This is a genomic window from Conyzicola lurida, assembly GCF_014204935.1.
GTDB lineage: Bacteria > Actinomycetota > Actinomycetes > Actinomycetales > Microbacteriaceae > Conyzicola > Conyzicola lurida.
On record NZ_JACHMJ010000001.1, the window covers coordinates 2895035 to 2951894 of the forward strand.

52 protein-coding genes and 1 tRNA gene (2 of these 53 cut by a window edge) are annotated in these 56860 nt (G+C 67.6%); 14 read left to right on the plus strand and 39 right to left on the minus strand.

Annotated elements, in window-relative coordinates; genetic code table 11:
- Together HD599_RS14125 and HD599_RS14130 are read left to right on the plus strand one after the other, a co-directional pair.
- On the plus strand, positions 1 to 442 hold the 3' portion of the coding sequence (locus HD599_RS14125) for a carbohydrate ABC transporter permease (protein WP_184238665.1). Its footprint begins 410 nt before the window's first position; the window shows 442 of its 852 coding nt (coding positions 411–852); the start codon falls outside the window, past its left edge; its stop codon occupies positions 440 to 442.
- The gene (locus HD599_RS14130) at positions 439 to 2760 is read left to right on the plus strand and encodes a beta-xylosidase/alpha-l-arabinosidase (protein ID WP_184238667.1); all 2322 of its coding nucleotides are present in this window, start codon (positions 439 to 441) and stop codon (positions 2758 to 2760) included. The genes HD599_RS14125 and HD599_RS14130 overlap by 4 nt, the downstream gene beginning before the upstream one ends.
- A 163-nt stretch (positions 2761 to 2923) precedes the next feature.
- On the opposite strand, the gene HD599_RS14135 is transcribed toward HD599_RS14130, so the two are convergent.
- The 18 genes from HD599_RS14135 to HD599_RS14220 all read right to left on the minus strand — a co-directional run bounded on the left by HD599_RS14135 (position 2924) and on the right by HD599_RS14220 (position 26792).
- On the minus strand, positions 2924 to 3940 hold the full coding sequence (locus HD599_RS14135) for a substrate-binding domain-containing protein (RefSeq protein WP_184238669.1): 1017 nt from the start codon (positions 3938 to 3940) through the stop codon (positions 2924 to 2926).
- Positions 3941 to 4000: 60 nt separating this feature from the next.
- Complete coding sequence (gene yjfF, locus HD599_RS14140) at positions 4001 to 4993, minus strand: galactofuranose ABC transporter, permease protein YjfF (RefSeq protein ID WP_184238671.1); 993 nt, start codon at positions 4991 to 4993, stop codon at positions 4001 to 4003.
- On the minus strand, positions 4990 to 6018 hold the full coding sequence (locus HD599_RS14145) for an ABC transporter permease (RefSeq protein ID WP_184238673.1): 1029 nt from the start codon (positions 6016 to 6018) through the stop codon (positions 4990 to 4992). Before HD599_RS14145 ends, yjfF begins: the two co-directional genes overlap by 4 nt.
- Positions 6015 to 7583 carry a sugar ABC transporter ATP-binding protein gene (locus HD599_RS14150; protein WP_184238675.1) on the minus strand — a complete coding sequence of 523 codons (1569 nt, stop codon included), beginning with the start codon at positions 7581 to 7583 and terminating at the stop codon, positions 6015 to 6017. Before HD599_RS14150 ends, HD599_RS14145 begins: the two co-directional genes overlap by 4 nt.
- 79 nt (positions 7584 to 7662) lie before the next feature.
- Positions 7663 to 8631: an ABC transporter substrate-binding protein gene (locus tag HD599_RS14155; RefSeq protein WP_184238677.1), complete on the minus strand. Its 969-nt coding sequence runs from the start codon at positions 8629 to 8631 to the stop codon at positions 7663 to 7665.
- Positions 8632 to 9115: 484 nt separating this feature from the next.
- Entirely contained in the window at positions 9116 to 10294 is a 1179-nt protein-coding gene (mmsB, locus tag HD599_RS14160; protein WP_425489174.1) for a multiple monosaccharide ABC transporter permease, read from the minus strand.
- A 22-nt stretch (positions 10295 to 10316) separates the two neighbouring features.
- Positions 10317 to 11849, minus strand: coding sequence for a multiple monosaccharide ABC transporter ATP-binding protein (gene mmsA / locus HD599_RS14165; RefSeq protein ID WP_184238689.1), 1533 nt, complete (start codon positions 11847 to 11849; stop codon positions 10317 to 10319).
- 95 nt (positions 11850 to 11944) lie between these two features.
- Positions 11945 to 13021 carry a multiple monosaccharide ABC transporter substrate-binding protein gene (gene chvE, locus HD599_RS14170; RefSeq protein ID WP_184240634.1) on the minus strand — a complete coding sequence of 359 codons (1077 nt, stop codon included), beginning with the start codon at positions 13019 to 13021 and terminating at the stop codon, positions 11945 to 11947.
- A 155-nt stretch (positions 13022 to 13176) separates the two neighbouring features.
- Positions 13177 to 14685, minus strand: coding sequence for an L-arabinose isomerase (gene araA, locus HD599_RS14175; RefSeq protein WP_184240635.1), 1509 nt, complete (start codon positions 14683 to 14685; stop codon positions 13177 to 13179).
- Between the two features lie 11 nt (positions 14686 to 14696).
- Positions 14697 to 15446, minus strand: coding sequence for an L-ribulose-5-phosphate 4-epimerase (locus HD599_RS14180; protein ID WP_184238691.1), 750 nt, complete (start codon positions 15444 to 15446; stop codon positions 14697 to 14699).
- Positions 15443 to 17089: a xylulokinase gene (locus HD599_RS14185; protein WP_343062087.1), complete on the minus strand. Its 1647-nt coding sequence runs from the start codon at positions 17087 to 17089 to the stop codon at positions 15443 to 15445. Before HD599_RS14185 ends, HD599_RS14180 begins: the two co-directional genes overlap by 4 nt.
- A gap of 460 nt (positions 17090 to 17549) precedes the next feature.
- Positions 17550 to 18569 carry a LacI family DNA-binding transcriptional regulator gene (locus HD599_RS14190; RefSeq protein WP_184238693.1) on the minus strand — a complete coding sequence of 340 codons (1020 nt, stop codon included), beginning with the start codon at positions 18567 to 18569 and terminating at the stop codon, positions 17550 to 17552.
- Positions 18570 to 18726: 157 nt separating this feature from the next.
- Positions 18727 to 19830 carry a substrate-binding domain-containing protein gene (locus HD599_RS14195; protein WP_184238695.1) on the minus strand — a complete coding sequence of 368 codons (1104 nt, stop codon included), beginning with the start codon at positions 19828 to 19830 and terminating at the stop codon, positions 18727 to 18729.
- A gap of 79 nt (positions 19831 to 19909) precedes the next feature.
- Positions 19910 to 21211, minus strand: a complete 1302-nt coding sequence (mmsB, locus tag HD599_RS14200) for a multiple monosaccharide ABC transporter permease (protein WP_184240637.1) — start codon at positions 21209 to 21211, stop codon at positions 19910 to 19912.
- A 38-nt stretch (positions 21212 to 21249) separates the two neighbouring features.
- On the minus strand, positions 21250 to 22770 hold the full coding sequence (gene mmsA / locus HD599_RS14205; protein ID WP_184238702.1) for a multiple monosaccharide ABC transporter ATP-binding protein: 1521 nt from the start codon (positions 22768 to 22770) through the stop codon (positions 21250 to 21252).
- Between the two features lie 144 nt (positions 22771 to 22914).
- Complete coding sequence (locus tag HD599_RS14210) at positions 22915 to 24096, minus strand: ROK family transcriptional regulator (protein ID WP_184238704.1); 1182 nt, start codon at positions 24094 to 24096, stop codon at positions 22915 to 22917.
- A gap of 153 nt (positions 24097 to 24249) precedes the next feature.
- On the minus strand, positions 24250 to 25410 hold the full coding sequence (locus HD599_RS14215; protein ID WP_184238706.1) for a cystathionine gamma-synthase: 1161 nt from the start codon (positions 25408 to 25410) through the stop codon (positions 24250 to 24252).
- Positions 25411 to 25427: 17 nt separating this feature from the next.
- The gene (locus tag HD599_RS14220; RefSeq protein ID WP_184238708.1) at positions 25428 to 26792 is read right to left on the minus strand and encodes a cystathionine beta-synthase; all 1365 of its coding nucleotides are present in this window, start codon (positions 26790 to 26792) and stop codon (positions 25428 to 25430) included.
- Between the two features lie 134 nt (positions 26793 to 26926).
- Here HD599_RS14220 and HD599_RS14225 point away from each other — a divergent pair, with 134 nt between their 5' ends.
- The gene (locus HD599_RS14225; RefSeq protein WP_184238710.1) at positions 26927 to 27601 is read left to right on the plus strand and encodes a thioredoxin-like domain-containing protein; all 675 of its coding nucleotides are present in this window, start codon (positions 26927 to 26929) and stop codon (positions 27599 to 27601) included.
- Positions 27579 to 28256: a DUF305 domain-containing protein gene (locus tag HD599_RS14230; RefSeq protein ID WP_184238712.1), complete on the plus strand. Its 678-nt coding sequence runs from the start codon at positions 27579 to 27581 to the stop codon at positions 28254 to 28256. The genes HD599_RS14225 and HD599_RS14230 overlap by 23 nt, the downstream gene beginning before the upstream one ends.
- A gap of 3 nt (positions 28257 to 28259) precedes the next feature.
- On the opposite strand, the gene HD599_RS14235 is transcribed toward HD599_RS14230, so the two are convergent.
- From HD599_RS14235 to HD599_RS14275, 9 genes are all read right to left on the minus strand, one after another.
- Positions 28260 to 30104 carry an ABC transporter ATP-binding protein gene (locus HD599_RS14235; RefSeq protein ID WP_184238714.1) on the minus strand — a complete coding sequence of 615 codons (1845 nt, stop codon included), beginning with the start codon at positions 30102 to 30104 and terminating at the stop codon, positions 28260 to 28262.
- A gap of 78 nt (positions 30105 to 30182) precedes the next feature.
- Positions 30183 to 31157 carry a carbohydrate ABC transporter permease gene (locus HD599_RS14240; RefSeq protein WP_184238716.1) on the minus strand — a complete coding sequence of 325 codons (975 nt, stop codon included), beginning with the start codon at positions 31155 to 31157 and terminating at the stop codon, positions 30183 to 30185.
- Entirely contained in the window at positions 31154 to 32284 is a 1131-nt protein-coding gene (locus tag HD599_RS14245; protein ID WP_184238717.1) for a carbohydrate ABC transporter permease, read from the minus strand. Before HD599_RS14245 ends, HD599_RS14240 begins: the two co-directional genes overlap by 4 nt.
- 109 nt (positions 32285 to 32393) lie before the next feature.
- Positions 32394 to 33740: an ABC transporter substrate-binding protein gene (locus HD599_RS14250; protein WP_184238719.1), complete on the minus strand. Its 1347-nt coding sequence runs from the start codon at positions 33738 to 33740 to the stop codon at positions 32394 to 32396.
- 304 nt (positions 33741 to 34044) lie between these two features.
- Positions 34045 to 34428 carry a 50S ribosomal protein L7/L12 gene (gene rplL / locus HD599_RS14255; RefSeq protein WP_184238721.1) on the minus strand — a complete coding sequence of 128 codons (384 nt, stop codon included), beginning with the start codon at positions 34426 to 34428 and terminating at the stop codon, positions 34045 to 34047.
- Between the two features lie 52 nt (positions 34429 to 34480).
- Positions 34481 to 34996, minus strand: coding sequence for a 50S ribosomal protein L10 (rplJ, locus tag HD599_RS14260; protein WP_184238723.1), 516 nt, complete (start codon positions 34994 to 34996; stop codon positions 34481 to 34483).
- Positions 34997 to 35264: 268 nt separating this feature from the next.
- Positions 35265 to 36104 carry an NAD-dependent epimerase/dehydratase family protein gene (locus HD599_RS14265; protein ID WP_184238726.1) on the minus strand — a complete coding sequence of 280 codons (840 nt, stop codon included), beginning with the start codon at positions 36102 to 36104 and terminating at the stop codon, positions 35265 to 35267.
- A gap of 32 nt (positions 36105 to 36136) precedes the next feature.
- A complete protein-coding gene (locus HD599_RS14270; protein ID WP_184238728.1) occupies positions 36137 to 37588 on the minus strand; it encodes a sensor histidine kinase in 1452 nt (483 codons plus the stop codon).
- Complete coding sequence (locus tag HD599_RS14275) at positions 37588 to 38352, minus strand: response regulator transcription factor (RefSeq protein ID WP_184238730.1); 765 nt, start codon at positions 38350 to 38352, stop codon at positions 37588 to 37590. The genes HD599_RS14270 and HD599_RS14275 overlap by 1 nt, the downstream gene beginning before the upstream one ends.
- Before the next feature lie 102 nt (positions 38353 to 38454).
- On the opposite strand from HD599_RS14275, the gene HD599_RS14280 reads away from it, so the two are divergent.
- Positions 38455 to 39057, plus strand: a complete 603-nt coding sequence (locus tag HD599_RS14280) for a YqaJ viral recombinase family protein (protein WP_184240638.1) — start codon at positions 38455 to 38457, stop codon at positions 39055 to 39057.
- 6 nt (positions 39058 to 39063) lie between these two features.
- Here HD599_RS14280 and HD599_RS14285 read toward each other — a convergent pair whose 3' ends face one another.
- Positions 39064 to 39555: a GNAT family N-acetyltransferase gene (locus HD599_RS14285; protein ID WP_184238732.1), complete on the minus strand. Its 492-nt coding sequence runs from the start codon at positions 39553 to 39555 to the stop codon at positions 39064 to 39066.
- Positions 39556 to 39601: 46 nt separating this feature from the next.
- Complete coding sequence (locus HD599_RS14290; RefSeq protein WP_184238734.1) at positions 39602 to 40210, minus strand: NUDIX domain-containing protein; 609 nt, start codon at positions 40208 to 40210, stop codon at positions 39602 to 39604.
- A gap of 160 nt (positions 40211 to 40370) precedes the next feature.
- Between HD599_RS14290 and HD599_RS14295 the strand changes: the two genes are divergently transcribed.
- Complete coding sequence (locus HD599_RS14295) at positions 40371 to 41327, plus strand: NADP-dependent oxidoreductase (RefSeq protein ID WP_184240639.1); 957 nt, start codon at positions 40371 to 40373, stop codon at positions 41325 to 41327.
- Between the two features lie 63 nt (positions 41328 to 41390).
- Here the strand turns inward: HD599_RS14295 and HD599_RS14300 are convergent, their stop codons facing one another.
- The 6 genes from HD599_RS14300 to HD599_RS14325 all read right to left on the minus strand — a co-directional run bounded on the left by HD599_RS14300 (position 41391) and on the right by HD599_RS14325 (position 44727).
- Complete coding sequence (locus HD599_RS14300; protein ID WP_184238736.1) at positions 41391 to 41921, minus strand: GNAT family N-acetyltransferase; 531 nt, start codon at positions 41919 to 41921, stop codon at positions 41391 to 41393.
- A 66-nt stretch (positions 41922 to 41987) separates the two neighbouring features.
- Complete coding sequence (rplA, locus tag HD599_RS14305; protein WP_184238738.1) at positions 41988 to 42677, minus strand: 50S ribosomal protein L1; 690 nt, start codon at positions 42675 to 42677, stop codon at positions 41988 to 41990.
- Positions 42677 to 43108, minus strand: coding sequence for a 50S ribosomal protein L11 (gene rplK / locus HD599_RS14310; RefSeq protein ID WP_184238740.1), 432 nt, complete (start codon positions 43106 to 43108; stop codon positions 42677 to 42679). Before rplK ends, rplA begins: the two co-directional genes overlap by 1 nt.
- A 119-nt stretch (positions 43109 to 43227) precedes the next feature.
- Complete coding sequence (gene nusG, locus HD599_RS14315; RefSeq protein WP_184238742.1) at positions 43228 to 44229, minus strand: transcription termination/antitermination protein NusG; 1002 nt, start codon at positions 44227 to 44229, stop codon at positions 43228 to 43230.
- Between the two features lie 58 nt (positions 44230 to 44287).
- Positions 44288 to 44569, minus strand: a complete 282-nt coding sequence (secE, locus tag HD599_RS14320) for a preprotein translocase subunit SecE (RefSeq protein ID WP_184238744.1) — start codon at positions 44567 to 44569, stop codon at positions 44288 to 44290.
- Positions 44570 to 44654: 85 nt separating this feature from the next.
- Positions 44655 to 44727 (minus strand) — tRNA-Trp (locus tag HD599_RS14325).
- Between the two features lie 190 nt (positions 44728 to 44917).
- Between HD599_RS14325 and HD599_RS14330 the strand changes: the two genes are divergently transcribed.
- Positions 44918 to 46132: an aminotransferase class I/II-fold pyridoxal phosphate-dependent enzyme gene (locus HD599_RS14330; protein ID WP_184238746.1), complete on the plus strand. Its 1215-nt coding sequence runs from the start codon at positions 44918 to 44920 to the stop codon at positions 46130 to 46132.
- A 424-nt stretch (positions 46133 to 46556) separates the two neighbouring features.
- Positions 46557 to 47312, plus strand: coding sequence for a DUF559 domain-containing protein (locus HD599_RS18350; protein WP_184238748.1), 756 nt, complete (start codon positions 46557 to 46559; stop codon positions 47310 to 47312).
- 88 nt (positions 47313 to 47400) lie between these two features.
- On the opposite strand, the gene HD599_RS14340 is transcribed toward HD599_RS18350, so the two are convergent.
- Positions 47401 to 48048, minus strand: coding sequence for a LuxR C-terminal-related transcriptional regulator (locus HD599_RS14340; RefSeq protein WP_184238750.1), 648 nt, complete (start codon positions 48046 to 48048; stop codon positions 47401 to 47403).
- 186 nt (positions 48049 to 48234) lie between these two features.
- A complete protein-coding gene (locus HD599_RS14345) occupies positions 48235 to 49383 on the minus strand; it encodes a PspC domain-containing protein (protein ID WP_343062089.1) in 1149 nt (382 codons plus the stop codon).
- Positions 49384 to 49497: 114 nt separating this feature from the next.
- Between HD599_RS14345 and HD599_RS14350 the strand changes: the two genes are divergently transcribed.
- The 6 genes from HD599_RS14350 to HD599_RS14375 all read left to right on the plus strand — a co-directional run bounded on the left by HD599_RS14350 (position 49498) and on the right by HD599_RS14375 (position 55282).
- A complete protein-coding gene (locus HD599_RS14350; RefSeq protein ID WP_184238754.1) occupies positions 49498 to 51294 on the plus strand; it encodes a PspC domain-containing protein in 1797 nt (598 codons plus the stop codon).
- Positions 51291 to 51551 carry a hypothetical protein gene (locus HD599_RS14355; RefSeq protein ID WP_184238756.1) on the plus strand — a complete coding sequence of 87 codons (261 nt, stop codon included), beginning with the start codon at positions 51291 to 51293 and terminating at the stop codon, positions 51549 to 51551. The genes HD599_RS14350 and HD599_RS14355 overlap by 4 nt, the downstream gene beginning before the upstream one ends.
- 142 nt (positions 51552 to 51693) lie before the next feature.
- Positions 51694 to 52680 carry an ABC transporter ATP-binding protein gene (locus HD599_RS14360; RefSeq protein ID WP_184238758.1) on the plus strand — a complete coding sequence of 329 codons (987 nt, stop codon included), beginning with the start codon at positions 51694 to 51696 and terminating at the stop codon, positions 52678 to 52680.
- Positions 52677 to 53519: an ABC transporter permease gene (locus tag HD599_RS14365; RefSeq protein ID WP_184238760.1), complete on the plus strand. Its 843-nt coding sequence runs from the start codon at positions 52677 to 52679 to the stop codon at positions 53517 to 53519. Before HD599_RS14360 ends, HD599_RS14365 begins: the two co-directional genes overlap by 4 nt.
- Positions 53520 to 54671: a sensor histidine kinase gene (locus tag HD599_RS18085; protein WP_184238762.1), complete on the plus strand. Its 1152-nt coding sequence runs from the start codon at positions 53520 to 53522 to the stop codon at positions 54669 to 54671. It abuts the gene before it with no gap.
- Positions 54668 to 55282, plus strand: a complete 615-nt coding sequence (locus HD599_RS14375) for a response regulator (RefSeq protein WP_184238764.1) — start codon at positions 54668 to 54670, stop codon at positions 55280 to 55282. Before HD599_RS18085 ends, HD599_RS14375 begins: the two co-directional genes overlap by 4 nt.
- A 114-nt stretch (positions 55283 to 55396) precedes the next feature.
- Here HD599_RS14375 and HD599_RS14380 read toward each other — a convergent pair whose 3' ends face one another.
- Positions 55397 to 56491: a UDP-N-acetylmuramate dehydrogenase gene (locus tag HD599_RS14380; RefSeq protein ID WP_184238766.1), complete on the minus strand. Its 1095-nt coding sequence runs from the start codon at positions 56489 to 56491 to the stop codon at positions 55397 to 55399.
- Positions 56491 to 56860, minus strand: partial view of a MaoC/PaaZ C-terminal domain-containing protein gene (locus tag HD599_RS14385; protein WP_184238768.1) — the 3' portion only. The gene runs 32 nt beyond the window's last position; only the last 370 of its 402 coding nucleotides appear in the window; its start codon lies beyond the right edge, outside the window; the stop codon is at positions 56491 to 56493. Before HD599_RS14385 ends, HD599_RS14380 begins: the two co-directional genes overlap by 1 nt.

A 56860-nucleotide genomic window follows, 5' to 3' on the forward strand; every position in this document is an offset into this window, starting at 1 on the left:
GCGCCAGCTGCACCTGCTCGAGTCGTGGGTGGGCGTCGCGCTGCCACAGGCCGCATTCGCGTTGCCCGTCACGATCATCATCCTGCGGCCCTTTATGGCCGCGATTCCGACAGAAATCGAGGATGCCGCGGTCGTCGACGGCGCGACGAGACTCGGGTTCTTCTGGCGGATCCTGCTCCCGCTCTCCCGACCCGCGCTCGTGACGGTGTCGGTGCTCGCCTTCATCACCAGTTGGAACGGCTACCTGCTGCCGTTGCTCGTGTTCAACAACCCGGCGAACTTCACTCTGCCCCTCGGGGTCGCGACCTTCCAGTCGCAGTACTCGCAGGACACCGCGTCGATCCTCGCCTTCACCGCGCTCTCGATCGTGCCGGCGCTGGTGTTCTTCATCTTCGCCGAGCGCCACATCGTCGGCGGGCTCACCGGATCGGTGAAGGGATGAGCGCCGTGCTGCCCCGGGTCTCCGGCCCGTGGAACGACGACTCCCTGCCGGTCGAACAGCGCGTCTCGGCGCTCGTCGCGGCGATGACGCTCGATGAGAAAGTCGCGCAGCTCTACGGCGTCTGGGTCGGCGCCGCCACCGACGGCGGCGAGGTCGCCCCGCACCAGCACGACATGGACGACGCGGTCGATCTCGACGAACTGCTGCCCAGCGGTCTCGGCCAGCTGACGCGGCCCTTCGGGTCCGCGCCGGTCGAACCCGCGATGGGCGCGCTCTCGCTGCAGCGCACCCAGCAGCGCATCGTCCGCGCGAACCGGTTCGGCATCCCGGCCGTCGCCCACGAGGAGTGTCTCGCCGGCTTCGCCGCGTGGGGAGCCACCGCCTACCCCGTGCCGCTGGCGTGGGGTGCCACCTTCGACCCCGCCCTCGTCGAGCGGATGGCCGCCCGCATCGGCGTCGACATGCGCTCGGTCGGCGTGCATCAGGGTCTCGCGCCCGTGCTCGACGTGGTGCGCGACGCGCGGTGGGGACGCGTCGAGGAGACGATCGGCGAAGACCCGTACCTCGTCGCCACCGTCGCCACCGCCTACGTGCGCGGCCTCGAAAGCACCGGCATCGTCGCGACGCTCAAGCACTTCGTCGGCTACTCCGCGTCGAAGGCCGGCCGCAACCTCGCCCCCGTCTCGATGGGCAGCCGCGAGGTCAACGACGTGCTGCTGCCGCCCTTCGAGATGGCGCTGCGCGAGGGCGGCGCCCGCTCGGTGATGCACGCCTACACCGACATCGACGGCATACCGTCCGCCTCCGACGCCACCCTGCTCACCGGCCTGCTGCGCGACACCTGGGGCTTCACCGGCACCGTGGTCGCCGACTACTTCGGCGTCGCCTTTCTGAAACTCCTGCACGGCGTCGCCGGGTCGTGGTCGGATGCCGCGGCTCTCGCCATCACGGCGGGCGTCGACGTCGAGCTCCCGACCGTCAAGACGTTCGGCGAGCCGCTGCGCGCGGCGGTGGCGGCCGGTGTCCTCGACGAGGCGCTGGTCGACCGCGCCCTGCGGAGGGTGCTCGCCCAGAAGGCGGAGCTCGGCTTGCTCGACGCGGACTACTCCCCCGTCGTCGACACCGCCGCCCTCGACCTCGATTCGTCTCAGAACCGAGCGCTCGCCCGGCAGATCGCGGAGCAGTCGGTCGTGCTCCTGTCGAACGACGGCGCGCTGCCGCTGGCGAAACCGGGCCGCATCGCCGTGATCGGGCCGAACAGCGACGACCCGTACGCCCTGCTCGGCTGCTACTCCTTCCCGTCGCACGTCGGAACGCAGCATCCCGACTGGCCCGTCGGCATCGCGCTGCCCACCGTGCTCGACGCCGTGCGCGAGGAGTTCCCGGCGAGCGCCGTCGCGTTCGAGCACGGCACGGGTGTCGACGACTTCGTCACCGACGGGTTCGCGGCGGCGGTCGCCCTGGCCCGCGACTCCGACGTCGTGGTGGTCGCGCTCGGCGACCGCGCCGGGCTGTTCGGCCGCGGCACGAGCGGCGAGGGCTGCGACGCCGAGTCGCTACGGCTGCCCGGCGCTCAGCAGCAGTTGCTCGACGCGCTGCTCGCGACCGGTACCCCGGTCGTCGTCACCCTGCTCGCCGGACGCCCCTACGCGCTCGGGGCCGCGGCGACCGACGCCGCCGCCATCGTGCAGACGTTCTTCCCCGGCGAGGAGGGTGCCGGCGCGATCGCCGGAGTGCTCAGCGGCCGCGTCAACCCGAGCGGCCGCCTCCCGGTCAGCATCCCCACGCTCGCCGGCACGCAGCCGACGACCTACCTCGCGGCACCGCTCGCCCGGCGCAGCGGCGTATCGAACATCGACCCGACCGCCGCGTTCCCCTTCGGGCACGGCCTCTCCTACACACCGTTCGAGTGGCGCGAGTTCACCCCGGGGGCGACCGAGACGGCGACGGATGGCGCTGCCGAGGCCTCGCTCGTGCTGCACAACGGGTCGGGACGCCCGGGCGTCGAGGTCGTGCAGGTCTACCTGCACGACCCGGTGGCCTCGGTGGTGCGACCCGCGCAGCGGCTGGTCGGGTACGCGCGGGTGACGCTGGGCGCGGGCGACAGTGCCCGCGTCTCCTTCCGGGTCCCGGCTGATCTCGCCCAGTTCACCGGCCGCGACGGCTCGCGCATCGTGGAACCGGGTGACATCGAGCTGCGGTTCGCACGCTCGGCCGGCGACACCGTGTTCGCGTCCACTACGACGCTGACCGGCCCGCCGCGCCACGTGGACCACACCCGCGCGCTGCACGCGCGGGTGACGGTGACGGCCGCCTGATTCCGCGCTGAGGTGTGTCGCGCACGCGCCCGTTCGCACACGCGCGTGCGCGACAAACCGCAGCGCGCCCCGCGCGAACCTCAGCGCGCTCGACGACGCTGAGCGCCGCACACCCCCCTCTAGCGGGTTGAGCTCGTCGGAACCCCGCGGGCTTTCGACACGCTCAATCCGCTGCGAGGGGCCGCGCCGTCGACTCGCGCTCGACCAGGGTCGGCACGGGGTGCGCGGCCTCCGCGACCGACGTGTCGAGGATCACCTCGAGCAGCGTCGACATGACGGTGCGTCCGAGCTCGGCGAAGTCCTGGCGGATCGTGGTGAGCGGCGGCGTGAAGTGCTCCGCCTCGGGGATGTCGTCGAAGCCGACCACGCTCACGTCGTGCGGCACCCGGATGCCCCGCGTCTGCAGCGCGTGCATCAGCCCCAGCGCCATCTGGTCGTTGGCGCTGAACACCGCGGTGAACTCGGGCGGCAGCTCGAGTCCGCGCGCGAACCCGCTCGCCGGGCTCCAGTCGCCGAGCAGCGGTTCGCGCGCGACGAGCCCGTGCTCCGACAGCGCCGCCTGCCAGCCGCGCACCCGCTCGGTCGCGTCCATCGAGTCGTCCGGCCCGGCGACGTGCGCGATACGGGTGTGTCCCAGTGCGATGAGGTGTGACGTGGCGTCGTACGCACCGCGGAACTGGTCGATCGACACCGAGTGGAAGCCCACGCGCCCGCTCGACTCGACCGCGATCAGCGGCACCCCGAGGTCGATGCCCTGGATCGCCTCGAGCGCTCCCCGGTGCGCCGCGATCAGCACGATCGCCTCGACGTTCTGGCTGAGCAGCAGTTCCACGGCGGCGCGCATGGACGCGACATCCGTCTCGAGCATGCTCGAAATGCTGACCAGGTACCGGGCGTTTCGGGCGGCCTCGGTGAACCCGAGCAGGATGCTCGACGGTCCGTAGTCCGGGTTGCCGGTGGTGATCAGGCCGATCGTGCGCGAGCGCCGCGTGACGAGCGATCGGGCGGCGGTCGACGGCCGGTAGCGCAACTGCTTGATCGCGTCCTCGACCCGCACCCGCGTCGCCGGCCGCACGTTCGGCAGGTCGTTGAGCACGCGCGAGACGGTCTGGTGCGACACCCCCGCGAGCCGCGCAACGTCGAAAATGTTCGCGACGCGTGCCCTGTCTTCCGTACTCACCAGCCTGGTCTGCTTCCCGGTCGGCGGCTGCGCCGCGTTACTTCATTATGGATGCCGCGATCAGCGCCGTCTCGCCGTGAGCAGCCGCTGCAGCACGATGAACACCAGCAGCAGCGAGCCGATCACGATCTTCGTCCACCACGAACTGAGGGTGCCCTCGAAGCTGATGATGGTCTGGATGACGCCGAGGAGCAGCACCCCGAGCAGCGACCCGAGCACAAAACCGTATCCGCCGGTGAGCAGCGTTCCGCCGATCACGACCGCCGCGATCGCGTCGAGCTCCATACCCACGGCGGTGAGGCTGTAGCCCGAGAGCGTATAGAAGGTGAAGAGGATGCCGGCGATACCGGAGCAGAATCCGCTGATGACGTAGACCAGCACCTTGGTCCGCGGAACCGGCAGGCCCATCAGCACGGCCGAGTGCTCGCCGCCGCCGATCGCGTAGACCGTGCGGCCGAGCCGCGAGTAGTGCAGCACGCCGAACGCCACGACCACGACGACCGCCGCCACGATGACGCTCGGCGTGATGGCGAGCCCCGGCGCGAGGGGGATGCGCGTCTGCGCCATCGCCGTGAACCACGGGTCGGTGATCGAGATCGAGTCGAGGCTGATCACGTAGCAGAGCCCGCGGGCGAGGAACATGGCGGCGAGCGTGGCGATGAACGGCTGGATCTCGAAGTAGTGGATGACGAGGCCGACGAGCAGACCGAGCGTCGACGTGGTCACCAGCACCACGAGGATCACGGCGAGCGGGGGCCAGCCGTCCCGGGCGAGGGTCGCCGCGATCATGGTGGAGAGCGCCACGACCGAGCCGACCGACAGGTCGATGCCGCCGGTGAGGATGACGAACGTCATGCCGACGGCGAGCACGATCAGGAACGCGTTGTCGACGAACAGGTTCGCGACCACCTGGGTCGAGGCGAAGCCGCGGTACTGGCTGGCGCCGACGAGGAAGACGACGACGAGCAGCACGAGCGTGACGAGCACGGGCGTGTAGCGGCTGCCGAGCAGGTCCCGGCCGCGGCGGGCGGAGGTGGAGACGATGGTGGTCATGACGCGAGCGCCTCCTTCGGGGTGGTGCTGCGGCGGTAGCGCAGCTTCTCCTGCAGCACGGGCGACTGCAGCAGGCAGACCGCGATCACCACGAGCGCCTTGAAGACGAGGGTGACCGACGGCGGGATTCCGACCGTGTAGACGGTGGCGGTGAGGGTCCGGATCACGAACGCTCCGACCAGCGTCCCCGTGAGCGAGTAGCGACCGCCCGCGAGAGACGTGCCTCCGATCACGACCGCCAGGATGGCATCCATCTCTATGTAGAGACCCGCGCTGTTGGCGTCGGCGGCCGTGACGTTCGACGAGATCATCAGGCCCGCGACCGCGGCGCAGAGCGCGCTGAACACGTAGACGACCCAGATGATGCCGCGCGAGCGCACCCCGGCGAGGCGCGAGGCCACCGGGTTGATGCCGACCGACTCGATCAGCAGACCGAGCGCGGTCTTGCGGGTGAGCAGCGCGGCGACCGCGAACATCACCCCGGCGATCACGATCGACGCGGGCAGGCCGAACCAGTAGCCGGCGCCGATCACCTTGTAGGGGGCGCTCGACACGGTGATGATCTGGCCCTCGGTGATCAGCATCGCGATGCCGCGGCCGGCCGTCATCAGGATGAGCGTGGCGATGATCGGCTGGATGCCGAACACCGCGACGAGCAGGCCGTTCCACGCGCCGAGAACGAGCGAGAACAGCACGGCGATCGCGACGGCGCCGAGCACGGTGGTGAGGCTGTCGGGCGTGGGCGAGTCGGCGATGATCGTGCAGGCGAGCGCGCCGGCGATGGCGACGACGGCGCCCACCGAGAGGTCGATGCCGCGGGTCGCGATGACGAGCGTCATGCCGAGCGCGACGAGCAGCGTGGGCGCGCCGTTGCGCAGGATGTCGATCAGGCTGCCGAACAGGTGGCCGTCGTGCACCTCGATCTCGAAGAAGCCCGGCGAGACGATGACGTTGAGCAGCAGCAGCGCGACGAGCGCGACGATCGGCCAGAACAGCCGGGCCCGGGGAAGGTCTCGTAGTTTCATGCGTCCGCTCCGCTCGCGATGAGTCCCATGATTTCGCCGACGGTCACGTCTTCGTTCGGCAGGTCGGCGACCTTGCGCCGGTCGCGCATCACCGCGATGCGGTGGCTGAGGCGTAACACCTCCTCGAGCTCGGCCGAGATGAACAGCACGGCCATGCCCTCCTCGGCGAGGTTCGACACGAGCTTCTGGATCTCGGCCTTGGCACCGACGTCGATGCCGCGGGTGGGCTCGTCGAGCACCAGCAGGCGCGGGGCGACCGCGAGCCACCGGGCGAGCAGCACCTTCTGCTGGTTGCCGCCGCTGAGGTTGCGCACGAGCGCGTCCGGGTTGGCCGGGCGGATGCCGAGCGCCGAGATGTAGCTCTGCGCGAGCTCGTCCTGGCGCTTGCGCGAGATGCGTCGGAACCAGCCACGGTCGGCCTGCAGCGCGAGCACGATGTTGTCGCGCACGCTGAGCTCCTCGACGATGCCCTCGCGCTTGCGGTCCTCCGACGAGTAGGCGATGCGGTCGCGCAGCGCGACGCGCGGTGTGCGCAGCCGCTTGCGCACACCGCGCACGAAGCTCTCGCCGCTGTCGGGACGGTCGGCACCGGTGATGAGCCGGGCGATCTCGGTGCGGCCCGAGCCGAGCAGTCCGGCGAGTCCGACGACCTCGCCCTCGCGGATCGCCAGGTCGGTCGGCTCGACCGAGCCCTTGCGACCGAGCCCCACCGCCTCGAAGTACGGCACCTCCACCTCGGCGCCCTCGACCGCGGCCGCGCGGGTCTTGCTCTCGAGACTCTCGAGCGTGGCGAGCTCCTTGCCGATCATCTTGTGCACGAGTTCGATCCGCAGCAGTTCGCGCGTGAGGTACTCGCCGACGAGCGAGCCGTTGCGCAGCACGGTGAGCCGGTCGGAGATCTCGTAGACCTGGTCGAGAAAGTGCGAGACGAACAGGATGGCGACACCCTGTTCCTTGAGATTCCGGATGACGCGGAAGAGCTCCGACACCTCGTCGGCGTCGAGGCTCGACGTCGGTTCGTCGAGGATCAGCACCTTCGCGTCGACGTCGGTGGCACGGGCGATCGCGACGAGCTGCTGCACCGCGAGCGAGTGCGAGCTGAGCAGCGAGCCTGGGTCGATGTCGAGGTTGAGGCGGGCGAGCAGTTCGGCCGCGCGGGCGCGCATCGCCCGCCAGTCGATGGTGCCGAGGCGCCGGGGTTCGCGGCCGAGCATGATGTTCTCGGCCACGGAGAGATTGGGCAGGAGGTTGACCTCCTGGTAGACGGTGCTGATACCGGCGGCCTGAGCTTGCGCGGGCGTGGAGATCGAGAGGGTCTCCCCCGCCAGCGTCATGGTGCCGCTGTCGATCTCGTAGACGCCGGTCAGCGCCTTGATGAGCGTCGACTTGCCCGCGCCGTTCTCGCCCATGAGCGAGTGCACCTCGCCGGGGAACATGCGGAAACTCACCGAGTCGAGGGCCTTGACGCCCGGGAACGATATGGAGATGTCGTGCATCTGGATGATCGGTGCGAGGGCCTCGGCCGCGGCATCCGTTCGGGCACTGGGCGTGGGGATTGTCGTCATTCGGCTGTCCTCTTCGTTGAGACTCAGGTGGTGCGGTGGGGCCGACTCGCGTCGGCCCCACCGGTGGTGCGTCGTGCTTCTAGTACTGACGGTCGGGCAGGGCCTCGATGGCCTGCTCCTGGGTGAAGGTGCCCTCCTCCGTGACGATGCGCTTCTCCACGGTCTCGCCCGCCGCGACCGCCTCGGCGATCTCGACGAGCTGCGGGCCGAGGAGCGGCGAGCACTCGACGATGAAGTTGATCTTGCCCTCGCTCAGCGCCGTCATGCCGTCTTTCACGGCGTCCACGGTGACGATCTTGATGTCCTGTCCGGGAACCAGACCGGCCGCCTCGATCGCCTCGATCGCGCCGAGACCCATGTCGTCGTTGTGCGCGTAGACGAGGTCGATGTCGGGGTTGGCCTGCAGGAACGCCTCCATGACCTCCTTGCCGCCGGCCCGCGTGAAGTCGCCCGTCTGGCTCGCGATGATCTCGAACTTCGGATCGGTGACGACGTTGCGGAAGCCCTCGGCACGGTCGTTGGCCGGAGCCGCTCCCGTGGTGCCCTGCAGTTCGACGATGTTGACCTTGTCGGCGTCGGCGAACTCGGTGTTCACCCACTCGCCCGCGCGCTCGCCCTCGACGATGAAGTCGGAGCCGAGGAACGACTCGTAGAGTGAGTCGTCTTCGGAGTCGACCGAGCGGTCGGTGAGCACCACCGGGATGCCGGCCTCCTTGGCCTCCTTGAGCACGGTGTCCCAGCCCGATTCGACGACCGGCGAGAACGCGATCACGTCGACCTGCTGCTGGATGAAGGATCGGATCGCCTTGATCTGGTTCTCCTGCTTGCCCTGCGCGTCGGAGAACTTGAGCTCGATGCCCGCGTCTTCGAACGCGGTCTGGATCGAGGTGGTGTTGGCGGTGCGCCAACCGCTCTCGGCGCCGACCTGCGAGAAGCCGACCAGGAGGTCGTCGCTGCCTGCCGCGCCGCCGCCCCCGTCACCGCCCGAGCACCCGGTGAGAGCTATGAGCAGCGCGCCGACGGCCGCGGCTCCAATGAGTTTCTTCATCGACTAAACCTCCTTGTTCAGTGTTCCGAGCCGCGTGGTCGCTTCCCCACACGGGACGCACCCGGCCAACCAGTCCGTTCTGGTTGGTTGTGATGTTAGCGCTCACAATTGTCGGACGACAACGGCCAAATATCACGGTTCGGTAACGGCCCCCGGCCCTGCAATGCAGAGACCCAGACGGGCGGATGCCGCGGCCGGCGCCCCGCCCCGTCCGATGTGAAGGTTCTCAACGGGGTCGCGCCGCCTCCCCGCCAGCGTGCGCGGCCTCCCCGCACGCGCGGCCTCCCCGCCCGCGCGCGCGGAGGTTTGCGGAGCCCGCTGAGGCTCGTGCGGCCGCGTGCGCCACAAACCTCAGCCGCGACATCCCAAATCTGCGCGTGGTCGACGACGCTGAGCGTCGCACACTCGCACCGCGCGCGAAAATGACGATCGCGCCCGAAAATTCGGACGCGATCGTCATTCAGTGCCGCGAGGTGAGACCGGGTTAGCGGCCGCCCGCCCGACGCTTGTTGAAGACGTCGAACGCGACGGCGAGCAGCAGCACGAGACCCTTGACGGTCTGCTGCCACTCGATGCCGATGCCGAGGATCGACATTCCGTTGTTGAGCACACCGATGATGAGACCACCGATGATCGCGCCGCCGATGGTTCCGACGCCGCCCTGCACCGCCGCGCCGCCGATGAAGGCCGCGGAGATCGCCTCGAGCTCGAAGCCGTCGCCGGCCTTCGGTCCCGCGAGGTTGAGGCGGGCCGTGAAGACGAGTCCGGCGAGCGCCGCGAGGAAGCCCATGTTGACGAAGATGAAGAAGTCGACCTTCTTGGTCTTCACACCGCTGAGCTCTGCCGCGTGGCGGTTGCCGCCGATCGCGTAGATGTGGCGGCCGAACACGCTGCGGTTGGTGACGATGCCGTAGACCAGCACGAGCACCGCGAGGATGATCAGCGTGATCGGGATGCCCTTGAAGCTGGCGAGCGCCCACGAGATCGCGAAGATCGCGACCGACACGAGCACGAGCTTGCCGATGAACCAGGCGATCGGCTCGACCTCCTGCGCGTAGCTCTGGCGGCCCGAACGGGTGCGGAACTGCTGCACAATGAACGCCACGATCGCGATCACGCCGATGCCGAGCGTGAACGGGTCGATCTCGAACTCGCCGAACAGGTCTGTCAGGAAGCCGTTACCCAGCGCGCGGTACCCCTCGGGGAACGAGCCGATGTTCGTGTTGCCGAGCACCACGAGCGCGAGCCCGCGGAATATCAGCATGCCTGCCAGCGTCACGATGAACGCCGGTATGCCCACGTAGGCGACCCAGAAGCCCTGCCACGCTCCCACCAGAGCTCCGATGAGCAGCGAGATGATGATGGCGATCCACCACTCGATACCCATTTTCACGGTGAGCACGCCCGAAATGGCGCCGATGAACGCGGCGACCGAACCGACCGAGAGGTCGATGTGGCCGGCGACGATCACCATCACCATGCCGATCGCGAGGATCAGGATGTACCCGTTCTGCACGATCAGGTTGGAGATGTTCTGCGGGCGCAGCAGGATGCCGTTGGTCAGGATCTGGAACAGCACGACCACGGCGATGAGCGCGAGGAAGATGCCGTTCTTGCCGAGGTCGGTAACGATGTGGCTCAGGGACGAGCCGACCTTGCTCACCGCGCTCGGTGCGGTTTTGGTGTCAGTCATTGGAGGTCTCCATGGTCATGAGCTTGATGAGGGACTCGGGTGTGGCTTCGGCGATGGGGAGTTCGCCCGTGATGGTGCCCTCGGAGAGGGCGTAGATGCGGTCGCAGATGCCGAGCAGCTCCGGCAGCTCCGAGGAAATGACGATGATGCCCTTGCCGGCCGCCGCGAGGCGGTTGATGATCGTGTAGATCTCGTACTTCGCGCCGACGTCGATGCCTCTCGTCGGCTCGTCGAGGATCAGCACGTCGGGGTCGGAGTAGATCCACTTGCTCAGCACGACCTTCTGCTGGTTGCCGCCGGAGAGCTTGCCGGTCTTCGCCAGCACCGTCGGTGCCTTGATGTTCATGCTCGACCGGTACTCGTTGGCGACCTTGAACTCCTCGTTGTCGCTCACCAGCCCGCCACGCACCAGCTTGCCGAGCGAGGCCATCGAGATATTGCGCTTGATGTCCTCGATCAGGTTGAGCCCGTACGTCTTGCGGTCTTCGGTCGCGTAGGCGAGGCCGTTCTCGATCGCCTCCGAGACGGTGCGCACCTTGATCTCCTTGCCGTTCTTGTAGACCTGGCCCGAGATGCGCGACCCGTAGCTGCGGCCGAACAGGCTCATCGCGAACTCGGTGCGCCCCGCGCCCATGAGCCCGGCGATGCCGACGATCTCGCCGCGACGCACGTTGATGTTCACGTTGTTCACTATCACGCGCGACGTGTCCTGCGGGTGGTGCGCCGTCCAGTTCTCGACGCGGAGGATCTCCTCGCCGATGTGCGGCGTGTGGTCGGGGTACCGGTGTTCGAGGTCGCGGCCCACCATGTCTTTGATGATGCGTTCTTCGGTGACATCCGCCTTGGCGATCGTCTCGATCGTCTTGCCGTCGCGGATGACGGTCACGGTGTCGGAGATCTTTTTGATCTCGTTCAGCTTGTGGGAAATGATGATCGACGTGATGCCCTGCTCCTTGAGGTGCAGGATCAGGTCGAGCAGGTGCGCGGAGTCCTCGTCGTTCAGCGCCGCGGTCGGCTCGTCGAGAATCAGCAGCTTGACCCGCTTCGACAGTGCCTTCGCGATCTCGACGAGCTGCTGCTTGCCGACGCCGATGTCCATGACCTTGGTGGTCGGGTTCTCCCGCAGGCCGACCCGGGCGAGCAGCTTGGCCGCTTCCTGGTTCGACTTGTTCCAGTCGATGAGACCCGTGCGGGCCTTCACCTCGTTGTTGAGGAAGATGTTCTCGGCGATCGAGAGGTAGGGGCTCAGCGCGAGCTCCTGGTGGATGATGACGATGCCCTTGGCCTCGCTGTCACGGATGTCGCGGAACTCGACGGTCTCGTCCTCGAAGACGATGTCGCCCTCGTAGGTACCGTGCGGGTATACGCCGGACAGCACCTTCATCAGGGTCGACTTGCCCGCGCCGTTCTCGCCGCAGATGGCGTGGATTTCGCCCCGTGCCACCTCGAGGGTGACGTCTTGCAGGGCTTTCACGCCGGGAAAGGTCTTGGTGATCGACCGCATTTCCAGGATGTTCGTGGTCACTTCTGTGCCGGCTTCCTTGACGTTTGAAATAAATGGTGGATGCCGGTGCCGGGACGCTTTACCGTCCCGGCACCGGCGCTGAGAGCTTCGGCTGGTTAGCCGTTGACCTCTTCTTCGGTCCAGTAACCGGTGTCGATCAGGGCCGTCTGGATGTTGTCCTTGACGACGATGACCGGCTCGAGCAGGTACGACGGAACGTCCTTGACGTTGTTGTTGTACGTGCTGTCGTCGTTCGTCTCGACCTCGTCGCCGTTCAGCGCCGCGATGGCCATGCCGGCCGCCTGCTTGGCGAGCTCGCGCGTGTCCTTGAAGATGGTCGCGTACTGCTCGCCGTTGTTGATGGCCTTGACCGAGTCGATCTCGGCGTCCTGGCCGGAGATGGTCGGCCAGCCTTCGCCCACGGTGTAGCCGGCGTCGGTGAGGGCGCCGATGATTCCGCGGGAGATGCCGTCGTAGGGCGAGAGGACCGCGTTGACGGAGCTGCCGTCGGAGTAGTTCGCGGTGAGGAGGTCCTCCATGCGGCTCTGAGCGGTTTCACCGTCCCAGCGGAGCGTGGCGGCCTGCTCGATCGTGGTCTGGCCGCTCTTCACAACGAGCGTTCCGTCGTCGATGAACGGCTGGAGGACATCCATCGCGCCGTTGAAGAAGAAGAACGCGTTGTTGTCGTCGAGCGAGCCGGCGAACAGTTCGATGTTGAACGGGCCGGTGGGCGCGCCCTCGATCGGGGTGCCGTCGAGCTCGGTGAGGCCGAGACCGTTGAGGAGCGACCACGCCTGCTGGTTACCGACGAGTTCGTTGTCGAAGGTGGCGTAGTAGTCGACGTTCTCGGTGTCCATGAGCAGACGGTCGTAGGCAATCACGGGGATCTCGGCGTCGGCGGCATCCGCGAGGATGTTCGTCAGCGTCGTGCCGTCGATCGACGCGATGATCAGGGCTTCTGCGCCCTTGGTGATCATGTTCTCGATCTGGCTGACCTGCGTGGGGATGTCGTCTTCGGCGTACTGCAGGTCGACCCGGTAACCCTGGTCTTCCAGCGCCTTCTTGACGGCGTCGCCGTCGGCGATCCACCGCTCGGACGACTTGGTGGGCATCGCGACGCCGATCAGCGCGCCGCCACCCTCGCCCGAACCGGAGCCGGAGTCGCTGGAGCAGGCCGCGAGGCTCGCGACCATGGCGCCAGCGGCGACGAGCGAAATAAGTGCTCTCTTCTTCACTGTGTGTTCCTTTCAATTGATGGACATCGTTGTCTGGTGCTGCAAACCCGGATCGTCCATTGCCACCGGGTCCCGCCAGGGCCGAAAGGGCCGTCCCTGGCAAGTTCGTGTTGTTAGATTCCTTGCGCGAGTCGGTAGTACGCGGAGTTCCACTTCACCTCGTGCGCGAACGAGCGCTTCGTGGTGTTCTCGTCGATCACGAGCAGTTCGGTGCGCGCGATTTCGGCGAAGTCTTCCCACGCCTCGATGCCGATCGCGGTGGAGAGCACCGTATGGTGCGCCGCTCCCGCGGTGAGCCAGGCCGTGGCGGATGTCGCGAGGTCGGGTGCCGGCTTCCAGACGGCCCGCGCGACCGGGAGGTGCGGCAGCGGTGCCGGGAGGTCGACGACCTCGACGACGTTCGCCACCAGGCGGAAGCGGTCGCGCATGTCGGAGAGAGCCACGACGACGCCGGCTCCGGCGTCGGTGTCGAAGACGAGGCGCACTGGGTCTTCGCGCCCGCCGATGCCGAGCGCGTGGATCTCGAGGCTCGGCTTCTTCGTGGTGAGCGACGGGCAGATCTCGAGCATGTGCGCGCCGAGGATCGACTCCTCCCCCGGTACGAGGTTGTAGGTGTAGTCCTCCATGAGCGAGGCACCGCCGGGGAGGCCCGCGCCCATGACCTTCGCGGCACGGATGAGAACCGCCGTCTTCCAGTCGCCCTCGCCGCCGAAGCCGTAGCCGTCGGCCATCAGGCGCTGCACGGCGAGGCCGGGCAGCTGGCGGAGTCCGCCGAGGTCTTCGAAACTCGTCGTGAACGCTGTGAAGCCGCCCTCCTCGAGGAAGGAGCGAAGACCGAGTTCGATACGCGCGCCGTAGCGCAGCGACTCGTGGCGCGCACCGTCGGGCTGCAGCTCGGGCACCACGTCGTAGGACTCGAGGTAGACCGTGACCAGTGCGTCGACGTCGGCGTCGGCCGCGGCATCCACTCTTTCGACCAGTTCGTTGACGCCCCAGGTGTTGACGCTGACGCCGAAGCGGATCTCGGCCTCGGTCTTGTCGCCCTCGGTGACCGCGACATTGCGCATGTTGTCGCCGAAGCGGGCGAGCTTCATGCCCTGCGTGGCGACCCAGCCGGAGGCGGCGCGGGTCCAGGTGCCGACCTGCGCCGTGACGGCGGGGTTCGACGCGTGGCCGACGACGGTCTTGCGCGGCACGTTCATGCGGCTGGCGATGTAGCCGAACTCGCGGTCGCCGTGCGCGGCCTGGTTGAGGTTCATGAAGTCGAAGTCGATCTCGGCCCAGGGCAGCTCGATGTTGGCCTGGGTGTGCAGGTGCAGGAACGGCTTGCGCAGGGCGTCGAGGCCGTGGATCCACATCTTGGCCGGGCTGAAGGTGTGCATCCAGGCGATCACGCCGACCACGCTGTCGTCGGTGGTCGCGTCGAGCATGGCGCGACGGATGGCGTCCGAGCTCTTGAGCACGGGCTTCCAGACGACGGTGACCGGGATGTCGGAGCTGGCGTTCAGCAGGCGGACGACCTCTTGCGACTGCTCGGCGACTTGGCGCAGGGTGTCGTCGCCGTACAGGTCCTGGCTGCCGGTCAGGAACCAGACCTCGTTGGTCGCGAGGTCGGGGATGATCGAGGTGGTGCTCACTTGCTGGTTCCTTTCGTAGCGGTCGCGGTCGCCGCGGTCGCCGAGCTTGTCGAAGCGCTCTGCCCGTACACGTTCTGGTACCGGTCGAAGAGCGAGTCGATCGCGCTCTGGGCGATGGGGAGGGGTGCGCCGAGTTGCCTCGAGATGTGCACGGTCTTCGCGACATCCTCGGCCATGACGGCCGCCTTGACGGCGTCCTTCGCGTCCTTGCCGATCGTGAAGACGCCGTGGTTCTGCATGAGCACCGCGCGTGAGCGGTGGCCCGTGAGCGTCGCGACGACGCCGCGGCCGATCGAGTCGTCGCCGATGATCGCGAACGGTCCGACCGGGATCTCGCCGCCGAACTCGTCGGCCATCGCGGTGATGACGCACGGGATGGCCTCGCCGCGGGCCGCCCACGCGGTGGCGTAGGTGGAGTGCGTGTGCACGACCCCGCCGACCTCGGGCATGTTGCGGTAGACGTAGGCGTGCGCGGCGGTGTCGCTCGACGGGCTGCGCTCCCAGCCCGGGGTGTTCTCGATCACGTTGCCGTCGAGGTCGCAGAGGATCTGGTTCTCGGGGCCGAGCTCGTCGTAGCTCACGCCGCTCGGCTTGATCACGAACAGGTCGGCGCCCGGCACGCGGCCGGAGACGTTGCCGCCGGTCCAGACGACGAGGTCGTAGCGCACGAGCTCCTCGTGCAGGCGCGCGACGTCGTCGCGGGTGCGGGCGATCGCCACCTGGATTTCGGGCGAGAAGTCGGTCATGGGGTGGTTCCTTTCAACGCGAGCGTGTCCACAGCGACGCGCTCGACAGCGAGGCCGGCGTTGTACCGGTCGAGATAGGCGGCGAACCCGGCGACGTCGACGGGGTCGGGCTCGACCGTCTCGAAGCTCGCGCCCGAGAAGACGGTGTCGCGCAGATAGACGTCGAGGCTTCGCGGGGCGCCGGACGCGGCATCCGCCCCCACGTCCTCTCTGACGAAGGCGGCCAGCACGGCCATGCCCCACGCGCCGCCCTCGGACGCGGTCTCGGCGACGGACACGGGTGCGTCGAGGGCGCCGGAGAGGAAGCGCTGCGCGACACCGGCGGTGCGGAACATGCCCCCGTGCGCGAACATCCGGTCGAGCGCGACGCTCTCGCCGGCGAGCACGCGCATGCCGAGAGCGAGCGTGCCGAAGACGCCGTACAGCTGGGCGCGCATGAAGTTGCCGAGGGTGAGACGGCTGTCGGGCGTGCGCACGACGAGCGGGCGGCCCTCGACCAGTCCCGCGATCGGTTCACCGGCGAGGTGGTTGTAGGCGAGCAGTCCGCCCGCGTCGGCCTCGCCGTCGAGCGCCTCGCGGAACAGCACGTCGAAGACGGCGTCGTTGTCTACTGCGTTGCCGGATGCCGCGGCGAAACTGCCGAACATCCCGGCCCAGGCGGCGAGCTCGCTGGCGCCGTTGTTGCAGTGCACCATCGCGACGGTGTCGCCCGCGGGAGTGGTGACAAGGTCGAGCTCGTGGTGCGCGCTTGCGAGGGGCCGCTCGAGCACGACCATCGCGAAAATGCTGGTCCCGGCGCTCACGTTGCCGGTGCGCGGGGCGACCGAGTTCGTGGCGACCATGCCGGTCCCGGCGTCGCCCTCGGGCGGGGCGAACACGGCGCCGGGCTGCAGCGCGCCCGTCGGGTCGAGCAGGGCGGCACCCTCGGCCGTGAGCTCGCCCGCGGGCTGGCCGGCGACGAGCACCTCCGGCAGCAGTCCGATCAGATCCGCGTGGGCGTACTTCGCGACCAGGTCGGCGTCGTAGGTCGCGGTCGCCGAGTCGATCGGGAACATTCCGGACGCGTCGCCGACACCCAGCACGTTGCGACCGGTGAGGCGGCGGTGCACGTATCCGGCGAGAGTGGTCACGCTGGCGATGCGTGTCACGTGGGACTCGTTGTCGAGTACCGCCTGGTGCAGGTGCGCGATCGACCAGCGCAGCGGGATGTTCACGCCGAAAAGCTCGCTGAGCTCGGCCGACGCCGCGCCCGTCGTCGTGTTGCGCCAGGTGCGGAACGGCACGAGCTGCTCGCCGGCGGCGTCGAACGGGAGGTAGCCGTGCATCATCGCCGAGACGCCGATCGCGCCGAAGGTCGCGGGGCGCACGCCGTGGTCGCGCTCGACGGCCGCGACGAGGTCGGCGAACGCGGTCTGGATTCCGGTCCACACGTTCTCGAGCGAGTAGGTCCACACCCGGTCGACGAACTCGTTCTCCCACTCGTGCGCACCGACGGCGAGAACGCGCGACGGGTCGGCCCCGACGAGGCAGAGCTTGATGCGGGTCGACCCCAGCTCGATACCCAGGGACGTCTGCCCGCTCAGGATCTCGGCTCGCGCGGCGACGGGTAATTCGTCCGCCAGCGGATGGGCGACAGTGCTCACTTCTCAGACCTCGTTGTCAGATGGTTTCAGGGCCGCTCAGCTGAATATATTTCGCGGTAGGCCCTTGATGTGACCGTTCACATTCAATATCCGCAATGCTACATGCGAAACGGTCACATCTGTCAAGGGGCGAGGGTCACGACACGGTAACGCGGTGGTCGGGTGGTGTGTTCTCTGTCGCGCACACCCGAGCCGCGGCATCCGCCCCGTTCGTCATTCCGGCCAGATCGCGTCGACCGCCCCACCACCCGCGCAATCACGGGCTGCCCCACCCCGACCCGCGCATCCGGCCTGAATGATGAACACGCGTTCTCGCAACTCAGGCAGTTTCACCGTCCGCCGACACCGTCGCGCGCAAACACGGGGGCGCGGCCGTGACGATCGCGATCCTGCCTGAATTGCTAATACCCGGGGGCAGGATGGCGCGGCCGGGGCCGCGCGATCGCCTCGGGTCGAGCCGCTACTGCCGCGGCGGCGCCGTCGACGAGCGCACGATCAGCTCGGGCTGGATCTGCTCGCGGCTCTGGCCGACGCCGCCGCTGAGCTCCGAGAGCAGCAGCGCGACCGCGCGGCGTCCGATCTCGGCGAAGTTCTGGCGCACGGTCGTGAGCGGCGGAGAGAAGTGCGCCGACTCGGGGATGTCGTCGAAGCCGACCACGCTGATGTCGCCCGGTACGTCGAGCCCCGACTCGCGGCACGCGTGCATGAAGCCGAGCGCCATCTGGTCGTTGCCGGCGAACACCGCGGTGAAGTCACGGAAGCGCAGCAGCTCGAGCCCCGCGTAGTAGCCGAAGTGGGCACTCCAGTCGCCGAGGATCGGGGCGCGGGTGCGCAGCTCGGCGATGTTGATCTCCTGCAGGAAGCCCTGCATGCGGGCGTCGGCCTCGATCCAGTCCTGCGGGCCGGAGATATGGGTGATCTCCGTGTGGCCGAGATCGATGAGGTGCTTGGTGGCGATGCGCGCGCCGGTGATCTGGTCGACCGAGATGCTGTGGCCCAGATCACGACCGGTGGAGTCGAGTGTCACGTACGGCACGCTGATCGACAGGTCGACGAGCGCGTCGAACACGCGCACCTGCGGGGCGATGACGACGAGCGCCTCGACGCCCTGGCTGAGCAGGTAGTCCATGGCGGTCTTGATCGAGAGGTAGTCGCCCGACGACACGTTGGTGATGCTCAGCCGGTACCCCGCCTCGCGGGCAGCCTGCTCGATCGCGTTGACGCTCGTGGTCGGGCCGTAGTGCGCGGTCTGCGTCGACAGCACGCCGATCGTGCGGGTGCGGCTCGTGACCAGGGCGCGGGCCGCCTGGTTGGGCCGGTAGCCGACCTCGGCGATCACGTCGAGCACGCGTTGACGGGTGCTCTGCTTGATACTCGGGCTGTCGTTGAGCACGCGTGAGACGGTCTGGTACGAGACACCGGCGAGGGCCGCGACGTCGCGGATGTTCGGCGCGCGAACCTTGTCCGGCTCAGTGCTCAATCGTGGTACCCGACTTCGTAGGCGATGTGTACGGTCACATCCGTGTTAATTATGCACGTGTCGGCCTGTGACGTCTCAAAACGAAAGCCGGCGAAGCCTTAAACGAAAGACCGGCCGACCCCGAAGGGCCGGCCGGTCTCAACCGTTGTACTGCTGGTTACTCGTTGACGAGCGCGAGCAGGTCGGGGTTCTCGGCGTACGCCTCAGCGGCGTTGTCCTTGGTGACGATCACCGGGTCGAGGTACAGCGTGGGCACGTCGACGTTGCCGTTGTTGGTCTCGGTGGTGGTGTCGGGCTCGTCGCCGGCCTGCAGCGCCTGAGCCATCTCGATCGCCGTTGCGACGAGCGCGCGGGTGTCCTTGTAGATGGTGGAGTACTGCGCGCCCGACATGATCAGCGGGATCGAGGCGGCCTCGGAGTCCTGACCGGTCACGATGGGGGCTTCGGCCTGTCCGGCGTCGGACACCGAGGTGATGATGGCGCGGGCCAGCGTGTCGTTGGGCGAGAGGACGCCGTCAACGGTGGTCGACTGGTACGTGCCCTGCATCAGGGTGTCCATGCGACGCTGGGCGTTCTCGGGCTTCCAGCCGTCGGTCGCCGTCTGGGCGATGTCGGTCTGGCCGGAAACGACGACGAGGGTTCCGTCGTCGATCTTCGGCTGGAGAACGTCCATTGCACCCTCGAAGAAGACGGGGGCGTTGGCGTCGTCAGACGAGCCAGAGAAGAGCTCGATGTTGTAGGTCGTCTTGTCGGGGAAGCTCGCCGCGAGACCGTCGAGGAGAGCCTGGCCCTGGAGCTGGCCGACCTTGAAGTTGTCGAACGCGACGTAGTAGTCGACGGCGTCGGTGTTCTGGATCAGGCGGTCGTACGCGATGACGATGGCGCCGTTGTCACGGGCCTCCTGCACCTGGGTGCCGAGCTGGGCGCCGTCCTTGGCGCCGATGATGATGACCTTGGCACCGTTGGTGATCATGGTCGAGATCTGCTGCTGCTGGTCGGCAACCGCGTTGCTGGCGCCGGCGTACTGGACGTCGCCTTCGAAGCCGGCGTCTGCGAGGCCGTCCTCGAAGAGGCCGCCCGCGAGAACCCAGTTCTCGCTGGTCTTGTCGGGAAGGGCAACGCCGATCAGCGAGTCAGCAGCGAATCCGCTGCCCTCTTCGGTCGTGGCTTCGCCGCCACGTCCGTTGTCGCTCGAGCAGCCGGTCAGGCCGAGTGCGGCGACTGCCATAACGGCGGTCGTAGCAAGAAGGATCTTCTTCATTGGGATCTCTTTCTTTCTTTTCTGTGTGTGGTGCAGTGGGTGGAGCTGATTCTCCGGGGTGTCAATCAGTGGGCGAAATCTATTTGTTGAGGTCGGCCGGCACCGCGGTGTCGGGGGTGCCGCCGCCGGGCGTGACCTGTGCGGACGTGGCGTCGTCGGAGGACGAACCGCCCTTGTCCTTGCGGGTCATGAGGCCGATGATCGACGGGCGGCCCTGCGTCTTGTTGAAGACGTCGACGCCGACGGCGATGAGCAGCACGAGGCCCTTGATGATCTGGACGAGGTCGGACTGGATGCCCTTGAGCGCCAGACCGTTCGACAGGACGGCCATCACGAGACCACCGATGATCGAGCCGGCGACGGTACCGATACCGCCGGAGACCGCGGCACCACCGATGAAGACAGCGGCGATGGCGTCGAGTTCCCAGCCGGTTCCGTCGAACGGGCCGGAGGCCTGCGAGCGGGCGACGAAGATCATGCCTGCGAGTGCGGCGAGAACCGACATGTTCATCATCACGAAGAAGTTGACCCGCTTCGAGTTGACGCCCGACAGCTCGGCAGCGTGCTTGTTGCCGCCGACCGCGTAGATGTGGCGGCCGATGATCGTGTTGTTCGTGAGGAACGAGTAGGCGACGACGAGCACCACGAGGATGATGCCGGAGACCGGGAAGCTGGTCCCGACGCGGCCGGTCGCGAACAGGTAGGCCGCGACCATCACGACGCCGCCGAGGATGACGACACGGACGACCGAGAGCCAGAGCGGGTTGGATGTCGCGCCCATGACCTTGCGGGTGCGGCGCCCGCGCGCCTCGAGGCCGATCAGGATCAGCACGACGAGGACACCGAGCAGCATGGTGAGGTTGTTGAAGCCGAGGTTCGGGCCGACCTCGGGGAGGTAGCCCTTACCGATGGTCTGGAATCCCGCCTCGACCGGCACGGTGGCCGAGTCGCCGATGAACTGGTTGCCACCACGCCAGATGAGCATGCCAGCCAATGTCACGATGAACGCCGGGACCCCGATATAGGCGACCCAGAACCCCTGCCAGGCGCCGATCAGCGCTCCGACGACGAGGCCGAGGATGATGCCGGCCCACCAGGGGAAGTTCCAGTCCTTCATGGCGAGCGCCACGATGATGCCGGTGAACGCGGCGACCGAACCGACCGAGAGGTCGATGTGGCCGGCGATGATCACCATCACCATGCCGATCGCGAGGATCAGGATGTAGGAGTACTGCTGCACGATGTTGATGATGTTTCCGGGCTGCAGCGTCTTTCCTCCCGTCCAGATCTGGAAGAAGACGATGATCACGACGAGGGCGCCGAGAATACCGAACTGCTTGAGCGACCCACCGCCGCCGAACAGGTTCTTCAGGTCGCGGATGTCGAATCCGCCGCTTTTCTCAGTAACGGGTGCGCTCATTACGCGACTACTTTCTGTGAGGACGAGGTCATGCTGCGCATGAGGGTTTCGGGATCGGCCTGGGCGACCGGGAGTTCGTTGGTGATCTTGCCTTCGAAAATCGTGTAGATGCGGTCGGAGACGCCGAGCAGTTCGGGCAGCTCGGAGGAGATCATGATGATGCCCTTGCCCTGCGCCGCGAGGTCCCTGATGATCTGGTAGATCTCGGCCTTGGCGCCGACGTCGATGCCGCGGGTGGGCTCGTCGAGGATCAGCAGGTCGGGGTCGGTGAACATCCACTTCGCCAGCACGACCTTCTGCTGGTTTCCGCCGGACAGCTTGGTGACGCCCTCCTCGACCGTGGGGGTCTTGATGCGGAGGCTCTTGCGGTACTCCTCGGAGATCTGCGCCTCTTCGGTCTCGTTCACCACGGGGCCGCGCGAGATCTTGCCGAGCTTGGCCGAGACGATCGAACGCTTGATGGTGTCGAGGAGGTTGAGTCCCAGCGACTTGCGGTCTTCGCTCACGTAGGCGATGCCGTGGTCGATGGCCTCGGCGACGGTGCGGAGCTTGATCTCCTTGCCGTCCTTGAAGACCTGGCCGGAGATGAACTTGCCGTAGGAGCGTCCGAAGAGGCTCATCGCGAGTTCGGTGCGGCCGGCGCCCATGAGCCCGGCGAAACCGACGACCTCGCCGCGGCGCACCGTGAAGCTTGAGTTCTTCACCACGAGGCGCTCGGCGGTGAGCGGGTGCTGCACCGTCCAGTCGCGCACCTCGAAGAAGACCTCGCCGATCTCGGCGGTGTGCTCGGGGAATCGGTTGCCGAGCGTACGGCCGACCATGCCGCGGATGATGCGGTCTTCGTCGACACCGTCGGCCTTGACGTCGAGCGTCTCGATCGACTTGCCGTCACGGATGATCGTGATCTGGTCGGCGATCTGCTCGATCTCGTTCAGCTTGTGGGAGATCATGATCGACGAGATGCCCTTGCTCTTGAGGCCGAGGATCAGGTCGAGCAGGTGCTGCGAGTCGCTCTCGTTGAGCGCCGCGGTGGGCTCGTCGAGGATGAGCAGCTTCACGTTCTTGTTGAGCGCCTTGGCGATCTCGACGAGCTGCTGCTTGCCGACGCCAATGTTCTTGACCTGGGTGTCGGGGTCGTCCTCGAGTCCGACGCGGGCGAGCAGTTCGACCGCCCGGCGCTGCGCGTCGACCCAGTTGATGACGCCGCCGCGTCCGGGCTCGTTGCCCAGGAAGATGTTCTCGGTGATCGAGAGTTCGGGGATCAGCGCGAGTTCCTGGTGAATGATGACGATGCCGGCGGCTTCGCTCTGCTTGATGTCGCGGAAGCGAACGACGGCACCCTCGTAGACGATGTCGCCGTCGTAGGTACCGAAGGGGTAGACGCCCGAGAGCACCTTCATCAGCGTGGACTTGCCGGCTCCGTTCTCGCCGCAGATCGCGTGGATCTCGCTGGCTTTGACCGTGAGCGACACATTATCGAGGGCCTTCACACCCGGGAACTCCTTGGTGATGGACTGCATCTCCAGGATGGTGGGGTGACTATCGCGACCCGTCTCCACGTCTGACCTCCTCGTCTTTCAGAGCGACTCTCTTGAAGCTCCGAATTAGAAGCTAAACCTTACTCCCTTTGTCGTCAACTTATAAACACAACGTATTGGCAACGATCAGGCAACGGTCGTGTGGATCCCCGGTTGCTGCAGCACGAGCGAGGCTCCACCGAGGGCCTCAGCCCGCTCTCCCAGCGACGACATCACTAATTCCGTGGTCTCCACGATCATCGGCACCGCGTAGCGCACGAGCCCGTCGCGGATCGGGCTCAGCAGCACGTCGCCGAGATCGGTCAGCGGACCGCCCACGATGATGGTGTGGGGGTTGACAAGGTTGGCGATAGACGCGATCGACCGACCGACCGCGAAACCGGCCTCTTCGACCACTCGGATGGCGCGCTCGTCGCCATCGAGCACCAGACGCACGATGTCGCTGGTGCGCACGGGGCGGTCGAGAGTGCGCGACAGCAGCTCGATCATGATGGTCGTGGAGGCGACCGTCTCGAGGCAGCCGCGGTTGCCGCAGCGGCAGAGCAGCCCGTGTTCGTGGATCGGCGTGTGACCGATTTCCCCGGTCAGCCCGATGTTGCCGGAATACGGCGCCCCGTTGATGATGAGCCCGGCACCGATACCGGTGCCGACCTTGACGAAGACCACGGTCGGCGTCCCCGCGTGCGGCCCCCAGGTCGCCTCGGCCAGCGCGCCGAGGTTGGCGTCGTTCTCGAGGTAGACCGGCAGCTCGAAGCTCTCCTCGACCATCGCCACCGTGACGCCGACCCACTCGGGCAGGATCGCCCCCTTGACGACGGTGCCGGTGCGGCGGTCGATGGGACCGGGCACGCCGACACCCACGCCGAGCACCGAAGACCGTTTCACGCCGGCCTGGCCCAACGTGGAAGCGAGCAGGTTGGCCGCGATGTCGAGCGCCTCGGCCGCCGTGTAGCCGAGCGGGATCTCGACCGCCTTCTCGGCGATCACCCGGTAGTCGAGCGTGGCCACGACGATGCGCACGTGGCGGCGTCCGAAGTCGACGCCCACCGAGACCGCGCCGTCGTTCGACGACAGGCTCACCAGCTGGGCACGGCGTCCGGAGCTCGTGGTGGGGGTCGTCGAGACGAGTCCGCGGTCGACGAGGACCTTGACGATATTCGAGACAGTGGCGGCCGAAAGCCCGGTATTCCGGGCGATATCAGCCTGCGTCGTGGGTCCGGAGGAGACGAGGTTGGAGAGGATTCGCTGCTGGTTCGAGAGTCGCAAGGCACTCTGCGACCCAGGATTCCTTCGTTGGCGAACCGGCATGGAACCAAGAGTGCAGCATTATGTTCATGCCGTCAACAAATGAACGCAAAATGTGACACTGCCGCGGCGCCAGAGCGAGACGACGGCGGGATGGCGCAGCCGGGGCACCGGCAGGCGCCGGCTGCGCCATCCCGACCCTGTCTCGACCCCGGGTTACTCGGCGGCGTCGAGCGCTGTCAACAGGTCGGCGGTGAGGTCGGCGACGTCCTCGATGCCGACCGAGAGCCGCACCACGTTGGTCGGCACTTCGAGAGCGGTGCCGCGCACGGAGGCGTGCGTCATGTCGGAGGGGTAGCAGACGAGGGATTCCACTCCGCCGAGCGACTCCGCGAGCTGGAAGAGTTCCATCGACTCCGCGAACTTTCGCGCCACGCCCTCTCCCCCGGCGAACGACAGCGAGATCATGCCGCCGAACGCCTTCATCTGGCGTGCCGCGATCTCGTGGCCGGGGTGGGTGCTGAGTCCCGGGTAGTACACGGCGTCGAGGGCCGGGTGGCCGACGAGGGTCTCGGCGATCGACTGCGCGTTCGACGAGTGGCGGTCGAGGCGCACCGCGAGCGTCTTGATACCGCGGATGGTGAGCCAGGCGTCCATGGGGCTGGAGACCGCGCCGACGCCGAACTGCAGGAAGCCGACCTTCTCGGCGAGCTCTTCGCTGTTGACGATCACAGCGCCGCCGACCACGTCGGAGTGCCCGCCGATGTACTTGGTGGTGGAGTGCACGACCACGTCGGCGCCGAGCGAGATCGGCTGCTGCAGGTAGGGCGAGGCGAAGGTGTTGTCGACGACGACGGTGATGCCGAACTCGTGGCCCAGCTCGGCGAGCGCCGCGATGTCGTTGATCTTCAACAGCGGGTTGGTGGGAGTCTCCACCCAGAGCACCTTCGTGGTGCCGGGACGGATGGCGCTGCGCACGGCATCGAGGTCGGTGAGTTCGACGGTCGAGAGCGCCACGCCCCACGGCACGAAGACCCGGTCGACGAGGCGGTGGGTGCCGCCGTAGACGTCGTTTCCCATCAGGATGTGGTCGCCCGGGGCGAGGATCGCCCGCAGCAGGGTGTCTTCGGCCGCGAGGCCCGAGGCGAAGCTGAACGCGGCGGTGCCGCCCTCGAGCGAGGCGAGGAGCGCCTGCAGCGAGTCGCGCGTGGGGTTGCCGCCGCGCGCGTACTCGTAGCCGCCGCGGAACCCGCCGATGCCGTCCTGGACGAACGTCGAGGTCATGTATATCGGCGGCACCACTGCGCCCGTCGTCGGGTCGAAGTGCTGTCCCGCCGTGATGGCGCGAGTGCTGAAGCCGTGCTGGTCGTTGGACACTGGGTTCTTTTCTGTACTTAGGCGGTGAGGAAGGTGAGTAGGTCCTGGCGGGTGAGCACGCCGACGGGCTTGCCGTCGCTCACCACCAGGAGCGCGTCCGCCTTGGCGAGGGCGGTGCGGGCGGACGAGACCGGCTCGTGCACGCCGATGAGGCCGAGCGGAGCGCCGACGAACTTCGCGATCGAGTCGGTCATCTGCGCGCGGCCGCTGAACACGTCGTCGAGCAGGGCGCGCTCGTCGACGGCACCGGTGACCTCGCCCATCACGACGGGCGGTTCGGCGGTGAGCACCGGCAGCTGCGAGATGTCGTACTCGGCCATGATCTTGACCGCGTCGCGCACCGTGTCGCTCGGGTGCACGTGCACGAGGTCGGGCAGGTTGCCGGTTTTCTGGCTGATCACGTCGGCGACCGTCTTCTCGGCCGAGATCTGGGTGAAGCCGTACGACTGCATCCACTTCTCGTTGAAGATCTTGCCGAGGTAGCCGCGCCCGCCGTCGGGCAGCAGGATCACCACTACGGCCTCGGCCGGCAGGTCCTTCGCGGCCTTGAGCGCCGAGGCAACGGCGAGGCCGCTCGAGCCTCCGACCAGCAGGCCCTCCTCGCGTGCGAGGCGGCGCGTGTATTCGAAGGACTCGGCGTCGGATGACGCGATGATCTGGTCCACGACGGTGGGGTCGTACGCGGTCGGCCAGAAGTCTTCGCCGACTCCCTCGACGAGGTACGGGCGGCCGGTGCCGCCCGAGTACACCGATCCCTCGGGGTCCGCGCCGATGATGGTGACCGCGCCGCCCGACACCTCCTTGAGGTAGCGGCCGACACCGCTGATCGTGCCGCCCGTGCCGACGCCGGCGACGAAGTGCGTCACCTGGCCGTCGGTGTCGCGCCAGATCTCGGGGCCCGTGGTCTCGTAGTGGCTGAGCGGCCCGTTGGGGTTGGAGTACTGGTTCGGCTTGAACGCCCCCGGGATCTCACGGGCGAGGCGGTCGGAGACGCTGTAGTACGACTCGGGGCTCGACGGTTCGACGGCGGTCGGGGTCACGACGATCTCCGCGCCGTAGGCGGTGAGCACGTTGCGCTTGTCCTCCCCCACCTTGTCGGGCAGCACGAACACACAGCGATAGCCGCGCTGCTGGGCCACGAGGGCCAGGCCGATTCCGGTATTTCCGCTCGTCGGTTCGACGATCGTGCCGCCGGGTTTCAGCAGACCGTCGCGCTCGGCGGCGTCGATGATGCGCGTCGCGATGCGGTCTTTCGACGAACCACCCGGGTTGAGGTATTCGACCTTGGCGAGAACGGTCGCGGCGATGCCGGTCGTCACGCTGTTCAGGCGCACGAGCGGGGTGTTGCCCACGAGATCGAGCACCGTATTTGCAAACTTCATAGTGCGGTCAATCTACCAGCGGGCGATACCGGCCGGCCCGGGGGCCGCCCGAGGGGCTTTCCCAGCCTTTTCAGGGCATAATCATTGACGCAACAACCTTCCCTCTGCCGCCACCGAACGACAGGTACACAGCCATGGCCAGCAACAACCCCGCCAACCCCTCAGTCAAGGAGCAGCGCGAGGCAAAACGTGCCGCAAAGGTGGCGGTGCTGAAGAAGCAGCAGGCCAAGGAGAAGCGCAACCGTCGCATCGCGATCATCATCGGCAGCGTCGCGGCCGTCGCCGTCGTCGCCCTGATCATCTCGTTCGTGGTCGTCACCGCGAAGCCCGACGTCGACCCCGACGACATCGCGATCTCGGGCATCGAGACCTTCGACGATCTGCCTAACACCCATGTCACGACCGCGGTCGACTACGAGGCGACCTACGGCGCCACGCCGCCCGCCGGCGGCAACCACGCCGGTGCCTGGCTCAACTGCGGCGTCTACAGCGAAGAGCAGCAGAACGAGAACGCGGTGCACTCCCTCGAGCACGGCGCCGTCTGGGTCACCTACGACCCCGAGGCGCTGAGCGAGTCCGAGGTCCAGACCCTGCGCGACGCCATGCCGAGCACCTACACGATCCTCTCGCCGTACCCGGGCCTCCCCGCCCCCGTCGTCGCCTCCGGTTGGGGCGTGCAGGTGCAGCTCGACGGCGTCGACGACCCGCGCCTCGCCGACTTCATCACCAAGTACCGCCAGGCCGACACCGTCCCGGAGCCCGGCGCGGTCTGCACCGGCGCCATCGATGGACCCGGAAGAGTCTCCTAGCGGCGGCCGACGTCTGCGGCGCATCATCGCCGTGGTCGTCGCCTCCGTGCTCGTTATCGTCGCGGCGTTCGCCGCCGGCAGTCTTTCGGCTCCTGTCGTCAGTGCCCCCTCGACCACCAGCGTCGAGGCCGGATTCGCCCGCGACATGCAGACCCACCACGCGCAGGCCGTCGAGATGGCGCTCATCATCCGCGACAACACCGACGACGAAGAGATCCGCCTGCTCGCGTACGACATCGCCACGTCGCAGTCGCAGCAGAGCGGCCAGATGAACGGCTGGCTCGCCCTGTGGGACCTCCCGCAGACGGCGTCCGAACCGACGATGACATGGATGTCGCGGCCGCCGCTCACCGGCGGTGACGCCCACTCCGGCATGGGGATGACCGACGGCGAGACCGAGCACGAGCCCGGCGGCGTGATGCCCGGGATGGCGACCGAGGATCAGCTCGCAGAACTGCGGTCGCTCAGCGGCGTCGAGGCCGAGAAGCTCTTCCTGACCCTGATGATCGCGCACCACCGCGGCGGCGTCGAGATGGCCGATGCTGTGCTGGCCCGCAGCAAGGAACGCGTCGTGGTCAACCTAGCGACGGCGATGGCGAACGCGCAGACCGGCGAGATCGCCTACATGGAGGAACTGCTCGACTCCCGCCCGTAAGACCTAGGCGTTCTGGTCGAAGTACAGCTCCCAGTACTTGCCCTTCGCCGCAAGAAGTTCGGCGTGCGTGCCGCTCTCGGCGACCTCGCCCGCGACAACCACGAAGATGACGTCGGCGTCGACCACCGTCGACAGCCGGTGGGCGATCGCGATCGTCGTGCGTCCGCGCGACGCGGTGTCGAGGGCGTCCTGCACCACGCGCTCGGAGATCGAGTCGAGGGCGCTGGTCGCTTCATCCAGAATAAGAACTGCCGGGTCTTTCAACAGCACCCGGGCGATGGCGATGCGCTGCTTCTCACCGCCGCTCAGCCGGTAGCCACGCTCGCCCACGAGCGTGTCGTACCCGTCGGGGAACGACGAGATCGTCGAGTGGATGTTGGCCGCCGTCGCCGCGGCCACCAGTTCGTCGTCGGTCGCGTCCGGCTTCGCGTACCGCAGGTTGTCGGCGATCGACGCGTGGAACAGGTAGGTCTCCTGGCTCACGATGCCGATGTTCTGTACGAGCGACAGCTGCTTCAGGTCGCGCACGTCGTCGCCGGCGAACCGCACGGCGCCGCCCGACACGTCGTGCAGACGCGGGATCAGGTATGACACCGTCGTCTTGCCGGCACCCGACGGTCCGACGAAGGCGGCAAACTGGCCCGGCTCGATGCGGAAGGAGACTCCGCCGAGGGTGGCACGGCTGTCGGCCGAGGCGTCGGGGTAGCGGAACACGACGTCGTCGAACTCGACCAGCCCCAGCCCCTCGCGGTCGACGTCTTTCGCGTCGGCAGCGTCGGTGATCGCCGGGCGCAGGTCGAGGTACTCGAAGATGCGGGCGAACAGCGCCGACGAGGTCTGCAGGTCGAGGGCGACGCGCATCAGCCCGAGCAGCGGGAAGCTCAGCCGGGCCTGCACGGTGGTGAAGGCGACGATGGTGCCCGCGGTCACGGGCACGTCGCGGGTGATCAGCCAGGCGGCCGCCACGTAGACGACGGCCGGGATGACGGAGAGGAAGATGCCCACCATGGCGAAGAACCACTGGCCGCTCATCTGCTGGCGCACCTGCAGGCCGATCTGGTTCTGGTTCTCGCGGTCGTAGCGGTCGCTCTCGGCCTGCTGGCGGTTGAAGCTCTTCGCCAGCAGGATGCCCGAGACGCTCAGCGTCTCCTGCGTGATCGCCGTCATGTCGCTCAGCGACTCCTGCGTCTTGGTGGCGATGCGCGCCCGCACCTGGCCGACGCGGCGCTGCGCGAAGACGAGGATCGGCAACAGGACGACGGCGACGAGCGTGAGCTGCCAGCTCAACACGAGCATGCTGACGAGGGCCGCGAGCACCGTCACGGTGTTGCCGATCACGCTCGAGATCGTGTTGCTGAGCACTCCCGCGACCCCGCCGACGTCGTTCTGCAGCCGCGACTGGATGATGCCGGTCTTGGTACGGGTGAAGAACGCGAGTTCCATCGACTGCAGGTGGGTAAACAGCCGCACCCGCAGGGCGCCCATCACCTTGTTGCCGACGGTAGCGGTCAACCAGGTCTGCCAGACACCGAGGGCGGATGACGCGACCCAGATGAGAATCATGATGCCGACGATCTCGAGCAGAACGGGCATGTTCGGCCCGCCCTCGGGGAACAGCCCGAGGTCGAACGCCTGCTTGGTCAACAGCGGCGGCGCGACGCTGAGGGCCGCGCTCACCAGCACGAGCACGATCGTCACGATCAGGTCGCGCTTGTGCGGCGCGAACAGGGCGCCGATGCGGCCCAGCAGGTCGGGGATCTTCGGGGCCGCGGCGTTGACGGCCTTCTGCGCCGCGACGTCGCCGCCGCTCACCCGGTTTCCGTGACCGCCGCCGCGCATTCCACTCATTGCTTGAGCCTACGCGCGAAAGCGGGTCGAGCTTGTCGAAACCCAGACGGGGTTTCGACAAGCTCAATCCGCTGGAAACTACCCCTTCGTCGACCCCGCCAGCAGGCCGCGCACGAAGAAGCGCTGCAGCGCGAAGAACACGATGAGCGGCACGAGGATCGAGATGAACGCGCCGGCCGTGAGCAGGTTCCAGTCCTGGCCTCTGGCGCCGGTGATCTCGGCGAGCAGTTTGGTCATCGGGGCGACCGCGCCGTCGGCGAAGATCAGCGCGACGAGCAGGTCGTTCCACACCCAGAGGAACTGGAAGATGGCGAACGACGCGATCGCGGGCATGGTCAGCGGGAGGACGATCCGGAAGAAGATCTGACCTTGGCCCGCGCCATCCACTCTCGCTGCTTCGATCACTTCACGGGGAATCTCGGAAATGAAGTTGTGCAGCAGGAAGATCGCGAGCGGCAGGGCGAAGATCGTGTGGGCGATCCAGACCTGCGCGTAGGATCCGCCGGCGTTCAGGCCCGGGAAGATCTGCGTGCCGCCGATGGCGAACCCGCGCGAGAACAGGCTGAGCAGCGGCACGAGGGCCATCTGGATCGGCACGACCTGCAGCGCGAAGACGCCGATGAACAGCCAGTTCTTGCCGCGGAAGTCGATCCAGGCGAAGGCGTACGCGGCGAGGCTCGCGAAGACCAACGGGAAGATCGTCGCCGGGATGGTGATGGCGAGCGAGTTGATGAACGATCCGGCGAGATTGAGCGTGCTGTTTCCGGCTGCGAGAACGTCGGTGTAGTTGTCGAGCGTGAATCCGGGGTTCTGGAAGATCGTCCACCAGCCGGTGGTCGTGACGAGCCCTGCCGGACGGAACGACGAGATGAACAGGCCGAGGGTCGGCGTGGTCCAGAGCACGGCGATGATCAGCGACGCGATGGTCGCGCCGCGGCTGGTGAGCCGGCGCTTGGTGCGCTTGACCGGAGCTTCGACCTTCGCCTCGCCGGCCCTGAGCTGGCGGCGGGTTTCTGCGTCGACCGGCAGGTCGATCGGCTGGACGGCGCTCATCGGATCTCCCTCTGCTTCTTGATCTGTCTGGCGTTGTAGATGACGATCGGGAGCACCAGCAGGAACAGCACGACGGCGAACGCCGCCGACCTGCCCGACTCGAAGCTCTTGAACTGCGTGTACATCTCGTTGGCGATGACGCTGGTCTCGTTGGCGCCGGCGGTCATGGTGCGCACGATGTCGAAGACCTTGAGCGAGGCGATCGAGATCGTGGTGAGCACGACGACGAGCGAGGGTCGGATGCCGGGCACGGTGACGTTGACGAAGCGCTGCCAGGCGTTGGTGCCGTCGAGCTCCGCCGCCTCGATCTGCTCGGTCGGTACCCCCTTGATCGCCGCGGACAGCACGACCATGGCGAATCCGGTCTGGATCCAGATCAGCACCACGATGAGGAAGAACGTGTTCCACGGCGAGTTGGAGAGCCAGGAGACCGGCTCCCCGCCGAACCACACGACGAGCTGGTTGAGGAGTCCGATCTGGGGCTGGTCGGCCGGGCGGATCTCGTAGACGAAACGCCAGATGATGCTGGCGCCCACGAACGAGATGGCCATGGGCATGAAGACGAGCACTTTGAAGAACTTCTCGCCGCGGGACTTGTCGATGAACACCGCGTAGGCGAGACCGAAGGCGGTGGACAGCGTAGGCACGAAGAGCACCCAGACGATCGTGTTGATCACCGTACGCACGGCCGACGGCTGGGTGAACAACCAGATGAAGTTGTTGAAGCCGACGTAGGTTCCCCGGCCGCTGTAGAACGAGTCGAAGATCGTCTTGATCGACGGGTAGATCAGGCCGACGGCGAGGAGCAGGATCGCGGGGGCGAGGAACCCGACCAGCTGGAAGAGGTAGCCGCCGCCCTCCTTCGACCGGTAGTCGAGGATGAAGAAGACGCCGCCGATGACCGCGGCGACCGCGGCCGCCCACGCCACCGAACCGAGGGCGAGGAAGACGAGGAGGGGCGCGAGGATGCAGACGGCGAAACGGATGCCGGTATAGAGCTTTCCGGACCGGGGAGCGATCTCGATGAAGAAGAGGATGAGCGCGACCACGATGAGGAAGGCGATGATGACGAGCGGGATCTGCGCCAGCGGTGGGAGCTGCGCTATCCAGGCCAGGAAAGCGGACATTCGGGTCCTTTCGAGTACGGCGGTGGACTCGGAGACTGCACCGGTGCGGTGCTGCGGGGTGGGAATGGGGCCGGCCGACGAATCGGCCGGCCCCGGTGGTCACGCGGTGTTACTCAGACGGCCACGCGGCGTCGATCTGCGACAGGACCTCGTCGCTCGGCTTGCCGTTGATCCAGTCGACGATGCCCGTGAAGAACGCCGCCGATCCGACAGCGCCCGGCATGAGGTCGGAGGCGTCGAAACGGAAGGTCGTCTCGGGGTCCTGCAGGATCTTGATGGCCTCCTGCAGGATCGGGCTCTCGGCGCTCTCCGGGTCGAGTCCCGAGTTGGCGCTCAGCACGCCGCCGAGGGAGACGCGGCTGTTCGCCCATTCGGGGCTGGAGAGGTACTCGGTGACCTTGACGGTCTCCTCGTCGTTGGAGAACGCACCGACGATCTCACCGCCACCGACGACCGCGTTGCCGCCGGCCTCGATCGAGGGGGTCATGAAGGCCCAGATGTCGGCGTCCGGTCCGACCGTGGCGTTGCCGTTCTCGGGGTCCTGGATGAACCCGTCGTAGAACGACGCCTGGTGGTGCAGCGAGCACTCGCCGTTGCCGAGCACACGGGCGACGTCTTGGAACGTCGTCGTGTTGATCGACTCGACTCCGCCGTAGCCGGCGTTCACGTACTCCGGGTTGAGCAGGATCTCACCCACGGAGTCGAGAGCCGTCTGGATGGCCGGGTCGGTGAACGGGATGTCGTGGCTGACCCACTGGTCGTAGACCTCGGGACCGGCCTGGCGCAGGACGAGGTCTTCGACCCAGTCGGTGCCCGGCCAACCGGTAGCTGCCTCGGAGCCGAATCCGGCACACCACGGCGCTTTGCCCTTGGTCTCCGCCATCGTCTGCGTGAGAGTGAGCAGCTCGTCCCAGGTGGTGGGTTCGGTCCAGCCGTTCGCGGCGAACTCGGAGGGCGAGTACCAGACCCAGCCCTTGACGCTCGCCATGAGCGGAGCACCGTAGAGGGTGTCGCCCGTGGTGGCGTAGCCCGCCCAGTCTTCCGACCAGTACTCGGCGACGTTGTCGGCGACTTCCTGCGGAGCGGGCTGGATGTAATTACGGCTGGCGAGGTCGGACAGCAGGCCGGGCTGCGGGAAGATCGCGATGTCGGGCGCGCTGCCGCCCTGTGCGCGAATACCGATCTGCGCCTCGAACTCCTTGCTCGACTCGTACTTGATGTCGATGTCGTTCTCTTCTTCCCAGTCCGCCCAGGATTCTTCGAGCAGATCGGCCTCGGTGTCGGCGATGGTGCCGTAGACGGTCACGACTCCGTCGACGGTTCCGGCGTCGCCGGGACCTCCGCCGGAGGCTGAGCCGCCGTTGGTCTCGTCGACGGCGCATCCGGACAGTGCGAGACCGGCGATGGCGAAGACTGCCAGGGGGGCCGCGAGACGGCGATGCAGGATGGAACTCATATCTCTCCTCCTCATTGAGGGTTTCCGACTCGGCTGTGAGTCGACGATCGGGTTGCAAGGGCGTAGCGGCCCCCGTTCTGGGGAACCGCTTCGACATCAAGCTATGGCACTGCCGCAATCATTGCAAGCGCTTGGCACGTATCACTCACTTTTGCGGAATCGGTGGCGTGTAAGCGCTTGCACAACGGGGATGCGACCCCACGTCCGCGAGGGAGCGTGGCCACGGCCTGCGGCGGTTAACGAACAAGGGCACCGCTTCTCGAAAGAAGCGGTGCCCTTGTGGAGTCCCCTAGCGGGGACGGGACTACTTGAGCGTGACGGTGGCGCCAGCTTCTTCGAGCTGAGCCTTTGCCTTCTCGGCGGTCTCCTTGTTGACACCCTCGAGGACTGCGCCGGGGGCGCCGTCTACGACAGCCTTGGCCTCGCCGAGTCCGAGGCTCGTGAGCGCGCGGACCTCCTTGATGACCTGGATCTTCTTCTCGCCAGCCGACTCGAGGATGACGTCGAAGGAATCCTTCTCCTCGACCTCTTCGACGGCAGCAGCAGCGCCACCGGCAGCAGCAACTGCGACGGGAGCGGCGGCGGTGACCTCGAAGACCTCTTCGAACTTCTTGACGAACTCGCTGAGCTCAATGAGAGTCAGTTCCTTGAAGGCTTCGATGAGCTCTTCGCTTGACAGCTTTGCCATGATTTTCTCCTTGTGTGATTCTTAGTTCTACAAACCGCGGGTCAGGCTGTGCCTAGTTCGCGGACTCCTGCTTCTCACGCAGCGCCTCGACCGTGCGAACGGCCTTCGAGAGCGGAGCGTTGAAGAGATATGCCGCACCGAAGAGCGAAGCCTTGATTGCGCCGGCCATCTTGGCAAGCAGCACTTCACGGGATTCGAGGTCGGCGAGCTTCGCAACTTCTGCCGCGGTGAGCGAGTTACCGTCGAGGTAACCGCTCTTCACGACGAGCAGCGGGTTTGCCTTGGCAAAGTCGCGCAGAATCTTCGCAACGGCGACGGTGTCGCCGTGTACGAAAGCGATCGCGGACGGGCCGGTCAGTTCGTCGTCAAACGAAGTGATACCTGCCGCGTTGGCCGAGATCTTGGTCAGCGTGTTCTTTACCACGGCGTACGTTGCGTCTGCACTGAGTGACTTGCGCAGCGTCTTCAGCTGGGCAACAGTGAGACCGCGGTACTCGGTGAGCAGAACGGCGTTGGAGTTACGGAACTTGTCCGTAAGCTCGGCAACCGATGCTTCCTTGTTCGCCATGGCTCTCCTTAATTGATGATTGTCATTAGCGTCAGACCACGCGGAAAACTTGGGTATCTGTTAAAAACAGAAAGCCCCACGCAGTTGCGCGGAGCTTCGTCTCTTTCGAGAAGAACTTCGAACACCTGCGCTGGATTTATGGAATCGAACCCGTGAGGGCGCGAAACAACCTGCGGTCTTTGGCTTCCTACAGAGTAGCACACGGATTGGCCGGGATTTCGACAGGCTCAATCCGCCTCAGCGGGTTGAGCCTGTCGAAGCCAACGGCTCAGTCGCGCCAGCTGTGCTGCGGCTCGTAGCCCAGAACGCGACGCGCCTTCTCGATCGAGAGCAGGGTTTCGTTGGCGGCGACCTCGCGCGTGAGCTCGACGTCGGGGAACGCCGACGCCGCGAGCTCGGCGCTAGGGGTGCGCATCACCGTGTCCGCCGCCGCGATGATGAAGCGGTCGAAACCGGGGGCGGAGAGCTCGACGGCCCGGAGCACCGCCTGCGCGCCGTCGCGGGAGTCGATGTACCCGTAGGCGTTCCAGCGACGCAGACTGGCGTCATCCTGAAATGCTTCGAAGCCCGCGTAGTCGTTCTCGCTCATGACGTTGGAGAAGCGCAGCGCCGTGATGCTGAGCTGCGGGTCCCACCGCACGAGCTTCTGCGCGAGTTCCTCTTCGAGGTGCTTGACGACGGCGTACATCGACTCGGGGCGCGAGGGGTACTCCTCGTCGATGGGCAGGTAGGGCGGGTCGATGTCGAACGGGATACCGAGAAGGGTCTCGCTCGAGGCGTAGACGATGGTCTGGATTCCGGCGCGACGGGCGGCCTGGAACACGTTGAACGTCGCGTTCATGTTGTTGTGGAACGTGGCGGAGTCGGCCTGGATACCACCGGCCGGGATGGCGGCGAGGTGCACGATCGCGTCGGCGCCCTCGTGCCGGGAGTCGACGCCGAAGAACGCGTCGATCACCTGGCCGTAGTCGGTGAGGTCGACGCGGACGAATCCGTCGCCCCGCTCCCCCACCGCGTCGAGGTTGACGACGTCGTGGCCGGCCTCCGAGAGACCCGCGACGACCGCCGAACCGAGCTTGCCTGAACCGCCGGTGACGAGAATGCGCATGCGGCCAGTCTGTCAGGTGGATTTCGATAGGCTCAATCCGCTGTAAGGGGTAGCGCCACCGTGAATACCGTGCTCCCGGGCTCGCTCTGCACCGCGACCGTGCCGCCGTGCGCCTCCACGATCGCCGCGACTATCGCCAGGCCGAGGCCGGTGCTGCCGGCCGCGCGGGACCGCGAGCTGTCGCCCCGCGCGAAGCGCTCGAACGCCGACTCCCGCACCCGCTCGTCGATTCCCGGCCCGTTGTCGGAGATGCGAACCTCCGCGGTCGAACCGTTGAGAACGACGGATGCCACGACCCGCGTTCCCGCGGGGGTGTGCACCCGCGCGTTGGCGAGCAGGTTCGTCACCACCTGGTGCAGGCGGGCGGAATCCCCCGCGACCACCACTGCGGCGTCGGGCAGCTCGAGGATCCACTCGTGGTCGGGACCGGCCGCGTAGGCGTCGCTCACGGCATCGGTCATCAACTGGCTCAGGTCGACGGCGATGCTCTCGAGACTGCGCCCGTCGTCGAGCCGCGCGAGCAGCAGCAGGTCTTCGACGAGCGAGGTCATGCGGATCGACTCCGACTCCACGCGGCCGAGCGCGTGCACGACGTCGGCCGGCAGCTCGTGCCCGCCGCGGCGGGTGAGCTCGGCGTAGCCCCGGATCGACGCGAGCGGTGTGCGCAGCTCGTGGCTGGCGTCGGCGACGAAGGTGCGCACCTTCCTCTCGCTCGCCTCGCGGGCGGTGAGCGCGGACGAGATGTGCCCGAGCATGCGGTTGATCGCGGCGCCCACCTGCCCGACCTCGGTGCGCGGGTCGGCGTCCTCGTCGGGCACACGCACGGCCAGCGCGACCTCGCCGCGCTCGAGGGGCAGCTCGGAGACGTGGGCCGCGGTGGCGGCGACGCGCTCGAGAGGACGCAGGGCGACGCGCACGATCGCGGTACCGGCCGCGAAGGCCGCGATGAGCCCGGCCAGGGTGACGAGGGCGACGACGAGCAGCACCTGGTTCACGGTCGAGTGGACTTCGGCCAGCGACATCCCGATCAGAACGTCTTCGCCGGTGGCGGATTCCGTGAGCATAAACCGGTACTCGCCGAGGTCACCGCCGAGGTCGATGGTGACGGGGGTGTCGTAGACGGCGAGATCGGCGAGGTCGGCGTTCTGCTCGTCGGTGAGAGGGGTGACCTGCAGCTGGTCGCCGAGCACGTAGGCGGTGGCCTCGCCGTCGGTGACGGTGCCGGCGACGGTGCCGGGCGGCAGGCCGGCGAACGGGGCGATCGCGCCCGCGCCTCCTGGCGGCCGGCCGCCGCCCGGGCCCTCGGCGATGTTCTGGAAGCGGCTGCTGGCCGAGGTGACCTGGTCGTCGAGCTTGGTGACGAGGGAGTCGTTGAGGGTCAGCACACTCACGGTGCCGACGACGACGCTCACCGCGGCGAGCAGGGCGACGATGCCGAAGACGAGGCGCCGGCGCAGAGTCCAGCGCGGGCGCGGAAGGCGCATCAGTTCGCCGGCTTCAGCACGTAGCCGACGCCGCGCACCGTGTGGATCATCGGTTCGCCGAGCGAGTCGATCTTCTTGCGGAGGTAGGAGATGTAGAGCTCGACGACGCTGGACTTGCCGCCGAAGTCGTAGCTCCAGACCCGGTCGAGGATCTGGCTCTTGCTGAGCACGCGGCGCGGGTTGCGCATGAGGTAGCGCAACAGCTCGAACTCTGTCGCGGTGAGCTCGATCACGGTGTCGGCCCGGCGCACCTCGTAGGAGTCCTCGTCGAGGCTGAGGTCGCCGACGTTGAGGAACGAGTCGTCGCTCTCGCTGACGACGAGCGTCGAGCGCCGGATCAGGCCGCGCAGGCGGGCCACGAGCTCCTCGAGGCTGAACGGCTTGGTCACGTAGTCGTCGCCGCCGACGGTGAGCCCGACGATGCGGTCGTCGAGCGAGTCCTTCGCGGTGAGGAAGAGGATGGGGGTGTTGATGCCGTCGGATCGCAACCGGGTGAGCACCTGCAGGCCGTCGATGTCGGGGAGCATGATGTCGAGCACGATCACGTCGGGACGGAACTCCCGCGTGAGGGCCATCGCCGTGCGGCCGTCGGATGCGATCTTCACGTCCCACCCCTCGTAGCGCAGCGCCATCGAGAGCAGGTCGGTGAGCGAGTCCTCGTCGTCCACCACGACGACGCGGATGGGGGTGCCGTCGAGCCGGGTGAGGCGGGGCGGCTGCTGGGCCGTCGCGGTGTGGCGGGAGACGGGCTCTTCATTGGTCATGATTCCATTATTGGGAGTTTTCTATGCTTCCCCTGTGAGCGCTCAATCCCCGTCTGTCCGGCCGGGAGGAGGCACAATGGACTGGTGACTTCCGTGCAGCCGATGCTCTCCCTCTGGGACGAACCGGCGCCCGACCACCGCACCCGCGTGCTGGCGAATTCGACCGACCGTGTCGCCTGGCTGCGGGCCCGCAGTACGGGCGTGACGGCAACGGATGTCGCACGCCTCTCCAGCGTGAAGTCCTTGGCCTCGGTGGCCTTCGAGAAGATCAACGGCAGCTCGTTCGGCGGTAACGCCTACACCGACCACGGCAATACCCGGGAGCCGGAGATCGCGCGTTGGGTGAAGGCCAACCACGGCATCGACGCCAGCTCCGAGCTCTTCCACGCGCACGGCGAACGCGCGCACCTGGCCACCCCCGACGGCGTCGCGGTGATCGACGGCGCCGTCGTGCTCGCCGAGATCAAGACGACCTCGTCGCTGTGGAAGAGCATCCCGCGCTCGTACCTGCGTCAGATCTGGTGGCAGCAGTACGTACTGGGCGCCGACCGCACCCTGCTCGTCTGGGAGCAGCACCTCGACTTCGTGCCGGTGAACCCCGAGCCGACCTGCCGGTGGATCGAACGCGACGATAACGAGATCCACATGCTCATCGGGCTGGCCAACGAGCTGCTCGGCATGATGCGCCGCAGCGGACGCCGCTAGGGCGCGCTACCGCGCGAACCGCACCTCGTGGATCTCTTCGCCGAGGAACGGCTCGGTGTGCTCGGCCCCGTCGAGCGCGAAACCGTTGCGCTCGTAGAAGCGGTGCGCGCGCGGGCTGTCGCTCGCGACCCAGAGGAACGCGGGGCCGGGCTCGATGACCGCGTCGAACAGGCGCTGCCCGAGGCCCTGGCCGTGGAACTCGTCGCGGAGGTAGATGAAGTACAGCTCCCGCACGTCGGCCAGCTCGGCGTCGCGGCTCGGGCCGGCACCGGCGAAACCGACGATCTCGCCGTCGACGAGCACGGCCACCTGCGAGTACTCGGGACCGCGGTTGGCGTAGTGGGTCCACAGCTCGGCCATGCGCTTGGGCGACAGGTGGGTGAGCGCGGCCTCGCTCACCAGGCCGTCGTACGTCTCGTGCCAGCAGGCCGCTTGCACGCGGCCCAACTCCTCGGCGTCGACATCACGGACGGGGCGAACGACTACGTTGCTGCTCATGCTCCGACGGTAGACCTCCGCGGTGGAGCGCGCTATTGAGGCTGTGCTAACTCCTGAACGGCCCGCGCAGCACCGCCCACTGCAGCAGCATGATGGTCTTGCCGTCGACGATGCCGCCCGATTCGATCAGCTCGAGGGCGGCGTCGATGTCGAGCTCGACGAGGGTGATGTGCTCGCCCTCGTGCGCGAGTCCGCCGCCGTCGTGCTCGCGCGTCTCGGCGTCGTAGGGCGCTGCGTAGAAGTGCACGCGCTCGGTCACCGATCCCGGGCTCATGTAGGCGTCGAAGACGTGCGTGACCTCGCCGACCCGATGGCCCGTCTCCTCGACGGCCTCGCGGCGGATAGCGGTCTCGGGATCGTCGTCGTCGAGCAGCCCCGCGGCCGTCTCGAGCAGCACGCCGTCGGGGTGTCCGTTGATGTACGCGGGGTACCGGAACTGGCTGGTCAACAGCACGGTGCGACGAGCGACGTCGTAGAGGAGGATCGTCGCGCCGTTGCCGCGGTCGTAGGTTTCGCGGGATTGTGTCGTCCACGCGCCATCCGGACCCTGTATGTCGAAGGTGGTGGAATGCAGCCGGTACCAGTCGTCGCTGAGCAGGCGAATTTCCTTCACCCGGACGCGGGGATTGCTGCTCGGAGGTGTCTCGGCGGGCATCAGCGACGGCTCGTTTCCTGCAGAAGGAATCTCATAATCACGACGATACCCACGCATGCAGTGTTAGCACCAAGGTGACGTGTCCGTAACAACGCGGAATCATTCATCGGCTTCACTGGTGTGAAAGCACCACGGCGGGAAGGCCAGAACGATGACGACGATGCAAGCCATCCTGATGGAAGGCTCCGGCGGCCCTGAAGTTCTCACCTGCGGAACGGTCGAGATGCCCGTCACCGTGAACTCCGAGTTCCTCGTCAAGGTCGTGGCGGCGGGTGTGAACCCGATCGACGCGAAGACGCGGGCCGGTCGCGGAGTCACCCCGGCCATCGACTCCTACCCCGTCGTGATCGGCAACGACTTCAGCGGCGTCGTCGTCTCGACACCCTACGAGGGCCACCCGATCAAGGTCGGCGACGAGGTCTACGGCATGACCGGGTTCCCGCGCTACGGCGGAAGCTACGCCGAGTACGTGGCGGTCTCGAGCCTGAGTATCGCGCGCAAGCCGAAAGCGCTCTCGCACGTCGAAGCGGCCGGGGTGCCGCTCGCCGCCCTCACCGCCTGGGGCATGGTGGTCGAGGTCGCGAAGGCACACGAGGGACAGCGCATCCTGATCCACGCCGGCGCCGGCGGAGTCGGCCACTTCGCCGTGCAGTTCGCGCGCTTCTTCGGCGCCTACGTCATCGCCACCGGCTCGACCCGCAACCTCGGCTGGCTCAAGGAACTCGGCGCCAACGAGACCGTCGACTACACGAGCGAGAATTTCGACGAGGTCATCGACACCGTCGACGTCGTGATCGACCTGGTCGGCAACGTCTACGACGACACCGGGACGCGCTCGCTGAGCGTCGTGCGCCACGGCGGGCTCGTCATCAACGCCCCGACCGGCAGCTGGCCCACGTTCCTCGACGATGCCGCCGAAGCCGGCCTGCGCGCCACGAGCTACAAGGTCGCCCCCGACGGCACCAACCTCGCCGTCATCTCGCGGCTGCTCGAATCGGGCGACGTGCGGGTCTTCGTCGACCAGGTCTTCGAGATGGATGCCGCGGCCGACGCCCATCGCTCGCTCGAGACCGGGCACACGAGGGGCAAGATCGTGCTGAAGGTCAGCGACTACTAGGTCTGTGACGGGTCGGGATTGTCGGAACCCGGACTGCTATGGGTTTCGACGGGCTCAACCCGCCTAGAGCACGCGCTCGCGCACGTAGTCGTCTTCGAGGTTCTCGCCGACCAGGAAGTGCTTGACGCCGACCTGCACGAATCCGTTCTTGTCGTAGAAGCGGTTCGCCCGCGCGTTCTCCTGGTTCACCCCGAGCCACATCGCGGCGGCACCCCTGGCACGCGCGGCGTCGAGCGTCGCCTCCATGAGCGCGGCGGAAGCTCCCGTGCCGTGGGCCTCGGCGAGCAGGTAGAACTTGCTCAGCTCGATCGACGGCCGCACCGTGAGCGCGGCGGCGACGTCGGCGTCGCCCGTTTCCGCGTCCACCGACATCGTGTAGCCGACGGGAGCGCCGTCCGCCTCCACGATCAGGATGTCGCGGGCGGGGTCGGCCAGGTACCCGGCGAAGCTCGCCTCGCCGAGGTGCTGGGCGATGAACGCGGCGATCGCCTCGGGCGTCGTGTGCGGCGGGCAGGCCAGCGGGAAGGTCACCGCTGCCAGCTGCGCGAGGGCGGACGCGTCATCCGGCCCTGCCTGTCGAATTGAAACGACCATGTCGCGACCTTTCGGGGGTACAGAAAAGGGCCCGCCGAAGCGGACCCTTTTCAGTAACGGACTTTTTTAGAGAACGTTGATGTCGAGCGGGATGCCAGGACCGAAGGTCGTCGAAACGGTGCCCTTGGTGATGTAGCGGCCCTTGGAGCTCGACGGCTTGGAACGGACGATCTCGTCGAGAGCTGCCTTGATGTTCTCGGCGAGCTGCTCTTCGGTGAAGGATGCCTTGCCGGCGACGAAGTGCACGTTGGAGTGCTTGTCGACGCGGAACTCGATCTTTCCACCCTTGATCTCGGAGACAGCCTTGGCCGTGTCCATGGTGACGGTGCCGGTCTTCGGGTTCGGCATAAGACCACGCGGGCCCAGGACCTTTCCGAGGCGGCCGACCTGGCCCATGAGCTCGGGCGTCGACACGGCGGCGTCGAATCCGACGTAGCCAGCGGCGACCTTCTCGATGAGCTCGGCTCCACCGACCTCGTCGGCGCCGGCAGCGATTGCCGCCTCAGCCGCGGGGCCCGTTGCGAACACGATGACGCGGGCGGTCTTACCGGTTCCGTGAGGAAGGATGACCGTTCCGCGGACCATCTGGTCTGCCTTGCGGGGGTCGACACCGAGCTTGAGGGCGACCTCAACCGTGGAGTCGAACTTTGCGGAGCCCGTGGTGCGCGCGACCGAAACGGCCTCGCTCGGGGTGTAGAACTTGCCGTCTTCGATCTTCTCGGCGGCGGCGCGGTAAGCCTTGGATTTCGTAGCCATTATGCGTCCACCGTGATTCCCATAGAGCGAGCGGTGCCCGCGATGATCTTCTCTGCGCCTTCGATGTCGTTGGCGTTGAGGTCGGCCATCTTCTGCTCGGCGATGGCGCGAACCTGCTCGCGCGTGAGCTTGGCGACCTTGACGGTGTGCGGCGTGGACGAACCCTTGGCAACACCGGCAGCCTTCTTGATGAGCTCGGCGGCGGGCGGGGTCTTGAGGATGAACGTGAACGAACGGTCCTCGTAGACGGTGATCTCGACGGGGATGACGTTTCCACGCTGGGATTCGGTCGCAGCGTTGTACGCCTTGCAGAACTCCATGATGTTCACGCCGTGCTGGCCCAGTGCAGGGCCGATAGGCGGCGCGGGGTTCGCGGCGCCGGCCTGGATCTGAAGCTTAATCAGACCCGTGACCTTCTTTTTCGATGCCATTGTTTTTCCTTTTCTGTTCGAACTGCCCTCGCGGGCTGTTCTCCCGCAACTCCGGCCATTCCGGGATGCGGTGGTTCAGGTGCTCGCCGTACGTGTCGCCCGGAGGGCGGACCATATGACTAGAGCTTGGTGACCTGGTCGAAGCTGAGCTCGACCGGGGTCTCGCGCTCGAAGAGGGAGACGAGCACGGTGAGTTTGCCGCTCTCGGGCTTGATCTCGCTGATCGAACCGGGGAGGCCCGCGAACGAACCTTCCTTGATCGTGATGGTCTCGCCGATCTCGAAGTCGATCTCCGCGGGAATCGAGCGGGCGGTGTTCTTGCCCTTGCCCGGAGCCTGCTTCGACGGTGCTTCCACGATCTGGACGAGACCCTTGAGCATCTCGAACGCCTCGTTGAAGCGCAGCGGCGTCGGGTTGTGGGCGTTGCCCACGAAGCCGGTCACGCCGGGGGTGTGACGGACGACGCTCCACGAGTCCTCGTTGAGGTCCATACGCACGAGCACGTATCCGGGGATACGCACGCGGGTGACGAGCTTGCGCTGGCCGTTCTTGATCTCGACGACGTCTTCCATCGGGACCTCGACCTGGAAGATCGAGTCTTCGACGGTCATGGAGATCTTGCGGTTCTCGATGTTCTGCTTGACGCGCTTCTCGAAGCCGGCGTAGGAGTGGATGACGAACCACTTGCCGGGGAGCGACTTCAGCTCGGTGCGGAACTCCTCGTAGGGGTCGACCTCGACCGGGTCGCCGTTGTCGTCCAGCTCGGGGCCGTCGTAGGGGGGAACGTCGAGTTCTTCGTTCGCGGCCTCTTCGGCTTCGATGTCGGCCTCGTCCTCGGCGGCGGCCACGGAAGCGTCCGCCTCGTCGACGGAGTCGATCTCGAGGGCGTCGTCGACGATCGCGTCGGCTTCGGGGTCGATGGCTGCGTCGAGTGCCTCGAGGAGTCCGGCGAGGTCGCCCTCTTCGTCTTCGTCGCTCTCGACGTGCAGTGCTTCGTGCTCGGCGGCGTCTACGGAATTCTCGTCAGCAGCCAGCGAGTTGCCCTCCTGGGCTTCGTCGTCCTCAGAGGACTGCTCTGCAGCGGTCGCGAGGTCGATATCGTCGCGGTGATTCTCAGACACTGAATTCCATTCCATTCCTTGGTGTGAAACCGGAAGACCCGGCCACGGTGTGCTGCTTCTACGTGATGAGATCGCCATCGCCGAAGATGTAGTTGACGGCGAGTGAGAACACCCAGTCAAGACCTCCGACGAGAGCCATCATGATGACGACGAATACCAGCACGACGAGGGTGTAGCTCACGAGCTCTTTGCGAGTCGGAGTGACAACCTTCTTCAGTTCGTTGACAACCTGTCGGATAAACAGCGTGAAACGACCGAACGGGCTGCGCTTTACGGCGCTGTCCTTCCGGGCATTCGCAACGACGTCCTCGCTGGGCTCGTCGGCAATTTTTCTAGCCACTGTTACTACCTTCCGACAGTCGTCCAGTTGACACTGTGCCGTTGTGGTGCTCGGCACCCCGTACCGATATGTACGAGGACACCTGCAGGGCGGACAGGACTTGAACCTGCAACCTGCGGTTTTGGAGACCGCTGCTCTACCAATTGAGCCACCGCCCTTTGCGTGCCCTGTCTCAGGCACACGTCTTTCACCACACAAAACTCACAGGCTGGAATGCCAGAAGATGGCGCGCAAAAGCTTGGCAGAATTACTACCTCGACCAGTGTAAGGCATTTCGCCGAAAGACACATCTTCCGACCACCGGCCGCGGGCATCCTCGGGAGAATGCCTCCCGCCTAGACTAGCCGGGTGGCCACATTTCCTCGAATCTCCCGGCGCATCGGCGCCATTGCCGAATCCGCAACCCTGAAGGTCGACGCGAAAGCGAAGGCGCTGCAGGCCGAGGGCCGCAAGGTCATCAGCTACGCGGCCGGCGAGCCCGATTTCGCCACCCCGTCGTTCATCGTGGATGCGGCATCCGCCGCCGTTCTCGACCCCAAGAACTACCGCTACACGCCGGCCGTCGGCCTGCCCGAACTGCGCGAGGCGATCGCGGCGAAGACGCTGCGCGACAGCGGCCTCGAGGTCAGCGCGGCGCAGGTCGTCGTGACCAACGGCGGCAAGCAGGCCGTGTACCAGGCGTTCGCGACGCTGCTCGACCCGGGCGACGAGGTGCTGCTGCCCGCCCCGTATTGGACCACCTACCCCGAGGCGATCAAGCTCGCCGGCGGCGTTCCCGTCGAGGTGTTCGCGGGCAGCGACCAGGGTTACCTGGTGACCGTCGAGCAGCTCGAGGCCGCCCGCACCCCGCAGACCAAGGTGCTGCTCTTCGTCTCGCCGTCGAACCCGACTGGAGCCGTGTACACCCCGGCCGAAACCGCCGCCATTGGCGAGTGGGCGCTGGCCAATGGCATCTGGGTGGTTACGGACGAGATCTACCAGAACCTCACCTACTCGTCGTCGCCTTCCGAGGCGCCCCGGGCGATCTCGATCGTCGAGGCCGTGCCCGCCCTCGCCGACACGACGATCCTCGTCAACGGTGTGGCGAAGACCTATGCGATGACCGGATGGCGGGTGGGCTGGATGGTCGGCCCCCTGGATGCCATGAAGGCCGCCGGCAACCTCCAGTCGCACCTGTCGTCGAACGTGTCGAACATCTCGCAGCGTGCCGCGCTGGCCGCGCTCACCGGCCCGCAGGACGAGGTCGAGACGATGCGCCAAGCGTTCGACCGCCGTCGCCGCCTCATCGTCTCCGAGCTGAACAAGATCGACGGCGTCATCTGCCCGACGCCCGAGGGCGCGTTCTACGTCTACCCCGACGTCACCGGCCTGTTGAACCGGTCGTGGGGCGGGGTCACCCCGACCACGTCGCTCGAACTCGCGGACCTCATCCTCGACCAGGCCGAGGTCGCCGTGGTTCCCGGCGAGGCGTTCGGGCCCTCTGGCTACCTGCGCCTGTCGTATGCGCTCGGCGACGAGCCGCTGCTCGAGGGCGTGAAGCGGCTGCAGCGACTGTTCGCGTAGGGTGGCGGCGGCCCTGCGCCGCTTTCGCCCGCTCGCGCTTGCCTTCGCTCGCTCGCCCGCTTTCGCCCGCTTGCGCCCGCTTTCGCCCGCTTGCGCCCGCTTTCGCCCGCTCGTGCCCACTTTCGCCCGCTCGCGCCCGCTTGCGCCCGCTTTCGCCCGCTCGTGCTTCGAGAGTGGCGGCAAAATGCCCTGCCGGGACGTGCGGAAGAGCATTTTGCCGCCGATGACGCCGCCAGTGGATAACTTGCGCGGCCCGTAGGCCGTCGATGCGACACTCGGCCGCATGCAGCCACGTGTCCCGTTACCTGAACCGCTCGGATCTGGCCCGTTCTCCGTCGCCGATGCGCTGAGGCGGGGCGTCGGTCCCGGCAGACTTCGAGGCAGCGATCTTCAGCGCCCCTTCCACGGCGTGCGGGACCCGGGCGTGAACACCGACATCCTGTCGCGCTGCCGCGCCTACCGACACGTAATGAACCCGCGAGCGTTCTTCTGCTCGGTGACCGCCGCGGTCGTCTTGCACGTACCTCTGCCCGCCCGGTTGCAACATTCGCCAGAGCTCCACGTGGCCGTGCCCACTCCGACTCGCGCCCCCGAGGGCAGGGGTATCCACGGGCACAGTGTGACTCTGATCGGGAGCGACGTCGAAGAATGGAGCGGCCTACCCGTCAGTTCGCCCGAACGCCTCTGGTGCGAGCTTTCGTCGGTTCTGACACTCACGCAAATCGTCGCCGCTGGCGACTATCTCGTGTCGCGCAATCTCCCGTTCACCACCATCGAACGATTGGCCGAGGCGTCTGCGCGGTTCCCGGGGCGGGCAGGGTCACGGCTCCGGGCCGAGAGCCTGCCGCTGCTCGACACCGGGTCGGAGTCCCCCATGGAATCCGAGCTTCGCGTGATCGTGATCATGGCGAATATCCCCGGATTCGTGGCGAACCTGTGGATCACCGTGCCTGGAGCGCGGTACCGCGGAGATCTGGTGTTTCCCCACAAGAAAGTCATCGTGGAGTATCAGAGCGAGTACCACTTCGATCCGGTGCAACGCCGCCGGGACATGACTCGCATCGACCGTCTGCAAGCTGCAGGCTGGCACGTGATGCAAGTGAATCTCGACGACCTCAACCACCCCGAAGAACTGGTTGCGCGCATCAGGAGGGTTCTCGACTCGCGCCCCACGGTGTGATCGGCGGCAAAATGCTGTTCCGGGCTGTGTGGGAGAGCATTTTGCCGCCGTTGTGGGGGTGGGGCCGGGGCGCGGCTGGGGGAGGGTGTCAGAGCAGCTTGCGCTCCAGCGCCCACGCGGTCAGCTCGTACCGTGACGAGAGCTGCAGCTTGCGCAGCACCGCCGAGACGTGTGTTTCGACCGTCTTGATCGAGATGAAGAGGTCCGTCGCCACCTCCTTGTACGCGTAGCCGCGTGCGATGAGCCGCATGACCTCGCGCTCGCGGGCGCTCAGCCGATCGAGCTCGTCGTCGGACGCCGCCTGCTCCCCCGCCACGGCACCGAACGCGTCGAGCACGAAGCCGGCGAGGCGCGGCGAGAACACGGCGTCTCCCCCGGCGACGGCGGCGACCGCGCGGGAGACCTCGGCCCCCGACGACCCCTTCGTGATGTAACCCCGGGCACCCGCGCGGATCACTCCGACGACGTCCTCCGCCGAGTCCGAGACCGACAGCGCCAAGAAGCGAACGCCGTCGAGCAGCGTGGCCGAGCGGCGCAGCACCTCGGCGCCTCCCCCGCCTGCTCCCCCGGGAAGGTGCACGTCGAGCAGCACGACCTCCGGCCGCAGAGACGCAATCAGCTCGACGGCCTCGTCCACGGTCGCGGCCTCTCCGAGCACGGTCACCGACGCGTCGAGGTCGGCCCGCAACCCGGAGCGGAAGATCGAATGGTCGTCGACGATGAGCACGGTAGTCATGCGAAATCTCCTGAATTTCCGAAGGGTGCGGGGCCGCGGCGGTAGTTAGGTCCTGAATTTCCGAAGGAGGCTGGAAGGACGCGGGCGTTGATAAGTCCTGAATTTCCGAACGTCGGCGATGTGGGGGCGGGGCACGGGCCGCGAAGGGGCGAGGGGCGGATGCCGCGGGCAGCTGTACCGGACACGTCAGACCTCCAGGTGCAGATGCACCTCGGTACCGGAGCCGAGGGATCCGGGACGGACGGTGGCCGAACCGCCGGCCCGCGACATCCGGCCGATGATGGATTCGCGGATACCCAGACGGTCGCTGGGCAGCGCGGAGAGGTCCACGCCCGCGCCGCGGTCGCGCACGAAGACGTCGATCGCAGCCGGGGAGGTCTCGAGGTAGACGGAGACGTCGCCTCCCGCGTGGCGTGCCGCGTTCAGCATCGCCTCGCGCGCGGCGGCGACGAGGGCGGCGCTCGAGTGCTCGACCGGGGCTCCGGCCGTGACGACGTCGATGCGAACGGGGTAGTCGAGCTCGATCGCGGCGGCCACGTCGCGCAGCTCGGTCGCGAGGTCCGCCACGACCGGGGTGTCTCCGACGAAGAGCCAGTCGCGCAGTTCGCGCTCCTGCGCGCGGGCGATGCGGGCGACCTCGCTCGACGCGCCCGCCCGGTTCTGGATGAGCGCCAGAGTCTGCAGCACCGAGTCGTGCAGGTGCGCGGCGATCTCGGCGCGCTGCTCCTCGCGCACCTGGGCGGTTCGCGAGGCCTGCAGGTCGCTCCACAGGGTGACGACCCGCGGCGCGACGATCACCGCCACCCCGAGCACCACCATCACAACGCCGAGCACCGCGTTGAACGCGTTCGGCCGGCTGAGCAGCGCCGCCGCGCCGAGCGCCACGAGCAACGCGACGGCGACGAGACGCACGATCACGCCGTGCGTCGCCGAGCGGTCGGGGTCGTGGAGGTCGAACGTGAGGCTCCACACCACGGCGAGGCCGCTGGCGAGCGTGACGACGGCGAGCGCCGACGTCGACTCGCGCCCCGACCCGAGGAAGACGATCGCCGCCACGGCCGCGATCGCGAGCAGCAGCAGCGCGGCGGGGGCGCTGCGGCGGACGCCGGACGCGTCATCCGTCTCGTCGTCGGCTTCTTGCTGTTCGAGCGGAACGAACGCCCACAGCCAGAGGTAGAGCAGCACGCCGCCTCCGCCGCAGAGACCGAGGACGACGGCGAGCAGGCGCGTGCGGCCGACCGTCCAGCCGAGGTGGTCGGCGAGGGCGAGGCACACTCCGCCGAGCACGACGCGGCGCGGGCGCGCGAGCGGGGGCCGGGTCGGTTGCGTGATCACCCTTGAATACAAGCACGAGAGCGATACCCGTGGATGCCCCGGGCCGGGTTATCAGGGTCGGTTCAGGGGGATACCCCATGGCCGGGCCGTCGGCGCGGGCGGCACCATTGAGCCATGCCCAAGAAAACACCACCCACCGACTCTCCCGGGTCGGACGATCTGCCCGAGGCGACGCCCGACGGTGCGACCGGCTCGACCGGCTTCGACTCGAGTGTGAGCGGCTCCGACTCGAGCGTGACCGGCGACGTCGCCGGCCCGGCCGACGACTCGGCGTCCGACTCGACCGAGTCCGCCGCCGACAGCGCGGCGTTCCCCGCCGCCACGCCGCCCGCCGACAGCACGCTCCTCTCCGACAACACGACGTCGACCGGTAGCACCGACACCCCCGCCGACGCCACCCCGCCTCCCCCGGAGCAGCCCGCGGGCGGCGCGACAGGTCCGCAAGACCCCGACCCCGCCCCGCTCGCCGGCAACCGCTTCTTCGCCTGGATGCGCTCCCTCGGCCTCGGCCGCGAGCCCGGCTGGGTGGGCGGCGTCTGCGCCGGCATCGCCGTGCGTCTCGGCGTCGACCCGCTCATCGTGCGCGGCGTCTTCGTCGTGGTCGCCGTGCTCGGCGGCCCGGCGTTCCTGCTCTACGCCGCCGCCTGGCTCCTGCTGCCCGACCGCGGCGACAAGATCCACCTCGAGGAGGTCTTCAAGGGCCGGCTCGAGTCGCCCGTCGCGGGTATCGGCGCGCTCGTGTTGCTCAGCATGCTGCCGATCACCCAGGGCTTCTGGTTCGCAGGCAACGCCTTCTGGGGCGAGCCGTACTGGGGCGAGTCCGCGGGCCGCGCCCTGTGGACCGTCGTCGTGCTCGGCCTCATCGTGTGGTTCGTCGTCTGGGTCGCCCGACGCTCGGGACGCCCCGCACCGGTTGCCAGGCCTGCGGCGGCGTCGGCCGCGGCATCCGCCCCCACGACGGCATTCGCGGCAACGGCCGCACCGGCGACCGCCGCACCGACGGTACCGACCGCGCCCGGCGCACCCTCGGCCCGGCCGGCCGCCCCCGCGGCCACCGCCTCGGCCGAGGAATTCGCGGCCTGGAAGGCGCAGCAGACGCAGTGGAAGGCCGAGAACCTCGCCTTCCGCACGCAGCAGTCGAACGAACAGCGGGCCGCGAGTCTCGCCGCGCAGGAGCAGTACCGCGTGGAGCGGGCCGCCCGGCGCGAGGTGGAGCGTGCCCGGCACGCCCGCACCCGGTCGAACCCGCTCTACTCCTTCGTCGCGATCGGCCTCTCGCTGGTCGTCGGCGGTGTGGTCGCCGTGACGCTCGGCGACGGCGTGATCGAACCGGCCGGCATCCTCGCCGGACTCGGCGCGACGCTCGGCGTTCTCGCCGTCGCGATCATCGTCAACGGCGCCCGCGGCAAGCGGCCCGGCGGTGCGCAGGGCGTGGCGGCGATCGTGCTGATCCCGTTGATCGTCGGAGCGCTGCTGCCGCACAGCCCGCGCATCAGCTACACGGAGGATGCCACCTACGCGCCCTCCGCCGCCGAGCTGTACTCCGCCGACCAGTACTTCACCGGCGTCGGCGACACCGTGCTCGACCTGCGCGGCCTCTACTCCGAGCAGATCGACGTGCAAGACGGCAACTCCCCGTTCAGCAATATCTCGCTCGTCTCTGGCATCGGCGACGTGACCGTGATCGTGCCGGAAGGCTCGTACCTCGGCTACAGCATCAACCTCGGCGACGGCAGCATCGACGGCGAGGCACCCGACCGCTGGCGCAGCGACAACGGCCAGTTCGGCCCGATGCCCACCGAGGACAACACGACCCGTCAGGTGTACCTGAACATCGCGATGGCGACGGGAGACATCGACTTCGAGTTCTCCCCCGCCGTCGTCACCGACACCGAAGGAGCAAGCGAATGACCGAGAACGAGACACAGCCAGTCGAGATCCCGGATGCCGCCGCCGACGCCCAGCAGCCCCTCAAGCCGCGCATCGGCACCATCGTCTGGGGCAGCATCCTGCTCGTCGTGGCGGCGATCGCGATCTTCGCCGCGCAGGTCGACCTCGGCGAGCTGACCCCCACCGTCATCGTGTGGAGCGTCGTCGGCTTCGGCGCGGTGCTCGTGATCGTCGGGCTGGTCGCGGGGATCGTGCGGGCGGCGACGAAGGAGCGGTAGACGGCGGGTCGAGCCTGTCGCAACCGCTCGCGACGAGAGTTTCGACAGGCTCGACCCGCTTCCAGGGTCAACCGGTCGGTGGACCCCGCAGCCCACCGGTGCACCGCTGGTGGGCTGCTCGCGTGAGGGCCACTGTTGGAACATGACCAATCCCGATGCCGCCATCAGCGTGCGCGACCTGCGCAAGTCCTACGGAAAGTTCACCGCCCTCGACGGTGTGAGCTTCGACATCCACCCGGGCGAGACGTTCGCCCTCCTCGGTCCGAACGGCGCCGGCAAGAGCACGGCGATCGAGATCCTCGAGGGCTACCGCGACCGCACGTCGGGCGAGGCCCGCGTGCTCGGCGTCGACCCGGGCGCCGGCGGACTCGACTGGAAGGCGCGGCTCGGCATCGTGCTGCAGTCCACCGGCGAGAGCGGCAACGCGACGGTGCGCGAGCAGCTCGCGCACTTCGCCGGCTTCTACCCGAACCCCCGGGACGTCGACGAGGTGATCGCCGCCGTCGGGCTCGAAGAGAAGCAGAAGACGCTGATCCGCAAGCTGTCGGGCGGCCAGCGCCGTCGCGTCGACGTGGCCCTCGGCATCATCGGCAACCCCGCGCTGCTCTTCCTCGACGAACCGACGACGGGCTTCGACCCGGAATCGCGCCGTCAGTTCTGGCAGCTCATCCGCGGCCTCAAGACCGACGGCACCACGATCCTGCTCACCACCCACTATCTCGACGAGGCCGCGACGCTCGGCGACCGGGCGGGCATCATCGCCGGCGGCCGGCTGATCGACATCGGCGAGATCGACGAGATCGGCGGCACCGAAGCACGCGTGCCGGTCGTGCGGTGGGTCGCCGACGGGGTGGCGCGCGAGCAGCGGACCACGACCCCCGCGACGCTCGTGGCCGAGCTCGTCGCCGCGAACGGCGGCGCCGAGGTGCCCGGGCTCGAGGTGGTGCGGCCGAGCCTGGAGGACATCTACCTGGAGCTGGTGGCGCGGCATGAGACAGCGTTCCCTGAGCATGTCGAAGAGCCACCATCCGGCAAGAACGCTTCGACAGGCTCAGCGACCGGGGTTTCGACAGGCCCAACCCGCGAAGTTTCGACAGGCTCAGCGACCGAGAAGGAGATCGCACGATGACCACCACCACGACCATCCCCCGCCTCCCCGCCGGCCGCGGCCTGCGTCTCGGCCTCAGCCGCATCGGCAACGAGGTGCGCACCTACTTCCGCCAGGGCGACTCCGTCTTCTTCACCTTCCTGTTTCCCGTGGTGATGCTCACGATCTTCTCCACCGCTTTCAGCAATCAGACCTTCGGTGAGGATGCCGCCGGGGGCGGAGTCTCCGCGGCCGCGTACTACCTCCCGGGCATGCTCGCGGCGGGTCTGCTGTTGAGCGGGCTGCAGAACCTGGCGATCGACATCGCGATCGAACGCAGCGACGGCACCCTGAAGCGCCTCGCCGGCACCCCGCTGCCCGTCGTCAGCTACTTCATCGGCAAGATCGGGCAGGTGCTCGTCACCGGCGCGGCCCAGGCGGCCCTGCTGCTGATCGTCGCGGGCGTCGTGTTCGGTGTGGAGCTCCCCACCGATCCCGCGGCCTGGGCCACGTTCCTCTGGGTGTTCGTACTCGGGGTGACGACATCCGCCGTTCTGGGCATTGCTCTTTCCCCGCTGCCGCGCAGCGGCAAGAGCGCGAGTGCCGTGGTGATACCGATCACGCTCGTGCTGCAGTTCATCTCGGGCGTCTACCTGCCGTTCAGCCAGCTGCCCGAGTGGCTGCAGAACGTCGCCAACGCCTTCCCGCTCAAGTGGCTCGCGCAGGGAATGCGGTCGGTGTTCCTGCCCGAGAACTTCGAGTCGCTCGAACCCGGCGGCACGTGGAACCTCGTCGGGGTGGCCATCGCGACGATCGCCTGGCTGGTGGCCGGGATCGTGTTCTGTCGGCTGACCTTCCGGTGGATCCGCAAGGATAGCTGAATGGGCAACTCTCGCTGGTGGGACTTCGCGGTCGTCGCGGGCGCGGTGATCCTCACCCTGCTGTTGCTCGTCAACGGCGCCGAGGGGTGGGAGCTGGTCTCCGCGATCGCCGTCATCGTCGCGATCGTGCTGGTCTGGTACCTGCTCGGACGCCACAGCGAACAGGGATCACCCCGGGCGATCGCAGTCGTCGTCGCGGTCATCGTGCTCTCGGGCATCGGCACCGCGATCAGCCCGGGCATGGCCACCGTGCAGGCGATCGCGTTCCCCCTGGTTTGGATCCTGTCGCGCACGACCCGCGACGCCGTCTTCGCCAACGTGCTGCTCGCCGTCTCGGTCGGCGCCGGCTACGTGCTGCGGCTGGGGCCCACCATGGACGTGCTGGCCGAGGCGGCCGTGATCGAGACGATCTCGCTCGCCGGCAGTTTCGCGATCGGCTTCTGGATCACCCGCATCTCGGAGGAGAGCGACGAACGCGCCCGGCTGATCGACGAGCTACGGCAGACGCAGGCGCAGCTCGAGCTGGTGAGCCGGGATGCCGGTGCGATGGGTGAACGCGAGAGGCTGGCCCGCGAGATCCACGACACGATCGCGCAAGACCTCACCGGCCTCGTGCTGCTCGCGCAGCGCACCCGCCGGGAACTCGTCGGCGGCAGCGCGACCGTCGGCGAGACCGTCGACCTGCTCGAGGACAGCGCCCGCAGCGCTCTCGCCGAGACCCGCTCCCTCGTCGCGACGACCGCTCCGGTCGGGCTCAGCGGCGACGGGATCGTGGCGGCGCTCGAGCGTCTCGCCACGAGGTTCACCCGGGAGACCGGGATCGCGGTCGCCGTCACCGGCGCGGTGCCGAAGCTCACGCGGGAAACCGAAGTGGTGCTTCTGCGCTGCGCCCAGGAAGGACTCGCCAACGTGCGCAAACACTCGGGGGCCGTGACCTGCGGCCTCGACCTCTTCGTGCGCGACGGCATGGTCGGCATCGCCGTCAGCGACAGCGGGGACGGGTTCGACCCGCTCGCCGTGCGCGAGGGCTTCGGGCTGAGCGGCATGCGCGACCGCCTCGCGCTCGTCGGCGGGGACCTGCGCATCGACTCGCGCCCGGGCGACGGCACCGAGGTCACGGCGACCCTGCCCCTCGTGGCGGTGCCCGCGTGATCCGCGTGCTCGTGGCCGACGACCACCCCATCGTGCGCTCCGGCATCGTCGCGCTGCTCGGCGCGGCCGACGACATCGAGGTCGTCGGCGAGGCCGCGGACGGGCAGGAAGCCGTCGACCTGGCCCTCTCCCTCGACCCCGACCTCGTCCTGATGGACCTGAGGATGCCGCGGCTGACCGGCGACGAAGCGACGGCGCTCATCCTCCGCGCGAAGCCGCGCATCCGGGTCGTTGTGCTCACCACCTACGAGAGCGACGCGAATATCCTCGCGGCGATCGAGGCGGGTGCGAGCGGCTACCTGCTCAAGGCCGCCCCGCAGGAGGAGATCCTCGCCGGAATCCGGTCGGTCGCCCGCGGAGAGGTCGCGCTCGCGCCGTCGATCGCCGCCCTCCTCGTGCAGCGGCTGAAGACGCCGACCGTCACGCTGAGCGCGCGCGAGACCGAGATCCTCGGGCTCGTGGCGCAGGGGCTGAGCAACCCGTCGATCGCGAGAAAGCTGTTCCTCGGCGAGGCGACGGTGAAGACGCACCTGCTGCACGCCTTCGAGAAACTCGGCGTGAACGACCGCACGCGCGCGGTGACGAAGGCGATGGAGCTGGGGATTCTGTAGCCGCCGGCCCCTGAGCCTGTCGAAGGGGCCGGGTTACTCGTTATCCCTCGGTCGCAGGCTCCCTCGGCGCTGGCGTCGCAGAATCGCTGGCGCGATTCTCATAGCTCCGGCGCGCTAGAGCGAAACGCCCACCAGCACCGGCTCCGCGTGCATGCGCACGCCGAACTCCGAGAAGACCCGGGTCTGTACGTAGCGCCCGAGTTCGGCGACCTCGGCCGCGGTCGCGCCGCCGGTGTTGACGATCGCGAGGGTGTGTTTCGTCGAGATCGCGGCGCGCGAGCCGGGCAGCGAGAAGCCGCGGGTGATGCCCGCCTTCTCGATCAGCCAGGCGGCGCTGAGCTTGACGCGGAAGTCGGTCTGCACGGGCGGCGCAGCCGGTTCCTCGCCGAGCGGCACGGCGACCGAGGAGGGCTCCGGCGCGTTGGCCCAGCGCGGCGCCTGCTCGGGCAGCGTGCGGGCGAAGTTCTCGCCGACGATCGGGTTGGTGAAGAACGATCCGCAGCTCACCGAGTCGGGGTCGGCGGGGTCGAGCACCATGCCCTTCGAGGAGCGCAGCGCGAGCACGGTGTCGCGCACGAGGGCGAGCGGCACGCGGTCGCCGAGCGTCACGCCCAGCGACGACGCGAGCTGCGCGTAGGCGACCGGGGCACCGAGGCCGTCGGTGCTGCGACCCAGTTCGAGCTCGATCGCGAGCACGAGTCCCTGCTTGCCCTGCTTGAGCACCGAGGTGCGGTAGTCGAAGCCGAGGTCGGCCGCGGTGATGCGCTGGCGCTCGCCCGACAGGTAGTCGAGGAAGTCGATCGCGACGAGGCTCGTCGAGATCTCCTGCCCGTAGGCGCCGATGTTCTGCACCGGGGCGGCGCCGCTCGAACCGGGGATGCCGCTGAGCGCTTCGATGCCGGTCAGGCCGTTCTGCACGGTGTACTCGACGAGCGCGTCCCACGGCTCGCCGGCCTCGACGCGCAGGCGCACGCGCCCGTTCTCCTCCGAGAGCTGCTCGATGCCTCGGGTGAGCACGCGGATGACCGTGCCGTCGAATCCCTCGTCGGCCACGACCATGTTCGATCCGCCGCCGAGCAGCATCCACGCTTCGCCGCTGCCCCAGGCGTCGAGGGTCGCCTCGACGAGCTCGTCGGCCGTGGCCGGCGCGAGCAGCAGGTGCGCTTCTCCGCCCACCCGCATCGTCGTGAGTTCGGCGAGGGTCGTCATCAGGCCAGGCTGACGCGCGCTTGGGCTTTGCCGAGCACCGTCTGGTCGGCGAAGGTGACCGTGAGGTCGATGCGGATCTCGGCGTCGGTGAGTGCCCCGACCTTGGCGACGACCGTCACGGTCGCGCCATCCACCGGGTCGACCACGACGGGGCGCGTGAAGCGCACCTGGTAGTCGAGCACCTTGGCGGGGTCGCCGATCCAGTCGACGACCGGCTGCACCGCGAGGCCCATGGTGAGCATGCCGTGCGCGAGCACTCCGGGCAGGCCGACGCTCTGCGCGACGTCGTCGCGGTAGTGGATCGCATTGAAGTCGCCGGAGGCCCCGGCGTAGCGCACGAGCGAATCACGCGTGAGGACGAAGGTCTTC

Excerpts from the sequence above, each read along its gene's own strand:
- HD599_RS14130 (WP_184238667.1), top strand. The coding sequence starts at position 439 with ATGAGCGCCGTGCTGCCCCGGGTCTCCGGCCCGTGGAACGACGACTCC.
- yjfF (WP_184238671.1), bottom strand. The coding sequence starts at position 4,993 with ATGACCACCATCGTCTCCACCTCCGCCCGCCGCGGCCGGGACCTGCTC.
- HD599_RS14145 (WP_184238673.1), bottom strand. The coding sequence starts at position 6,018 with ATGAAACTACGAGACCTTCCCCGGGCCCGGCTGTTCTGGCCGATCGTC.
- HD599_RS14150 (WP_184238675.1), bottom strand. The coding sequence starts at position 7,583 with ATGACGACAATCCCCACGCCCAGTGCCCGAACGGATGCCGCGGCCGAG.
- HD599_RS14155 (WP_184238677.1), bottom strand. The coding sequence starts at position 8,631 with ATGAAGAAACTCATTGGAGCCGCGGCCGTCGGCGCGCTGCTCATAGCT.
- chvE (WP_184240634.1), bottom strand. The coding sequence starts at position 13,021 with ATGGTCGCGAGCCTCGCGGCCTGCTCCAGCGACTCCGGCTCCGGTTCG.
- HD599_RS14180 (WP_184238691.1), bottom strand. The coding sequence starts at position 15,446 with ATGACCGACTTCTCGCCCGAAATCCAGGTGGCGATCGCCCGCACCCGC.
- HD599_RS14195 (WP_184238695.1), bottom strand. The coding sequence starts at position 19,830 with ATGAAGAAGATCCTTCTTGCTACGACCGCCGTTATGGCAGTCGCCGCA.
- mmsA (WP_184238702.1), bottom strand. The coding sequence starts at position 22,770 with ATGCAGTCCATCACCAAGGAGTTCCCGGGTGTGAAGGCCCTCGATAAT.
- HD599_RS14210 (WP_184238704.1), bottom strand. The coding sequence starts at position 24,096 with ATGCCGGTTCGCCAACGAAGGAATCCTGGGTCGCAGAGTGCCTTGCGA.
- HD599_RS14220 (WP_184238708.1), bottom strand. The coding sequence starts at position 26,792 with ATGAAGTTTGCAAATACGGTGCTCGATCTCGTGGGCAACACCCCGCTC.
- HD599_RS14225 (WP_184238710.1), top strand. The coding sequence starts at position 26,927 with ATGGCCAGCAACAACCCCGCCAACCCCTCAGTCAAGGAGCAGCGCGAG.
- HD599_RS14230 (WP_184238712.1), top strand. The coding sequence starts at position 27,579 with ATGGACCCGGAAGAGTCTCCTAGCGGCGGCCGACGTCTGCGGCGCATC.
- HD599_RS14235 (WP_184238714.1), bottom strand. The coding sequence starts at position 30,104 with ATGAGTGGAATGCGCGGCGGCGGTCACGGAAACCGGGTGAGCGGCGGC.
- HD599_RS14240 (WP_184238716.1), bottom strand. The coding sequence starts at position 31,157 with ATGAGCGCCGTCCAGCCGATCGACCTGCCGGTCGACGCAGAAACCCGC.
- HD599_RS14245 (WP_184238717.1), bottom strand. The coding sequence starts at position 32,284 with ATGTCCGCTTTCCTGGCCTGGATAGCGCAGCTCCCACCGCTGGCGCAG.
- HD599_RS14250 (WP_184238719.1), bottom strand. The coding sequence starts at position 33,740 with ATGAGTTCCATCCTGCATCGCCGTCTCGCGGCCCCCCTGGCAGTCTTC.
- rplL (WP_184238721.1), bottom strand. The coding sequence starts at position 34,428 with ATGGCAAAGCTGTCAAGCGAAGAGCTCATCGAAGCCTTCAAGGAACTG.
- rplJ (WP_184238723.1), bottom strand. The coding sequence starts at position 34,996 with ATGGCGAACAAGGAAGCATCGGTTGCCGAGCTTACGGACAAGTTCCGT.
- HD599_RS14265 (WP_184238726.1), bottom strand. The coding sequence starts at position 36,104 with ATGCGCATTCTCGTCACCGGCGGTTCAGGCAAGCTCGGTTCGGCGGTC.
- HD599_RS14270 (WP_184238728.1), bottom strand. The coding sequence starts at position 37,588 with ATGCGCCTTCCGCGCCCGCGCTGGACTCTGCGCCGGCGCCTCGTCTTC.
- HD599_RS14275 (WP_184238730.1), bottom strand. The coding sequence starts at position 38,352 with ATGACCAATGAAGAGCCCGTCTCCCGCCACACCGCGACGGCCCAGCAG.
- HD599_RS14280 (WP_184240638.1), top strand. The coding sequence starts at position 38,455 with ATGCTCTCCCTCTGGGACGAACCGGCGCCCGACCACCGCACCCGCGTG.
- HD599_RS14285 (WP_184238732.1), bottom strand. The coding sequence starts at position 39,555 with ATGAGCAGCAACGTAGTCGTTCGCCCCGTCCGTGATGTCGACGCCGAG.
- HD599_RS14290 (WP_184238734.1), bottom strand. The coding sequence starts at position 40,210 with ATGCCCGCCGAGACACCTCCGAGCAGCAATCCCCGCGTCCGGGTGAAG.
- HD599_RS14295 (WP_184240639.1), top strand. The coding sequence starts at position 40,371 with ATGCAAGCCATCCTGATGGAAGGCTCCGGCGGCCCTGAAGTTCTCACC.
- HD599_RS14300 (WP_184238736.1), bottom strand. The coding sequence starts at position 41,921 with ATGGTCGTTTCAATTCGACAGGCAGGGCCGGATGACGCGTCCGCCCTC.
- rplA (WP_184238738.1), bottom strand. The coding sequence starts at position 42,677 with ATGGCTACGAAATCCAAGGCTTACCGCGCCGCCGCCGAGAAGATCGAA.
- rplK (WP_184238740.1), bottom strand. The coding sequence starts at position 43,108 with ATGGCATCGAAAAAGAAGGTCACGGGTCTGATTAAGCTTCAGATCCAG.
- HD599_RS14340 (WP_184238750.1), bottom strand. The coding sequence starts at position 48,048 with ATGACTACCGTGCTCATCGTCGACGACCATTCGATCTTCCGCTCCGGG.
- HD599_RS14350 (WP_184238754.1), top strand. The coding sequence starts at position 49,498 with ATGCCCAAGAAAACACCACCCACCGACTCTCCCGGGTCGGACGATCTG.
- HD599_RS14355 (WP_184238756.1), top strand. The coding sequence starts at position 51,291 with ATGACCGAGAACGAGACACAGCCAGTCGAGATCCCGGATGCCGCCGCC.
- HD599_RS14360 (WP_184238758.1), top strand. The coding sequence starts at position 51,694 with ATGACCAATCCCGATGCCGCCATCAGCGTGCGCGACCTGCGCAAGTCC.
- HD599_RS14365 (WP_184238760.1), top strand. The coding sequence starts at position 52,677 with ATGACCACCACCACGACCATCCCCCGCCTCCCCGCCGGCCGCGGCCTG.
- HD599_RS18085 (WP_184238762.1), top strand. The coding sequence starts at position 53,520 with ATGGGCAACTCTCGCTGGTGGGACTTCGCGGTCGTCGCGGGCGCGGTG.
- HD599_RS14380 (WP_184238766.1), bottom strand. The coding sequence starts at position 56,491 with ATGACGACCCTCGCCGAACTCACGACGATGCGGGTGGGCGGAGAAGCG.